Genomic DNA, 56,723 nt, shown 5'->3' with positions numbered 1-56,723 from the left:
GACGCGCAGCGGGTTGTCATCATGAATTACCTCCGACGCTCTGCGGTGATATTCGATCGCAGGCTTTATACGTCAATGGTAAAAGGCTGGACGCCAGATTGTAAGCCAGTTAATCTGCCGGGCATGTTCAAATTTACTGACAGAGAACCGGCATGGCAAAAGACCGCGCGTTAACCCTCGAAGCTTTACGTGTGATGGATGCTATTGATCGCCGTGGCAGCTTTGCCGCAGCGGCCGATGAACTCGGTCGTGTTCCGTCTGCATTAAGCTACACCATGCAGAAGCTGGAAGAGGAACTGGACGTGGTGCTGTTTGACCGCTCTGGTCACCGCACTAAATTCACCAATGTAGGACGCATGCTGCTGGAGCGCGGTCGCGTGCTACTGGAAGCGGCCGATAAACTCACCACCGATGCCGAAGCCCTTGCGCGCGGTTGGGAAACCCATCTCACCATTGTGGCGGAAGCGCTGATCCCCACCAATCTGCTGTTCCCCATCGTCGAGAAACTGGCGGAAAAAGCCAATACGCAGATTTCGCTGGTCACTGAAGTGCTGGCGGGCGCGTGGGAGCGTCTGGAACAGGGCCGCGCCGATATCGTGATTGCGCCAGATATGCATTTTCGCGCCTCGACCGAAATCAACACCCGCAAACTGTACAGCATCATGAGCGTGTACGTGGCGAGTCCGAATCATCCGATTCATCAGGAAGCCGAGCCGCTGTCCGAAGTGACCCGCGTGAAGTATCGCGGTATTGCCGTAGCGGATACCGCGCGCGAGCGTCCGGTTTTAACCGTGCAGTTGCTGGATAAACAGCAGCGATTGACAGTCAGCAGCATGGACGACAAACGCCGTGCGCTGCTGGCAGGATTGGGTGTCGCTACCATGCCCTACCCGATGGTGGAGCAAGATATCGCCGAAGGGCGTCTGCGAGTGGTCAGTGCCGAATATACGCGTGAAGTGGATATTATCATGGCGTGGCGCCGCGACAGTATGGGTGAAGCCAAGGCGTGGTGCTTGCGTGAGATCCCGCGGTTGCTGGCAAAGCGCAGTTAGGGTGGTGCTAGCTGACTTCCTCACCCCAGCCCTCTCCCGCAAGCGGGAGAGGGGGCCGACCCAGCACTGGAGTGATAACGGTGCGCCCCCTAAACATTCCCTCGCCCGCTTGCGGGAGAGGGTTAGGGTGAGGGTGAAAGACCACCGCCCCCTCACATCCTGCTCAAACAATCTATCGCCACCGCTTTAAAACTGACGAAATCGCCACAATCCCGCAGTCGTGCGGTCGCCCTTTCGCGCAGAAAGGTCACGAACAGATCGTAAATCGCCATCGCCTCTTCGTATTCGCTTTTGCTGATCGCCAGCAGGAAAATCACCGATGCCGTTTCATCACCCCAGCTCACGCCATGCGGTGCCAGCACGGTGTAGACCACGGTTTTCTTCGCCAGTAATCCCAGCGAGTGCGGCAGCGCGATACCTTCGCCAAGCAGCGTGCTGACTATCGCTTCGCGCTCTTCAACCGATGGATAAAAATCGGCATCCACATACCCTTCCCGCTCCAGCTGCTCGCACAACACACCGAACAGCGCCGACTGTGACATCGGCTTATCCAGCACCATAAAGTGCTGCGCATCGAAGTACTTCTCCAGCATGTACGGACGGGTGCGATCCACCAGCACCAGCTTACCCAACTGCTCAAGCTGGAACTCAGTCGGGAACGGCGACATCACCACAATCGGCTTGTTCTTCTCGCTGAGACGCGCGGTCGAAATCACGAAGTCTTCGTCAATGTGCGCGCGCATCTCATAATCACGCTGCGACAAACGCGCCGTGACCACTAATTGCGGATATTTGCGCAGCAGCAGCGCCTCAATCATGCGCAGCGTGGAGTTGCCGCTGTCACACACCAGCAGCACCTGCGGATGGCGCTGATAACCGACATCGTAGTGCCGTTCCAGCCCCACACCGATGTGCAGCACCAGGAAACCGATTTCATTTTCGCTGATGCTGTAAGGCGTGTACTTGCCCCAGCTGGTCACCGCCGCTAGCGTTACGTCATACGCCATTGGATAGTGCTGTTTGATGTTGCTCAGCAAGGGATTCGGAATATGGATTTGGTAGCGCACCCGAGTGATCATGGTCTTGATATGGGTGAGCAGATCGGCGCGCAGTTGTTCATCCTGCTGGAGCCGGTAGTTGTAATGGGTGTTGATGTAATTCAGCAGGTAATCGACCAGCGCATCGGCGTCATCCGCATTGATGGTGCTGGGCGCTAATGCCTGGATCTGGCGCGCGGCAATATTGACGCGCAGCCAGTTTTCTTCCGCCTGCGAGATCGGTTTGCCCACCAGCGGCCGCATCAGGTTCACTAAATCCTGCGCCGCTTCACGCACTTCATCACCGACATCTTCTGCACCGGGATCGTTAAGTGGAAAACCCTCGCTGATGCGGCGTATCGCCACGGCGCAGTAGATTTGCAGATAGCGTTCCCCCTCATCACTAAGGCGAATCGCATGCTGAGCGAAGCAGTGTTCCAGCAGTGGCTTTAACTGATCCAGCATGCCGCTGTGCAGTGCTTCCACCGTCAACAGCGGGCTGTCTGGCGTCACCTGATCGATCTGCCAGAGTAAATCCGTCAGGCAGGTGCGGATCGCCGCCTCGCTGCCAAACAGCTTCATGCCGTAACGCGGTTTGGTTTCGATGTTGAGATGATAGCGGCCGAGCCATTCACGCACTTCCGCCATATCACTTTGTAAGGTCGCGCGGCTGACAAACCACTCTTCCGACAAATCTTCCAGCTTGAGGGAATAGGCGGCGGTGAGGAAACGCGTCAGCAGATAACGCACGCGGTCCTGCGAAGTGCGCGGCACGCGCAATGGCGCGGCGCTCTCTTCCTGCAAGCGGTCGAAACGCACCACGTCGTCAATCTTCAGTTGATAGCCCGCGCCGCGCGCCAGCACGAACTGCGCGCCGTGTTGCTCCAGCAGCGCATTCAGCGCGGTGATATCGGTGCGCACCGTGCGCGTGGAAACAGAAAAGCGGCGCGCCAGCTCATCCTGCGGCAGCGTTTCGTTTTGTAGCGCAGCGAAAAGTTGTGCCAGTCGCTGATTGGGAAATCTCACGGAGCCTCACCTGTACTGATGTGTTACAGCAATTTTTTGCACGTTGCCAGAAGCTGACGCACATCGTCAATGCGTGTGTCGCCGGTCGCGCTATCGATAATCGAACTATAGACGTGCGGGATAACTTTGCTTACGCCTGCATCGAGCGCAATCTGCACAATGGCTTCGAAATTATTGAGATCGATGCCGCCAGTCGGTTCCAGCCAGAAGTCGTGACGCGCACAGGCTTCCGCCACCGCGCGATACTCATTCACCGCTTTCAAACCGCCCATGGGGAAGTATTTCACTGAGCTGCCACCCATGTCTTGCAGCATGGCAATCGCGCTGTCGATTGGCACAATCGCATCTTCAACCTGCGAACTGCGCGGCCCGGTGGAGATCTTCACCAAACCCGGCGTGCCGGTCGGTGAGATCAATCCATTCACGACGGTTTGGTTCTGGCCCAATAGCGCACGGCTGGTTGCCACACCGGTAAACACCTGGTTGACGTGCTGCGGTTGCAGCACCGCAGAGATTTCACTCACCATCGCCGACTGATTCGGATCGCCCGCGCCCAGACCCACGGACAGTGCGTTATCGATCAGCGCCGCATACTCGCGCATATCGGCAATCGCTTCTTCGTTGCTGGCGTAGTTTTTTGACAGCACACCCACCAGCACATGGCCTTCCGCTGCCTGCCAAATCTCTTTGGCATTCTGCTTTGAACCCGCCAGCACGTTGAGGCACAGACGGTCCTGATAGAAATTAGGGTTCAGACTCATGCGCGTTTTCCTCCGCTGATTAACGCCTGGATACGGCTAAAGATGATGTGTAGCTGGTCGGCGCTCACGCTGCGCACATCGGCTTCAATGATGCCTTCATTGGCTTTGTAGCCACGGAAATAGATGGCGATGTCGCCGGTTTTCAGCGCCTGCACCAGTTCGCCAGTGGGCCAGCCCGTGACCGATTCATCGAACTTGATTTCCGCACGAGCGATATCACGTCCTGCCGCATCCCACACCACGCGGGCGGTCACGCCATTTATCCCATTGAGATGGTCGATAAACGGCGTCATATTGGCGACCATTTCGGCACCGGTGGTTTTCGGCTGTACCAGATAGTTTTCAATCGCTTGCGTCAGGCCAAGAATACCCTCTTTGCCCACTTTCATTGCACGGCCAATGCCGTTGCTCTGGCGTTTTACCCATTCAACGTACTGGGTGCGGCCAATCACTAAGCCGCTGGTGGGTCCTTCAATCGCTTTCGCACCGCTGTAGATCACCAGATCGGCACCCATCTGGTAGTAGCATTGCAGATCCTCTTCCGCCGCCGCATCCACGATCAATGGAATACCGTGCTTACGCGCAACAACCGCCGCCTGCTCAACGCCGAGGTGGCTTTTCTGCACACAGTGGTGTGACTTGATGTACAGCAGCGCTGCCGTGGTCGGCGTGATGGCTGCCGCCAGCTGTTCTGGCGAGCACTCATTGCTGTAACCGGCTTCAATCAGGCGTCCACCGCCCAGTGCTACCATCGCACCCACCGGAGCACCAAAATTCACGTTGTGGCCTTTTGGCACCACGATATCGTGCGGCACGGTCAGCGGCGCAGCGTGCAGGTTATCCAGCAGCCAGTCGTTATCTTTGACGATCACCGCCGCCACGCTTTGCGCGATACCGGCAGAGGCGCACGACACCACTACCGCATTCTCGACCTCCAGCAATTTCGCGATGTACGCGCCGGTCTTGTTGACCAGATCTTTGATCTCGAAGTAGTGATTCAGACCGTAGCTGACCGTGTCCACCACATCAGCAGACGGGGTAGAAACCCCAAGAATGGTCATACGACCGGAGGCATTGATGACCTGTTTCAGGTCATATTTTTCATAAATCGAAGACATGATTGGTTTTCCCTTCATCAGTCAGATGCCACTCACCCGCGACAACCACGGCCAGCGGCAGCAAATGTTGCTCACCCAGAACCCGTTCGCCTTCAGCATCGACGAACGGGCGGGCTTCCTCTTTGACGGTAAAAATGGTCAGGTCGGCGTCATAACCAGCGGTTAAGCGCCCTTTGCCTGCTAAGCGCAGGCCAGCCGCGGCGTTCACCGTGACGCAGTCAATAATCTGCGGCAAGGTCATACCGATACTGAAGAATTTCGACATCACGTGCGCCAGGCTGTGTACCGGCCCGTTGATGCGGTTGCGACAATAGATGTCCGAGCTGATGGTGTCAGGCAGAATGCCCTGCGCGATGGCCTGGCGCGCCACTTCAAAACTGAAGCTGGCACTGCCGTGACCGATGTCCAGCTTCACGCCACGCGCGATGGCATTTTTTACCGCCGCTTTCAGTTCACCTTGCGGCGACAGGATGCGGTTCGGTTTGCCATTGAAGCAGTGGGTGATGATGTCACCGGAGGTCAGCAGATCGGCGATCTCTTCCAGCACCGGTGGGTTATTCCCGATATGCACCATCAATGGCAAATTACCGGCCGCCTGCTGAATGGCTTTGGCACGAATCAGCGGCTGGATGCCGTTTTCACCCACCACGCTGCTGCTCATGCGCGCTTTCAGGCCCACGATAAAGTCTGGACGGCGTTTCACCGCCTGCACCACCGCTTCGCCATCGATCTGCGTCATATCCGCCAGTTCGTTCTGGGTGATGATGCCGGTGCGCGAGATGTTGATCAGCGCACGTACTTCAGTGGTGGCAGAACGGGTGAGCTGATAGAAATCGTCGATATGATCCGCGCCGGTGCTGCCCGCATCGACAACCGTGGTGACGCCCTGCGCCACACCAATCGCATCAGCTTCATCATGGTATATCGGGGATTTGGGGTAGCAGTGTACGTGGCTGTCGATCCAGCCTGCGCTGACATAGTAACGCCCTGCCAGATCGCGCTCCTGCTGGGCTGGGCCGCTGACCTCGCCTACAGCAGCAATTTTGCCGTGCTGGATGGCAATATCCACCAGCTGTTCGTCGCACAGACGCGCGCGGCGCAGAATCAGATCAAACATGCGAACTCCTTAGCCAGGTGCGCATTAATGCGCACCCTACAAAACACTAGCCGCAATTGACTGCCGACCCTACAAACCGCGCCGAGCCGTTGTAGGGTCGCCATTAATGGCGACCTGGTCACACAAAAAATCACAACGAAATCGGGAACATCGCGCCTAACACCATGGCACCGAGAATCGCACCACCGGTGATCGGTTTGTTCCAGAGATAAAACAGCAGCGCACCCACCAGCGAACCAAGACCGATTGGAATCGATGCGGCCATCGCAGAGAGAATGATCAACGGCCCAAGGAAGCGACCGGAGGCATTACCTGCGCCCATCATCACGTCCGCACCGTAGGTGGAATCGCTCTGATTAATGGTGAACTTACGCGCCAGGATAATCAGATAACCAATGGCTAACCCCACCACCAGGCCCGTTGCCAGTGAAGCGGCGAAGTTGGCCACCGGGAACACAATCCCTGCCCCGAGCAGCAGCGCCGGAACGCCCAGGCCAACGCCGGTCTGGATTGCGCCACCAATATCGAGGATCCCCACCAGCGAACCTTCGATGATGCGGGCAAACAAGAAACTGGCACCAAATGCCGCCACTGCGCCATACACGCCGGTTTCCATACCCGAACGCAGCATCGACACAAACGCGACTTCGTTAAACGCGCCAATACCGTACAGGTAGTACATATGCGTACCGGCAAACACACCCGCAGACAGCAGGCCAACAAAGATCGGGAACGACCAGTCGGCATACCAGAACCCTTTGTTTTCGGTCTCGTTCATTCTCAAGGCTCCTTATTTGCCGCTCAGGCTGTTGTGGATCATGTCCAGCCAGCCTGGGATGCCCAGTTGGAAGGATTGCAGCAGCTTCATGTCGAAGCCGCGGAAGAAGCCGCTCAAGGCAAACAGCAGCACGATAGCGAACATCATCACTTTGGTGACCTTGTTCCAGCCGCTCTCTTCCACGCCTTTACCGATCAGAATGCCCAGCACCAAGCCCGGTACTGCGTTACCCATGATCAACTGCGCCAGACCGCCAAAAATGGTCGCCCAGAAACCTGATTTCTTACCGGCATCAATCGCCGCCAGCCAGAAGATCACTGGCATCACGGTGTTCACCAGCAGGTTCGCGGCGGGGACTAAGACTTTGACCGCCGTGACCTGCAATGCCGCGGGCACCGCAGAAGCGGTACTGTTGAGGAATGCCACTACGATCATGCCGATGATGCCGCAGGCAATCGCCATGCGTTTCGGGTTGTGCAGGGTTTCGGCGAGGTTACGATTTTTCACCATCAACGCTGCCGCGCCCCAGTTGGGAATAATGCGGTGGTCAACGTCCTGTGTGAAGGAACCCGCAGCCACTGACGATGCCCAGGCGTTAAAGAAGAAGCCAAGACCAAAGGAGAAGTGCGATGCAGGATCGCCTTCGCAGGAATTGAGTTCACCCAAGGTACGAAATGCGCCCATACCCTGCGTGGTCGGTGCGTGGAACATGCGCGCTGCGCCCGCTCCTACCCCAACGCCAACCAATCCACCTATGATCAACGACTTAAACAAAATGATCAGAAACATGTTGTTGTACCCTTTGTTGTCGTTTTTATTTCGTCGCGATGAAATCCACCTTGTCGGTATCGATCACGGTGACGCTGACGGTAATTTCCAGCTCGACGCTGTAGTTCCGTCGTTCGCGCGCCAGAAAGAAGAACAAGAACTTCTCTGTGCGTACGCTCTCCTGCGCGCGCAGCACCCGCACATCTATGGGTTCAATGCGCAACAGAATCTTTTGACTGGTGCGCAGCACTTGCTGCTGCACCTTGCTCAGTGCATCGGCAAAGGCTTTTGCTTTGCTGTCGCCTTTGCCCTGCACCGTGACCTGAGTGTCATATTGCTGTTTCATGCTTAGCTGCCGTGCTTCTTGTTCCACGCCTGCACCAGACGTTCACCCAGCTCTTCTTTATCCATAAAGCCGAAGCCCAGTACGGTGGCGCCTTCGTTGATGGCCGTGACGCCCTCATCGATGGAACGCATGCCGTGTTTCGCTTTGTAGCCGTATTTATTCTGTGCAGTGATGGCACCCGCACCGCCGCTGCCGCAGAAAGAGATGCCGAAGTCAGCGTTTTCCGCTTTCATCACATCGCCCAGCTTCATGTCTGCCGCGACGCCCGGTACCACGACGGCACGTCCGCCTGCTTTCTCAATACCGGCTGCGACTTTCTGGCCTTTACCCAGACGATCACCAATGACGACAGTTACCATGTTCAATTCCTCTCAATTCAAGATTCGTTCGATTTCGCCACTTCGATATGCACCGAAAGTAGCCAGGCTTCTTCTTTAGGCAGATTGCCAAACAGATCCACCACCTGCTGCGCCAGCGCCATGGTGTCTGGCGAGATATCTTCAAACAGCTCGGCTTCTACCTCTGGCAGCGCCTCACCCGTGAGGGAGCGCCCGGCCATGGCTCGCACATGTGAAGCCAGCATCTGCTGCTGAACCGCATTGGCTTCAATCTGGTGAGCGGTGTAGATCGCCGCAATTTGCTTCATCACGTTATCCGCCAACGCCTGAATGGCTTCCGGCGTACTTTGCTTCAGTGGGACAGCTTCACTCCTCACCTTGTTACTCCTGTTTACTGCGGACAATTAGAGATAATTCGCGTTGAAAAGAAATTACGCTTTCCGCTGGCCGCTGTGGAGACGCATCTTTTCCACCTTTAAGTGGAAATCCCACGGCTGAGTGTGCGCCAGATCGCAGTACGCACGAACTGTGCGAAACAGGTCACAAAATGCGGTGATGTGATGGAATAAGGCGAATAATTACGGCGAGGTGAGCGAAGGGAATAAGGCCAGCAGAGGGCTGGCCAGGTTTATCAGCGGAATTTCTTATGGTTGGCGTTGCGAATATCTTCCAGTTTCTTCGCTTCCGTTTTAGCCTCGTCCAGTTTGTTGGCTTTGGCTAACTGGTCAACGACATCAATCTGCGCAATCAACGAATCCAGACCGGCGTGATAATCCTTAATCTGAGCGCTGTCAGCCGACTGACCTTCCAGTTTCTCCGGGGTGGATTTTTTCGCATCCTCCGCCGCCTGGCGCATCTTGCCGAGTGCAGTTTGCATTTCCTGAGCATCGGAGGTTTTTTTCACCACGCTCAGACCATCTTTCAGCGTATCCATATCTTTCTCCAGGTCAGCGGCAAAAACGCTAGCCGAGGAGAACAACAGCGAGAGAGACAACATTGCAATCACATGCTTACGCATCGGTATATCCTTTTATTATTGTCGGGCTAATAAAAAAGCAGCCTCGTGGGCTGCTTTCAGGAAGCGATGTTTTATTGTCCGGCGATTTTCATCTCCGGCAGCAGCACCGACCCGCATTGTATATTGCTGCGCGTTTCAATGTCGTTACCGAGGGTTACCATATTGAGCCACATGTCTTTCAGGTTGCCCGCAATTGTGATCTCGCTCACAGGATATTGGATTTCACCGTTTTCCACCCAGAAGCCTGACGCGCCGCGCGAGTAGTCGCCTGTCATGGCACTCACGCTGGAACCCATCATTTCGGTGACCACTAAACCACGGCCCATCTGCTTCAACAGATCCTCAAAGCTGTGGCCCTGGCCTGCAATGCGCCAGTTATGGATGCCGCCCGCGTGACCGGTGCTCTGCAAGCCAAGCTTGCGCGCTGAATAGCTGGTCAAGAGCCAGTTTTGCAGTACGCCATCTTTAATGATGTCACGCGCCTGAGTGCGCACACCTTCGCTGTCGAACGGCGTGGAAGCCAGCCCTTTCAGCAGATGCGGTTTCTCTTCGATGGTCAGCCATTCCGGCAGAATCTGTTTGCCCAGTGAATCCAGCAGGAAGGTCGATTTGCGATAAACGCTGCCGCCGCTGATCATGCCCACCAGATGACCAAACAGACCAGTCGCCACTTCTGGCGCGAAGATCACCGGTGCTTTCATGGTCGACAGCTTACGCGGCGCTAAACGTGACAACACGCGACGCGCACACTCCTGCCCCACCCATTCCGCGCTTTTCAGGTCGTCCATTGAGCGACCAATGGTGTAAGCGTAGTCACGCTCCATGTCGCCATCTTGCTCTGCAATCACGCAGCTGGAGAGTGAATGACGGCTTGAGCAGTAGCTTTGCAGCATGCCGTGGCTGTTACCAAACACTTTGATGCCGACATGGCTGTTAAAGCTGCCGCCTTCGGTATTGGTGATGCGCTTATCCGCCTGCAGTGACGCTTGTTCCGCCTGAGCGGCCAGTTCGATAGCGCGATCGGCATCGATCTCCCACGGATGGTAGAGATCAAGATCCGGCGCTTCAAAGGCCAGCAGATCGGGATCGGCGGGGGCACCAAAAGGATCAACAGAGGTGTAACGGGCAATATCGATCGCCGCCTGCACGGTGCGTTTAATCGCATCCGGGCTAAGGTCGGTTGAGGAAGCACTGCCTTTTCGGTTTTGATGATAGACGGTGATGCCGAGCGCACCATCGCTGTTGAATTCGACGTTTTCGACTTCGCCGTAGCGGGTGCTGACGCCGATGCCGGTGGTTTTAGTGACCGCCACTTCTGCACCATCGGTGCTGGCTTTCGCCAGTTCCAGCGCCTGCGCGACAGCCTGTTCTAACACTTTACGTTGTTCTGCAACCTGAGTAGATACGTTCATCGACCTGCCGTCTAATCTTAAGTATGAATTTATTGAGTCTATCAGACTCAGAGAACAATTTCGCAGTCGCCCGATAAACTGGTAGGATTAGCCTCTTTTTTTTAGGGAGCCAAGAGATGACCAAGCAGCCCGATGACTGGCTCGACGATGTGCCGGATAATCAAAACGAAGAAGATGAAGACGATGAGATTATCTGGGTCAGTAAAAGCGAAATTAAACGCGACGCCGAAGAGCTAAAACGCCTCGGTGCCGAGTTAGTGGATTTAGGGAAAAACTCCCTCGATAAGATCCCCCTCGACGAAGATCTGCGTGCCGCCATTGAACTGGCACAGCGCATTAAGAAGGAAGGCCGTCGCCGCCAGTTGCAGCTGATCGGTAAGATGTTGCGCGCGCGCGATGAAGATCCGATCCGTCAGGCGCTGGATAAGCTGAAGAACCGCCACAACCAGCAGGTTGCGCTGTTCCATAAACTCGAGCAGTTGCGCGATCGTTTGATTGAGAAAGGCGATGACGCCGTGGCAGAGGTGATTGCCCTCTATCCAGACGCTGACCGTCAGCAGTTGCGCAGCATGATCCGTAATGCGCAGAAAGAGAAAGCCGCGAACAAGCCGGTTAAATCAGCCCGTCAGATTTTCCAGTATCTGCGCGAGTTGGCAGAAGCGTAGGTCCGCTGCGCTCATTAAAAAGGTCGCCATGAATGGCGACCCTACAATGAGATTGCACACCTTGATTGGCGACCCTGCAATGAGATTGCATACCTTGTAGGGTGGCCATTTATGGCCACCGCAAACTTAACGCCCCAATCGCTCCAGCAGTTTCTGATGAATACCACCAAAGCCGCCGTTACTCATCACCAGAATGGAATCTCCTGGCTGGGCTTCTTTCGCCACCATCTCTACCAGCGTATCGATATCCGCGCTCCACTTGGCTGGCTGGACACAGGCTTCCGCCACATCCGACACCTGCCACGGAATATGATGTGGCTGGAACAGGAACACTTTATCAGCACGGCCCAGTGACGGTGCCAAATCGTTTTTACTGACGCCCATCTTCATGGTGTTAGAGCGTGGCTCCAGCACTGCCAGAATGCGCGCCGTGCCACCGACTTTACTGCGCAGCGCCGCCAGCGTGGCGTGAATCGCCGTGGGGTGGTGTGCAAAGTCATCGTACACCTTGATGCCATTCGCCTCACCACGCAGTTCCAGGCGACGTCGTGCATTGATAAAGCTGCTGAGCGCTTCACCTGCATCCACGGGTTTCACGCCCACGTGACGAGCGGCGGCAACCGCCATCAGCCCGTTGTGCATGTTGTGTTCGCCCACCAGCGCCCAGTTCACTTCGCCGACTTTCTCGCCGTCGAGCCAGATTTCCCAGTGCGATGAGTCCGGCGTCAATTTCTTCGCCTGCCAGTGGCCGTTGTCGCCCACGGTTTCCTGCTCGCTCCAGCAGCCCATCGCCATCACCTGCTTGAGATTGTGATCGTGCTCTGGCAGCAGGATCTTACCCTGTCCCGGCACGATACGAATCAGGTGGTGGAACTGTTTCTGGATCGCACGCAGATCGTCAAAGATATCGGCGTGATCGAATTCGAGATTGTTGAGGATCAGGGTGCGCGGGCAGTAATGGACAAACTTAGAACGTTTGTCGAAGAACGCGCTGTCGTACTCATCCGCCTCAATGACGAAGAATGGACTTTTTCCTAATTTTGCCGAAACGTCGAAGTTTCCTGGCACACCACCGATGATAAAGCCCGGCTCAAGGCCACAGGCCTCCAGAATCCACGCTGCCATGCCTGCGGTGGTGGTTTTTCCGTGGGTGCCCGCCACAGCCAACACCCAACGATCGCGCAGCACGAAATCGTGCAGCCACTGTGGGCCTGACAGGTACGGAATGTTGCGTTCCAGTACCGCTTCCACACACGGATTGCCGCGCGTCATGGCGTTGCCAATGATCACTAAATCCGGCTGCGGAACAAGCTGACTGGCATCATAACCTTCTGTCAATTCAATGCCTTGCTGCTCCAGCAAGGTGCTCATCGGCGGGTAGACATTGGCGTCTGAACCGGTCACTTCGTGTCCCAGTGAACGGGCGAGCATCGCCAGTCCGCCCATGAAAGTGCCACAAATCCCAAGGATGTGAATACGCATAAAGAGACCCATTACTCAAAAGTTCGGCGCACAGTGTAACCCCGAGCAGAGTGGGAAGAAACGGATTAGGACTATGGTTTTTAAAGTTCAATCGGCTAAACTGCGCTCATACGTTGGTAGCGTGTTACAGCTGCTGCCACTCCACCGTAGATTCAGGGAATGTGTTATGAAAACGTTAGGCGAATTCATCGTCGAGAAGCAACACGACTTTCCTCACGCCACAGGTGAACTGACGGCGCTGATTTCCTCCATCAAGCTTGGGGCTAAGATTATCCACCGCGACATCAACAAAGCGGGTCTGGTGGATATTCTAGGTGCCAGCGGCGTGGAAAACGTGCAGGGTGAACAGCAGATGAAGCTGGACCTGTTCGCGAATGAAAAACTGAAAGCTGCCCTGAAAGCGCGTGGCGTGGTTGCCGGTATCGCTTCTGAAGAAGAAGATGAGTTTGTCATCTTTGAAGGTTCAGAGGACGGTAAATACGTGGTGTTGATGGACCCACTGGATGGTTCTTCAAACATCGACGTTAACGTTTCCGTTGGTACCATTTTCTCTATCTATCACCGCATCAGTGAGCCGGGTACCCCGATCACCGAAGCGGACTTCATGCAGCCGGGCAACAAGCAAGTCGCCGCCGGTTATGTGGTGTACGGCTCTTCCACCATGATGGTTTACACCACCGGTGTGGGCGTGCATGCGTTTACCTACGATCCGTCTCTCGGCGTGTTCTGCCTGAGCCACGAGCGCATGACCTTCCCAGAGAAAGGTTATACCTACTCGATCAACGAAGGTAACTACATTCGCTTCCCACAGGGCGTGAAGAAATACCTGAAATTCTGTCAGGAAGAAGATGTAGCGACCAAGCGCCCGTACACGTCGCGCTACATCGGTTCACTGGTGGCAGACTTCCACCGTAACCTGCTGAAAGGCGGCATCTATCTCTATCCAAGCACCGCCAGCCACCCGAAAGGCAAGCTGCGTCTGCTGTATGAGTGCAACCCAATGGCGTTCCTGGCGGAACAGGCCGGCGGTAAAGCCAGTGACGGTGAGCATCGTATCCTCGACATTCAGCCTGAAACGCTGCACCAGCGTTGCCCGTTCTTCTGCGGCAACGATGCGATGGTCGATGACGTTGAGCGCTTCATCCGTGAATTCCCGGACAGCCACGCGTAAGTTGTTTTGATGTGAAAAAGCCCGCTCAATGTAGCGGGCTTTTTGTTGACTCATTTCATCTTTCGTCTTTTTGCCTGACGGTCAATCAGCTCACCTTGTGGTGAGTAGTATCGGCTTGGCCATATCTCATTCGGTGCCACACCAATAGCTTCAGCAATCAGCCACTCACCTTTCGGCCACGATCGCGTTAAGGCATTGGCCAGCGTCGTTGAGCACAAACCCGCCTCGCGGGACACCGCAGCTAATGAAGTCCCTTTCTTTCGTAAGGCGGCAATAATATCGGCCTGATGCCAGTCCTGCTTGCTTTCACCCACGTCACTCTCCTTAGTTATCGTTATAGGTTCACTTAACGATACTACGTTACTCGTAGTATCTGACAAGCAGTAAATCTACGATTCTCGTAGTCATGAAACCAACCTCATCCCTGCAAGACACCTTCTGTAGACGCCTGAAACATGCGCGTCTCGCTAAGAATTTGTCGCAAAAAAGGTTGGGAATTGCAGCAGGGATAGAAGAGTTTTCCGCCAGCGCGCGTATCAATCGCTATGAAGTGGGGGTGCATCAGCCCGATTTGCTGACACTGCAATTACTGGCGAAGGCGCTGGATATCTCTGCCGCCTATTTTCTGGCTGAAGATGACCGATTAGCCGAGATGATCCTGCGCTTTTCTGAAGGTAAGAGTGGCAACGTGCCATAAGCACGTTGCCACCTGATTACGCGGCGACCACGCGGAACTGCGCCATCGACTCCTGCAACTGCTGTGACTGCGCTTCCAGTGACTGGGTGGCGGCGCTGGCTTCTTCCACCAGCGCGGCGTTCTGCTGCGCGGCTTCATCCATCTGCGTCACCGCCTGATTCACCTGCTCAATGCCACGACTCTGCTCTTCTGAGGCAATTGAAATCTCTTTCATCAGTGACGTCACGCGCATCACTTCAGTGGAGATCTCATCCATGGTTTCACCCGCACGCGTAGCCATGTCGCTGCCCTCTTTGACGCGCGTCTGGGATTCACTGATTAGCTCGCGGATCTCTTTCGCGGCGGTGGCACTGCGCCCTGCCAGGGTGCGCACTTCGTTAGCGACCACGGCAAAACCACGCCCCTGCTCCCCGGCTCGTGCCGCTTCAACCGATGCGTTAAGCGCTAGGATATTGGTCTGGAAAGCAATGCCGTCGATAACGCTAAGAATATCGCCGATGCGGTTAGAGCTTTGCGTGATCTCCTGCATCTTCTCCATCACGTAGCCCACCACTTCGGCACCGCGATCCGCGCTGGTTGAGACATTGCTGGCTAGCTGGTTCGCCTGCTGCGCGTTGCTGGCATTGAGACGTACCGTTGCAGTGAGCTGCTCCATGCTGGCCGCCGTCTGCTCCAGCGACGCCGCCGACTCTTCAGTGCGCTGTGACAAATGCACGGTGCCTGCCGCCAGTTCACGGCTGCCCACATCAATCTGCAAGCTGGCTTCACGCACCTGACTGACGGAATCACGCAACGCCAGCTGCATATCGGACAGTGCCTGATTAAGACGGCCAATTTCATTGCTGCCCGCAGCGGGTAACGGCTGTGAAAGATCGCCTGCCGCAATCTGCTCCAGATGCGCAATGGCGCTGTCGAGAGGACGCAGTAACGAGCGGCGTAACAGCTGCCAGGCCAGCACGATTAGCAGCAGCGTCAGCGCCATCACCACGCCAATCATCACTTTCATCTGCACTTCGTTCTCTGCCGCTTGCTGCAAACGCGCAGCGGAGACTTGATCGGCATACTGGCTGAAATCATTCACCGCTTTCGAGTAGTTGGCCGCGAGCTGCGACTGCTTCCCTTCCAGCACCTGATAATACTCATCGGTATACTGCTTTTTCAGAGCATCCATCATCGGCGTGATGCCCTCTTTGTCGTAGATGGCATAAGTGGCGACAACGGCGTCCGCCAAGGTTTTCCCCTGAGCGGTGACCGTGCCCGCATCGACAAAGGCTTTCAGTAAGGCGTGTGAGCTATCCACAGCGGCCTGCGCTTGATTGGTCACTTTCGTGCCGTCGTCCAACAAACCAATTTCGATTTTGCGTACCGCCAACGCCGCATTGGCGCGTGCACGCATCAGTTCAGAGCGGCTTTGATACAACTTGTTCAGCTCAATTCCCTGGATGCGGTTTAACGCGTCCAGTGATTGATTCCCAGCGTTAATGGCATAAATACCCATGGCGCTGACGGCTAACAGCATCACCGTCATGATGGCCAACAACGCAAGCAAAGCGGTACGTATTGATAGTTGTCTGATCATGATCATTCCCGTGTGTATGGAAAAAGGCAGAACTCCACTGGCCCTAAAACGGAGAGATTATCGGCAGTTGATCACAGAAACTTTATCCAGAGTTGATAGTCATTCGGCTGGCAATCCCCTACTCTTCACCATGAATTACGTTTGACCGTAAAAAAATGAAGGGATAAATCGATGAAAAAATGGCTTTTGCTCGCCTGCTTTTGCACCTCGGGAATGGCGCTGGCGCAAACCCATCCGCTGGATAAGCAGCTACAACAGTGTCTGAACAAGGAATCGTCTACCGCGGGCATGTCACAGTGCTACAGCGCGGCCAATAAGTCCTGGGATAAAGAGATGAATGTCCAGTACAACCAGGCAATGAAAAAATTAATCGGTGACGCTAAAGACAAATTACGCACTGCCCAGCGTGCGTGGCTGACATACCGCGACAGCTGGATGGATGCCAGCCGCAGCTATTTCCTGAGCAGCCAGGGCAGCATGGCGGCTCTCTCCGTGGGTGCGCAAGGGGTCAACCTGGTGCGTAATCAGGCATTAATGTTGCAATCAATCAACAAAGGCAGTTGCGCCAATCCCGATGATTGTTGATAAATGGGGGCGTTAAAAAAACGTCAGCGCGGGCACTGATCCGCGCACCCATCCATCTACAGGGAGAAATCATGGCTGCTTATGCCTCTACCATCATTCTGGTTTGCCTCGCCGTTCTCAGCTATTTCGTGCACAACAGCGCTGTCACTATCTCGATTCTGATCTTACTCGCCATCAAACTCACGCCGCTGTCGCAGTTCTTTCCGTATGTGGAAAAACAGGGGATTCAGATCGGTATCATTATCCTGACTGTGGCGGTCATGGCACCGCTGGCCAGCGGCACTTTGCCGGCTTCGTCACTGCTAAAGTCCTTTGCTAACTGGCAATCGATTGTGGCGATTATTGTCGGGGTGTTTGTCGCCTGGCTGGGCGGTCGTGGCGTCAGTTTTATGAGTGTGCAGCCATCGGTGATTGGTGGATTGTTGATCGGCACGGTAATTGGCGTGGCGTTTTTCCGTGGTGTCCCGGTCGGACCACTGATTGCTGCGGGGATTGTCTCGCTGTTTGTCACCGCTAAGTAGGCCGTTGGAGCATTCCTAAACGCCAAAAAGGGGGCATACTTTCAGAGTCAGTTGGCTATAATAGCCGTCACTCAACATACGACCAATGAAGGAAAGCCAGATGAGTTTGAACCAGGTGCCTGCAGGTAAAGAACTGCCAGAAGATATCTATGTCGTTATCGAGATCCCAGCGAACGCCGATCCGATCAAATATGAAGTGGACAAAGAGTCTGGCGCCCTGTTTGTAGACCGTTTCATGTCTACCGCCATGTTCTATCCGTGCAACTACGGTTACATCAACCACACCCTGTCTCTGGATGGTGATCCGGTTGACGTGCTGGTGCCAACCCCGTATCCGCTGGTGCCGGGTTCTGTGATTCGCTGCCGTCCAGTTGGCGTGCTGAAAATGACCGACGAGTCTGGTGAAGATGCCAAACTGGTTGCGGTTCCGCACACCAAGCTGAGCAAAGAATACGATCACATCAAAGATGTGAACGACCTGCCAGAACTGCTGAAAGCGCAAATCACCCACTTCTTCGAGCACTACAAAGACCTGGAAAAAGGCAAATGGGTGAAGGTTGACGGCTGGGACAACGCAGAAGCGGCCAAAGCTGAAATCATCTCTTCTTTCGAGCGCGCTCAGAAGAAATAATCGACTCCTGGTGCGCATTCATGCGCACCCTACAACGTAGGGTGCAAATGCCACAACCGGATGATAAAAAAACACCGTCCATTGGACGGTGTTTTTATTTATGCCTCGGTATCCTCGTCGCGTTTTAGCCAGTCACCACTCGCGATGCGGGTGCGACCAGCTATCGAACGCTGATACACATACAGCCAGGCACTGCCGTGAGGCGTCTGGATAAGTTGGCGTTTGTATTCGCCATTCTTGGTGCGCAAGGCATCAAGTTCGCCGAGCGTGCTGGCATCAATGCGATAAACCTCGCAACAGACCTTGCCCTCACCCTCAACCACGCCCGGATAGTGCCCCAGATTGTAGAGATCAAACCCTTCAATCTGATGGTCGCCGAGCCATTGCGCATTCGTCATCCAATGACTGTTTCCCTGTTTGCGCCGTAAACTGCCGTAGACAATTATTCGCATTGCTAAAACTCAAACTGATAGAGCAAATCCAGTGCCTGATCGAGACCCGACACGGCTTCTAAATAGAGTTTGGGCATCAGGCGATAACGCAAGGTTAAAGTCGCCAGTGAATCAAATATGCCGACACCGTATTTTACTTGTAGACCCGGCAGTACATAACCACTCACCTGCACCTGCTGGCTGTCGCCCACGCCGGTGGTATCAAGGGCAAGGTTACTTACGCCGAATGTCTCGCCGATTTTACCCATAACCTGACCACTTTGTGCAACCCCTAACCCTACAAGTGCTGAAGTTAATGCATTGCTGTCACCGTCACTGCTCAGTCCCTGGCCGCGTAACAGGTAAGAAAGTGCTTCCTGTTGCGACATTGCAGGGTCAGAGAACACCTCCACTTTCGGTTCATCCGCTAAGCCGGTGACACGGATACCGGCCGTGACATCATCTTCGGTTGCCTCTGGATTACGTATCGCCTCTAGATTCACATACGGCTGATCCGGTGGTCCAGCAAACTGCAGCTCCCCTTTGCGCACAATCAAATCCTGTCCATAGGCGTGGAAACGGCCATCCGGAATATTGATTTGCCCGTTCAGGCCCAGGCCGTTTTTATCCTGAACCAGTTTAAGATCGCCGTTCAGTTTGGCTTTCAGGCCAAAAGCAGAGAGACGCACATCGTTGCCGACGTGGATCACCAGGTTGCTGTTGATCGGAATCGCCGCAGTCTTCGGCTGAATCGGTTTCAAATCTTTATCCAGCATCACCTCATCGGAAGAGACACCGGTGGCGCTCTCTGGCACTTCCTGCACCGTGATACGCGCCCAGGGAATATCAACCTTGCCATCAAGATTAAACGCGGCTGGCGTGGCCTCGAATACCAGATCCGGTGATACATCCATACGTACCATCGGCGGCACCGTTACGCGGATACGGCTGCCCTGGGCTGTCACACGGGCACGCCAGTTATCCAGTTGGCTCCAGTCGGCATTACCGCCCAGGTTCAGGTTGCCCTGCGTGGTTTGCAACAGGCCGTTGAGCGTGGAGCTCATGCCGTTAAACACCATATTCAGGTTGGCGGAGGTGAGCGAAACCGGCATAAAGCTGGCCTGCACATTCACATCGCTCAATCCCAACTGGCCAAACACCTGCGGCTGCTGCAACGAACCGCCCAGACGCAGATTGCTGTTGAGATTGCCTTTGATCTTCTCACCCTGCATCAACGCCGGGTTGAACATCGCCAGTGACAGATTGCTGATGCCCACGTTCCCTGACAGCAATCGGCGGTTTTGCGGATCGGCAATTTGCACGTTACCGCTCAACTGACCGTTGTTAACGATGTGGATCAGCCAGTCGAGTTGTGCCCGTCCATTACGCATCGCCGCATTGAGGTTGAGCGTATCGAAAGCAATTGGCAGCGTGTTGCCCTGCACATCCTGCTCCACTTTCACCCCGTTGCCTTTGAGCGATACGGTGCCAGTAGGCAGCGCGCCATCGGCGGTCCAGTTCACCCGCGCATCACCGCTGAATACGCCGTTAAGCTTGGTGGCATCGGTGAGGAAGGGTTTGATCATCGCCAAATCGAAGCGATTGAGTACCACATGGGCATGACCGCTTGGCCCTGCTTCAATCGGTTCTGGGACGCAGACTTGTGCATTCGGGTTCTGCCAACAGTGAGGCCCGATAGTCGCAGTCTGCTTGCTGTTGAGATAATCAATCGCCATGGCGCGCGTCAGACGCCATTCACCCACCGGCGTGTCAAAATGGGTATTGTTGAGATTGCCCTGCCAGCGTTGGGTTTGACGATCAAAGCTGCCGTTCAGTGCCAACTGACCAGAAACCGGCTCGCCTTGTACGTTCAGCTTCAGCTGATGCTGTTTCTCGTTGCCGTCGGCATTCAGCGTCAGCAGGTTGATCTTCAGCGCATCCTGTTGCAGTTGCTCGACGCGCAGTTGCAGCTTACCGGCAATCTGCTCGCTGGATTTCACATCACCTTGCAGCGCCACGCGTTGAATATGCAACTGCTGCCAGCGTAAGCCGGTTGCCGTCAGGTCCGCCAGTAATTGCGGCGCCTTCAAGGTTCCTCGCGCTTTTACTGTGCCTTTCGCCACCCCACCGAGACCTGGCAGCGCGTTGTCCAACTGCGGCGCATCAATGTTGGCATCCAGATTGAGTGCATCGCCCAGTTCACCCTTCACATCCAGATGGTTGCGGCCCAGCGCAATGTTGATACCGGGGATTTTCCACTGGTTGTAGCTGTTGCCAGTGAGCGAACCTTTCGCGCTGACCAGGTTCTGCTTCACGTTGCCCTTCAGCTCCAGCTGCGGCACGCTGAGCTGCCAGCTACCGCCATACAGGCTGCCACGCGTGGCAATTTTGCCGTCGAGTTTGGCAGGCCAGTCTGGATACTGTTTGGCAGTGTTGATACCCGACAGCGTCAGTTCACTGCGCCAGCTGATGGCTTTGCTCCAGTCCACCAGCGCCGTCAAATCCACGTTGCCCTGTAGCGCCGCGATACGCAGCTTATCAAGATTGAACTGCTGCACATTGCCTTTACCGTCCAGCGCCAGAGTGGCAGGCGGCACGCCTTCACCCTTCACGGCGGTGCGCAGCGACATCACATAGTCAGTGGCTTTGCCTCTGAACTGATAATCGAGGTTATCGGCCTGATACTGCACCGGGCCAGTCAACGGCCAGCGCAGTTGCGGACTGGTGAGTTTGAGTGACAGCGGTAACCCGGCGACCGCCGGTTGTGCAGCGGCATCCAGCTGTGCCTGCACCGGTCCGGAGAGATTCAGCCCCAGCTTGAGTTCTTCACGCATCGCCCCGCTGAGGTTCATTTTGATCTTCTCACCCTTGATAGGGTCAAGATTCAGGGAACCATTGAGAGTGAAGTTCACTGGCCAGTTATCGGCCAGCTGCGCGTCACCGCTGGCGTTAACCTGCCCTTGCGGTGAATCGACGTCAAAGGTTTCCAGTTGCAGATGGCGATCGGCGGTTTTGGCTTTCAGCAACAGACGCGTGATGGAGACATCAGTGTCACCGGTCAGGCGCAACTGCTCGCCAAGCAGTTCCTGTACGGTGATATCCAACGGCAGTTGGAAATCTGGCAATTCTGGCAGCAGCGGTTTGGCAAACATCTCTTGCAGGGTTTCACCCAGCGGCTTTTCATCTGGCTGCGGCTGCTGCACTTTTGGCTGCACCACTTGCTCATCGACCACTTTCGCCGCTTTCGGCAGCGCAATCAGCAGGCTTTGAATATGCGTTGGCGTTAACGTCAGCGCACGGCCCTGCCAGTTAAGGCCGGTGGTGAAATCCAACAGCGAGATCGCCGTATCATCCACTTTGACGTTGATGTTATGCAGGCCAACTTTGCTCAGGGTGATCGGATATGGCGTACTCAGGTTGGTGCTGCCGCTCTCTTCTTGCGGAGGCGGAGCCGCGGGCGGGGCCATTTTCTTGCTATCGACCACCACGCTGACGTCCTGCAAGCCAATGTCGTTGACACAGACTGAGGAGTGCAGCAGGCAATTGAGATTCAGCGCCAGGTGGAAGCGCCCCGCGTCGACACTCACGCCTGGCATCTCATATTTCACGCCGCTCAGCGTGAGATCACGCCAGCCGCCTTCGACTTTGTTAATCGATAAACCCGGCACCCAACGATCGGCGCCTTTGAGTAACAGATGCAATCCCGGCGTGGTGCCAATCAGAAACGCCACGCTGCCAAACAGCACCACCAGAAAAATACCGAATCCAATCAGGACCTTTTTCCACAGCTTCATAGTTCAGGCCCCAGTCCTACATAGAATTGCAAACCGTGTTCCTTGTCATCGCCAATTGGACGTGCGATATCGAATTTGATCGGCCCCACAGGAGAAGCCCAGCGCACGCCGACACCCGCGCCGGTTTTGAAATCACTCTGTTTGATGTCATTCACCGCTTCACCGGAATCGACAAACACCGCGCCCCACCATTTGCCGGTCACGTTGTATTGATACTCCAGCGAGCCGGTGGCCATTTTGGAGGCCCCGGTCAATTTGCCGTCGCTGTCACGCGGCGAGACATCTTTGTATTTGTAGCCGCGAATACTGCGATCGCCACCGGCGAAGAAGCGCAGATCCGGCGGGACTTTGTCGAAGTCGTTGGTTTCGATCCAGCCGAGATTGCCACGTACCACAAAGCGGTTTTTCTCGCCCAGCATGCGGATCCAGACGTTTTGCGCCTGCAGGATCAGGAAGTCAACATCCGAACCCCAGGTGGTATCAGAGACATCCACCGAGTAACGCTGCGAGTCGCCCCAGGTGGGCATCAGGCCACCGCGCGAACGCGTGCGGCTCAAACTCACGCCCGGATAGAGCAGCATCGTGGTGTTGGTGACGCTACCTTGGGTAAAGTGGTCGAGACTCCATTTCAGATTAACCGCGCGCTGCCAGCCGGAGCTGCTGTCCCAGTTGCGGGAGACGCCCAGCGTGGTGGTATCGGCTTTGGTATCGTTGAGATCGGTGCGCTTCAGGCCGCCGGAGAAGGTGTAGTACTGTTCCAGCGGGCTTTTTAACAGCGGCACTTTATAGCTGAGGTCCAACTGCTGTTCGGGAGCAGAAATATAGGAGCTGGCGGTCAGGCTGTGGCCACTGCTGTTGATCCACGGCTTTTTCCAGGTGCCTTTCAAACGTGGCCCGACGTCGGTGGAATAGCCCACACCGGCTTCAATGGTGTTTTCCACGCGCGGCGAGACGGCTGCATTGAGCGGCAGCACTTTGGTCTGGCGACCTTTATCAAATTCCGGGGCCACCACCACCGAGTTAAACCAGCCCGTGGCGGATAAACGACGGTTCAGCTCCGCTAAATCACGCGAGCTATAGGGATCGCCTTTTTTAAACGGCACCAGATTACGCAGATAGGCTTCGTTGATTTGCGAGCCCTGGAAGCTGACATCGCCAAAACGGTAGCGTGGACCGCTGTCGTAATCGATGTCCCAGAAAGCTTCGCGTCTTTCGACCGAAACGCCAAGCTGGCTTTGCTTAAAGTCACCGTCGAAGTAACCATTACGCAGTGCCAGGCTGGAGAAGCCGTTTTTAAATTTATCGTATTCGCCGTGATTCAGTTGGGTGCCGACTTTCGGCGTGCCCTGTTTCACCCAGGCTTTGTAATCATCATCATTTTTAGCTGCGCCTTCGACCACGATGTGGCTGCCGCCGATCTTCACTGGCTCACCCGGTTTCACATGGGCAATCAACACCGGTCTGCCACCCTGCGGCGGAGCAGGACGGGACTCAAAATCGATCTCGGGTTCGTAGTAACCCAGCGCACGCAAGCCTTCTTTGATCGCCTGCGAAACACGCGCCTGGAAACGCCCGTCGCTCGACACCTCGTCCGTACCAATGGTGGACAAGCGCGCCCTGACGTTCTTTTGTAAATCCCCGGTTAAGCCTTCAAGCTGCAAGCGCACTTTCGCTGCCTCAACGGCAGGCGCAGCAAGCAACAGGCTGGCCAGACAATAAATATGCAATCGTGGCACGTTTACTCCTGTTAATAATGCCTGCCCCTAATTCCGCAGGGGCGTTAATGCTCATAGGAGGCTATCACCACCACTCGCTTACCCATCAGCATAGCCGCTCTTTTCGGCGCATAGCTGAGGAAAAATGGTCACTAAGCCAAATCATTTCCTATTGTCGGTAAATGGCGGGGCCGATACAACAACGAAGCCGCAGTTCTGTGCCTGACAGCGGTGCACTCGGATTAATCCTGGCCTTCGATGCGCGCCTCTGGCGGCATGATAAGCGCTGCTGCTATAATCAGCACCCAGCAGGCATGACCTGCTTTCCTTTCTGCCCCGACGCTAACGTTCCTTGTCGAAATGGCGCAGACATTTTTGGCACGGATAGCCCTGTATCACGGGTGAGTACTGGATGTACGCCCGCGCTGCCCAGGCCAAAAATGACAAGTGATTAACCCAACGGATCTTTTATGCTCGATAGCTTACTTGTCATTCTTTTACTGATTGTGATCAGCTCATTCTTTTCTCTTTCAGAGATTTCGCTGGCGGCTGCCCGTAAAATCAAACTTAAACTACTGGCCGATGAAGGCAACATTAACGCCCAGCGCGTGCTGAAAATGCAGGAACAACCTGGCATGTTCTTCACCGTGGTGCAGATTGGCCTGAACGCGGTGGCGATCCTTGGCGGTATTGTCGGTGATGCCGCGTTCTCACCCGCCTTCAGCAGCCTGTTTAGCCGTTTCATGTCTCCCGAACTGGCCGATCAGTTGAGCTTTATCTGCTCGTTCACCGTTGTCACCAGCCTGTTCATCCTGTTCGCAGATTTAACACCTAAACGCGTGGGGATGATTGCGCCGGAAGCGGTGGCATTGCGCATCATCAATCCAATGCGCTTCTGCTTGCTGATCATGCGCCCGCTAGTGTGGCTGTTTAACGGTCTGGCGAACGTGTTCTTCCGCATCTTCAAATTACCGATGGTGCGCAAAGACGACATCACCTCGGATGATATCTATGCGGTGGTGGAAGCGGGCGCACTGGCGGGGGTACTGCGTAAGCAGGAGCACGAACTGATCGAGAACGTGTTTGAGCTGGAATCGCGCACCGTGCCCTCTTCTATGACATCCCGCGAGAACATCGTCTGGTTTGATCTGCATGAAGATGAAAACAGCCTGAAAACCAAAATCGCTGAACATCCGCACTCTAAATTCCTGGTGTGTGACGGCGACATCGATCACATCGTCGGTTATGTGGATTCCAAAGAGCTGCTGCTGCGTGTGCTGGGTAACCAGAGTATGACGCTCAGCAGCGGCGTGCAGATCCGCTCCGCGTTGATTGTGCCGGACACACTGACCCTCTCCGAAGCGCTGGAAAGTTTTAAAACCGCCGGTGAAGACTTCGCGGTGATCATGAACGAATACGCGTTGGTGGTAGGTATCATCACCCTGAACGATGTGATGACCACCTTAATGGGCGATTTGGTGGGCCAGGGTCAGGAAGAGCAGATTGTCGCGCGTGATGAAAATTCATGGCTGGTCGAAGGCGGCACACCAATTGATGACGTGATGCGCGTGCTGGATATTGATGATTTCCCGCAGTCCGGTAACTATGAAACCATCGGCGGCTTTATGATGTATATGCTGCGCAAAATCCCGAAACGCACCGATTTCGTGAAGTTCTCAGGCTATAAGTTTGAAGTGGTGGATATCGACAGTTACCGCATCGACCAGCTGCTGGTCACGCGTATTGACGACCGACCGCCAGTGCTGAATGTCACTAAGAGTGCGACGGATGAGCTTGAGTCACCGTAGGGTGATGGGCTGAAAAAAACAAGGCGCGATAAATCGCGCCGCTACAGGGCGCCTGACTTCATGGCGCCCTTTCTTTTTGGTGCTTAGTTGTACTCAGCTTGCAGTCGCAACACCTGGCGATTGATTTCTGACATCACGCTGAGATGCTGCTTATCTTTGACGCGTGGCAACATTACCTTGCCTTTATCAAACTCAAACGCGCCAACATCCTTGATGTACAACCTTCCTTTAAATAGCGTCTTTACATATTTCGCAATTTGCAGCGGATTATAGCGCTGGAAGATTTTCATGCTGTCTAACTCCTGAACAGATGGAATACGCTTCGCCGTTGCCAAATTCGGTACGAGCCCATGAAGCGCAAATGAGGCATAACTATAGAACACCCTGCGTTACGTATGTTCCGAAAAAGTGAATTTTTTACTGAATTGACACATCATTACAGAACACTCTGTTATGCCGCTCACAAAACACAGTATAAACCTTCACTCATTAAGGAATTGTGGCGTGGGTTGCAAAGCTGTTAACTCATCGCGACAGGCGCATCATCCACGCCTAATATTGCAGAAACATGAATAACTGGTCGGATCACTAAGGAGCATCAACATGCGTTTGGCACATTCTTTAATAGCACTGGCACTGTTGTTACCGGGGCTCGTCTCAGCCCACGCGTTGAAGCTGGGCGACCGCGTCCCGCCGGTTGGCGTGAGTGACAGAGGTGAGCTGCTTTATCAACAAGATAAGTTTAGCTACCAGCCGTGGAATAGCGCGCAGCTGAGTGGAAAAGTGCGAGTCATCTTACATATTGCCGGGCGCTCGTCGGCTAAAGAGCAGAATGCCGCGTTGATTGAAGCGATTAAAGCCGCGAAATTCCCGCACGATCGTTATCAGACCACCACCATCGTCAATACCGACGATGCCATTCCCGGTACCGGCATGTTTGTGCGCAGCAGCATTGAGAGCAATAAGCAGCAATATCCGTGGTCGCAGTTTATCGTCGACAGCAATGGCAACGTACGTAAAGTCTGGCAGTTGGAGAAAGGCGGCTCTGCCATTGTGGTGTTGGATAAAACCGGCCATGTGCGTTACGCCAAAGAGGGCGCATTGACGCAGGATGAAGTGCAGCAGGCGATGACGTTGATCCGTGAGTTGTTGCAATAAAAACAAAGGTCGCCCTAAATGGCGACCCTACAAGGTTTACGTAAGGTGCGCATTCATGCGCACCAGGAATTAAAACAGCGAAACGCGAAAACCCGGGTTCAGGAAAGACTCACGCGGTGCATAGTCCAGCGTTTTACCCTGCCAGTCATGCACGTGTGCCCCAGCAGCAATCGCCACCGCGTGGCCCGCGCCGGTATCCCAGATGTTAGTCGGCCCAAAGCGCGGATAAAGCTGCGCTTTCCCCTCAGCCACCAGGCAAAACTTCAGCGATGAACCAATCGCCGTGGTTTGATGCTCGCCTAGCTGCGTCAGATACTCTTTCAGCTCTTCATCTTTATCAAAGTGCGAACGGCTCACCACCACCAGTAATGGACGCGCTTCACGTACCTGAATCTGCGTTTTATGACCGCCCTCTTCTTTCCAGGCTTTACCTTCCGCAGCGAAGTACATGACGCCCAGAGCCGGCGCGTAGACCACGCCCAGCACCGGCTTGCCGTTGTCGATCAGGGCAATGTTGACGGTAAATTCACCATTACGCTTAATAAACTCTTTGGTTCCATCCAGCGGATCGACCAACCAATACTTTTGCCAGTGCTGACGCTCCGCCCAGACTGGCGGATCTTCTTCTGACAGCACCGGGATCTCGGGTGACAGCCGGGCAAGCCCATCAATAATCACTTTATGTGCCGCGAGATCGGCGGCGGTGACGGGGGAATCATCCGATTTGCGTGTGACATCCATCGGCTGTGCACCATCGTACACCTGCATAATTGCATCGCCCGCTTCACGCGCCAGCTGGCAAATTTTATCTAACATTTTCCACCTCTTATCCGCTGATTCTGCCTGTCAGACATTTACAGCCCACCTCTACACAGTTTAGCAGTTGTGCCTCAACCCTCGGCGGCTGTACTGTCGGCTACGGCAATCTATATGATTATCAATACCATAGTTCACTGACCGCGGCTATGGCGCGATGCTGAATAGGTTTATGGCTGAGCCGCACGGCGGAAACTGTGCAAAAGTCCGGGTTACATCACAAATTGAAATGATAATTCGTCATTGTTTTACATTATTTTGAGAGGCCTATTCATAAAACAAGGAGCAAGCCATGTTCAAAGCGAGCATGTCGTTACTGGCGCTGTGTGTTACAGCGGCCACGGTACAGGCCGCTACCGTAGATCTGCGCATTCTGGAAACCACCGATCTGCACAGTAATATGATGGATTTCGACTACTACAAAGACACACCGACCGAGAAGTTTGGCCTGGTGCGCACCGCAACCTTGATTCAACAAGCGCGGGCGGAAGCGAAAAACAGCGTGCTGGTTGATAACGGAGACATCATTCAAGGCAGCCCGCTGGGTGATTACATGGCCGCTAAAGGACTGAAACAAGGCGATGTCCACCCCGTATATAAAGCGATGAACACGCTGGATTACACCGTCGGTAACCTGGGTAATCACGAATTTAACTATGGCTTGCCCTATCTGCAAAAAGCGATTGCCGGTGCACGTTTTCCTTACGTTAACGCCAACATTATCGATGAAAAGAGCGGAAAACCGCTGTTTACACCCTATTTAATCAAGGAAACGCAGGTCACAGACCGCAGCGGCCAGGTACATCGGTTAAAAATTGGCTATATCGGCTTCGTACCGCCGCAGATTATGGTGTGGGACCGTAACAATCTGCAGGGAAAAGTCCGTGTTGATGACATTACGGAAACAGCGAAGCGCTATGTGCCGGAAATGCGCGCAAAAGGTGCTGAAATAATCATCGCTATACCGCACTCCGGTTTAAGCAGTGAACCCTATCACGCCATGGCAGAAAATTCGGTCTACTACCTCAGCCAGGTGCCGGGCATTAACGCCATTATGTTTGGTCATGCGCATGCGGTGTTCCCCAGCAAAGAGTTCGCCGCCATTAAAGGCGCTGATATTGCGCAGGGCACCCTCAACGGTATTCCATCAGTGATGCCAGGCATGTGGGGCGATCATCTCGGTGTGGTCGATTTGGTGCTGAACAACGAGGGAGGAAAATGGCAGGTCACGCAGGGTAAAGCGGAGGCGCGTCCGATTTACGATCCGGTCGCGAAGAAATCACTGGCGACGGAAGATGCCGACCTGGTGAAGGTGCTGGAACAAGATCACCGTGCCACGCGTGAATTTGTGGCCAAGCCCATCGGGAAATCCGCCGACGTGATGTACAGCTATCTGTCGCTGGTGCAGGACGACCCCACGGTACAGATCGTGAACAATGCGCAGCGTGCCTATGTTGAGCACTTTATTCAGGGCGATCCCGATTTAGGCCGCCTACCGGTGCTGTCTGCTGCTGCTCCGTTTAAAGCCGGCGGTCGCAAGAACGATCCAGCCAGCTATACCGAGGTGGAGAAAGGTGAACTCACCTTCCGTAATGCCGCCGACCTTTATCTCTACCCCAACACCCTGGTGGTGATGAAAGTCAGCGGTGCGCAAGTGAGAGAGTGGCTGGAGTGTTCAGCCGCGCAGTTTAATCAGATTGACCCGCACAGCAGCAAGCCGCAGTCGCTGATTAACTGGGATTTTCGCACCTACAACTTTGATGTGATTGATGGCGTGGATTATCAAATCGATGTGACGCAACCGGCGCGCTATGACGGGGAATGCACGTTGATCAACAAACAGGCTTCACGTATCAAGGATCTGACATGGCAGGGCAAGCCTATCGACCCGAATGCCACTTTCCTCGTTGCTACCAACAACTATCGGGCTTATGGCGGTAAGTTTGCCGGAACCGGTGATAAGTATGTCGCGTTTGCTTCGCCTGATGAGAACCGTTCCATTGTTGCGGCTTATATCAGTAGCGAAACCAAAGCGCACGGTGAGGTGAAACCGCAGGCCGATCACAACTGGCGTTTAGCGCCCATTCACAGTGACACGCCACTGGATATCCGCTTTGAAACTGCACCGGGCGAAAAAGCCACGCAGTTTATTGAGCAGTATGCTGATTACCCGATGAAAGCGGTGGGCAGTGATGAGATTGGCTTTGCGATCTGGCAGGTGAATTTGCAGAAGAGTGATTAGTTCTGTTTGGGCGGCCATCAGGCCGCCCAAGAGCGCATCAAGGTACGCACCTACAATCACGCTGAAGCAGGGTGAAAAATTACAGAATTTCCAGCAGCTCGACTTCAAAAATCAGGGTGCTGAATGGCGGGATAGAGGCGCCAGCACCACGCTCACCGTAGGCGAGGTTTTGTGGAATCACCAGCTCCCATTTTGAGCCAACTGGCATCAGGGTCAGCGCTTCAATCCAGCCAGCGATAACACCGCTTACCGGGAATTCAGCCGGCTCGCCACGTGCAACTGAGCTGTCGAAAACAGAACCATCAATCAGTTTACCGGTGTAGTGAACGCGTACACGGTCCTGACGCGAAGGGATTGGGCCATCACCTTGGGTGATCACGCTGAACTGCAAACCGGTTTCAGTGCTGCTTACGCCTTCGCGCTGCGCATTCTGCTCAAGGAATTTCTGGCCTTCTGCTGCCATGGCTTCAACACGCTCACGACGCACGCCTTCAGCACGCTCATGGACTTCGCGCAGCGCACGATGTACCACGTCAACAGGCACAGCCGGTGAGTTCCCTTCCAGCGCGTCGCGCAGGCCCGCGAGCAGTGCTTCCGGCTGCAAACCTTGCAGTCCAGATTCCTGCAACTGCTGGCCTACCTGTAAACCGATACCGTAACTTGCCTGTGATTCGACGCTGTCAAATGAAGGGGTGGTCATTTTGATTCCTTAATCCCGAATAAATTAGAAACGGCAGCATAACAGCGCGGGCGGCTGGCGTAAAATCTGCTGCGGCAGAGATGACATTTCTCAGCGAAAGAGAAACAATACACAGGTCAAATTTTTCAATGCTGGCAGGCACTTCGCGCCCGCATTGCCCATACTATAGCTGTGACAAGGTTTTTGCTGTACAGCGCTAAGAAAGAGAGAATACATGGGCCAGATCGCCCCACGACGTCGCAGGACGCGCGCACCGCGTGCTTTTACTTTACCGAGGTTGCAACGTTGGCTGCCGCAAATTAAGCGCAAGGCCGCCAGCGAGGAGGATTCACGAATGGCTTCTGATACCCCTTCCCGCGTTCCCGCCGTGCTGCTGCGCGTCTGGCATCTGCTGGATAATGTGCGTTGGATGGACCCGCTCCCGGCCTTCCATCGTCGCGGCATTGTTATCGCCCTGCTGATACTGTTACTGGCGTTTCTCTGGCCGAGCAGCACGCCACAATATCCGATTGAACACCCCGCCGATAACAGCAGCAAAGAGGTGCCGCTGCAGGCCGAGATTTATGACAACAAACAGCTGCAGAATGCCACGCCAAAAGCCGACTCCCAAGGCGAATGGCACAGTTATACCGTGACATCTGGTCAGACGCTGGCTCAACTATTCCGGGACAACAATTTACCGGTGAATGATGTGTTCGCGATGGCTCGCGTAGAGGGTAACGATCAGCCGCTCAGCGCGCTGAAAAATGGCCAGCAGGTGAAGATTCGTCAGAATGCACAAGGTGTGGTGACGGGATTGACGGTAGATAGCAGCAACGGTCCGGTGTTATTTACTCGCCAGCCGGACGGCAGTTTTATTCGCGCCCAGTAAACCGCAGAAACAAAAACGCCGGCGGAAGCCGGCGTTTTCGCATAACCAGTTACCAAGTAATAATTACTCAGCCACTACATTCACAACCAGTTTAGCGAACACTTCGCTATGAACCTGGAAGTCAATTTCGTGCTCACCGGTAGAACGCAGAACGCCGTTTGGCAGACGCACTTCGCTCTTAGACACTTCAACGCCAGCTGCAGTTACAGCGTCAGCGATGTCGCGGGTACCGATAGAACCGAACAGTTTACCTTCGTCGCCTGATTTAGACGCGATGGTAACGGTGCCCAGTGCATTGATTTTCTCTGCACGTGCGTTAGCAGCAGCCAGAACGTCAGCCAGTTTGGCTTCCAGTTCAGCGCGACGCGCTTCGAAGAACTCAACGTTTTTCTTGGTAGCAGGAACAGCTTTACCCTGTGGAACCAGGAAGTTACGAGCGTAGCCCGCTTTAACGTTAACCTGATCACCCAGGCTGCCCAGGTTTGCTACTTTATCAAGCAGAATAACTTGCATTACCTTATCCTCTTAAAGTCGTTAATGGACAACTACCAATTACTGATGACGATCAGTGTATGGCAGCAGGGACAGGTAGCGAGCGCGCTTGATGCAACGAGCGAGCTGACGCTGGTATTTTGCACGAGTACCGGTGATACGGCTCGGGACAATTTTACCGCTTTCGGTAATGTAGTTTTTCAGTGTAGCGATATCTTTGTAATCAATCTCTACAACGCCTTCCGCGGTGAAACGGCAGAATTTGCGACGACGGAAATAACGTGCCATTTGGCTAGTCTCCAGAATCTATCAATTCAATCTGCTCGGCATGTAACACGACTCTACTTTGACCATTGCGTGCCTGATGGCAGCTAATGAAACCTTCGAGAACGAGTTGCGTACCGACCGTTATATGTTGAGTAATCACCTGATGGGTGCTGCCGCTGATAATCACCGGCATCTGACACCAGGCTTGCCGGTGAAAACCGGCTTCCTCCTGCACAGAACGGTGCTCAAGCACGAACTGGCAGTGAGGAATCCCTGACGGACTGATTTTTCGAACTGGCGTCTTGCACACAGTGCCTGACAGGCGCAGTCGATTTGCCGTCATGTCGGATTACTCTTCAGAATCCCCAGCATCTGAGTCATCTGATGATTCGTTAGCGAAGTCTTCGCGACGGTCACGACGCTCATCTTTCGCTTTAACCATCGGAGATGCTTCAGTTACCGCGTGCTTAACGCGCATAACCATGCTGCGGATAACGGCGTCGTTGAAGCGGAAGTTAGTTTCCAGCTCGTCAATCACTTCCTGCGGAGCTTCTACGTTCAGCAGAACATAGTGTGCTTTGTGCAGTTTGTTGATTGGGTAAGCCAGCTGACGGCGGCCCCAGTCTTCCAGACGGTGAATCGTGCCCTGTGCACCGGTGATAGCACCAGTGTAACGCTCGATCATACCTGGAACCTGTTCGCTCTGGTCAGGATGGACCATAAATACGATTTCGTAATGACGCATCGATAGCTCCTTACGGATTATTCAGCCTCCTGTCAGGGTCAGCTGCGGCCCACGGAAGCAAGGAACGTTATAGGTTGTGAATCATTTAAAATGAAACACACCTCTGAATGCAGCTGAAAAATTGACGCGTAATCATACTGACGTTGCAGGGATAACTCAAGCGCACAATTCATCAAATCGCAGAGTGTGTGCCAGTCGAGGGCACCTTTTGTGCTAAGGATTGTGATTCAGCAGGTTAGCGAGGGATTGTTCAAAATTGCTGATGGTGGCGTTCAATGGGACGATCTGGCATCAATGTGACAAACAACTAAACTATTTACAGGCGCAACGGTTTGGCTTATTCGCGGCGTCTGAGAGTGCAATCCCCGGAGTGAGGAGTCGAATATGAAAACCATCATTTTCGCCACTTTACTGGGTCTCTTCCTGTCTCCACCCGCTTTTGCCAGCTCCGCTGACTATGCGCAGCAGATGAGAAGTAACAGCAGCAATGCGGCTTCAGGCTATGTCTACGTCAACCGGCTGGATACGCCTGGCAGCAACCCGGTCAGTGCGAATACCAGTACAGCAGAACGCCTGTCTTCACAGCTTTAAAATCGGACGACGTAACGGGCTGGCCTCTTGTGCCAGCCCGAGTTGTTTCTACAGATGATGTTTGAAAAAACTCACCAGCGCAGTCAGGGCTGATGGCGTAATTTTGTGGCCGATCTGCTTTTCGGAGAGATAAGTCATTTTCCCATCCAACTGGGCGTCGCGCAGCGCTTTCTCTAGCCTTACCGTCTCGGCGAATGGCACCACTTCATCGGCTTCACCGTGCCACAGCAATAGCGGACGGTGCGCCAGTTTCTCCAGTTGCTGACTGGGATCGTAAGGTGCCAGCGGCGCAAGACGCGCGGCAAAGGTCTCTTTCTGTTCCGGCGTACGGGCCACCAGCGGAGGGAATAGCGTGTGGCTCAGCTGCATAAAGTAACCCGACCCCATCATACAGGCGACGCTGTGGATCTGCGGATAACGTGCCATCGCGCCTAATGCTGTCATCCCCCCCATTGATGCACCTGCAACGGCAAAGCGCTCATCGGCGACCCAATCGTTCTCACGCACTGCCGCTTCCAGTTGCGGCACTTCATCAATGTTCTGTTTGAGGATCTCCCAAAAATGCGTCATGCGCATTTCGGTATCCCCGTTATAGCGCGATCCGTGCATATCCGCATCCGGCATGATGACGCGAAAACCGGCTTGCGCCAGCGCCACCGCGAAGTAGCTGTACACTTCTTTAGATGAGGTAAAGCCGTGATAAAACAGGATGGTAGGTAAACGCGCATGCCGTTGCCCGGCCGGTGACGCGTGAATACACTCAATTCCTGCCAGGTTCTCCGTCGCCAACTCAATCATACCGCCTCCGTTGAGAATGATTATCACCCGTCACAGTGTAAGTGCTGAGCAGCAAAACGCGAGCAACTTCACATTTAATCAGAATAATTTCTGTACTAAACCTTTTGCCAGATTTGCCGTTGATCTTGTACCTCTCCAACACTCTTTAATAGGTACTTTATGCAGCGTCTCTCTCTCAGCGCCATGGGTCTCGGAATTAAGCTGTCTGTATTGACGTCTTTAAGCGTGGCGATTGTGCTGTTGACCTTGACCCTCACCCTGAGCCATAACGCCGCGCGTCAACTGGAGCAGCTGGCCACCGATGACATGCAAAATCAGGTGCTGGGCATTAATGAAATGGCCACCATGTTTAACGCCACACTGTCAGAGGAAGTGGCGAATTACACCAAACTGTTCCAGAGTTTCCTGCCCAAGCGCTTTAGCCGTGATGAAAACGCGCGTATTCAAGTGGGCGAGTTCAGCACCCCCACCCTGCGCGCTGGGCTGAAAACCCTCAATCTCGATCAAATTGCCGTGGATGATTTTCTGGAACGCACAGGCGCGGTGACGACCATTTTTGTGCGCGATGGCGAAGATTACATCCGTGTCGCCACATCTTTGAAAAAGGAGGATGGCAATCGCGCAGTGGGCACCAAGCTGGATCGCAGCAGTGCCGCGTGGCGCAGTATTAATCAGGGGCAGGTGTATCGTGGACTGGCGACATTATTTGGTCATCGCTACATCACCCAGTATCAACCGGTGCAGGATGAGAGCGGTGCAGTGATCGCCATCCTGTTCGTTGGGGTGCAAATCGATGCGCAGTATGCGCTGATGCGCGACAAAGTGCTGGCACGCCATCTGGGCGACAGCGGCAGCTTCTTTGTGCTGAACGGTGCACCAGGCAGTGCACAAGGGCAATATCTGTTTGACCGTCAGGCAGAGGGCAAATTGCCGCGCTGGGATAGAGCCGTGCAACAGCAGCTGTTAACCCAGCCAAAAGGGTTGCTGAGTATTGAACTGGAAGGTGAAACCAAACTGCTGGCGTGGCAACAGCTGCCAGGCTGGAACTGGATTATTGCCGGAGAGGTCAGTCGTGCCAGTTTGCTCGCGCCTATCACGCAAAGCCGCAACCTGTTCATTGTCATTGGTCTGGTGTTGGTGATCGCTTTCGCCGTCGGCTTTATGTGGTACAGCCGTCGTGCTATTACGCGTCCGCTACAGCAGGTGATTCATCTGGCCGAGCAATACGCTGCGGGTAATTTACAGGCGCATCTCGACTCCTCGCGCCGCGATGAAGTGGGCCAACTGGTGGCGGCGATTAATGGCATTGGCGACGGGCTGGAAAAAGTGGTCAGCCAGGTGCGCAGTGCCGCCCGCGATATCAGCCACGGCACCGATACCATCGCCGCCAGCAGTTCCAGCATCAGCGAGCAGATTGGTCGCCAGGCCAGCAGCGTAGAGGAAACCTCGGCCAGCATGGAGCAGTTTGGTGCGACCGTGGCGCAAACCGCGGCGAACGTGCGTCAGGCACTGGCACTGGTGGGTGAAGCAGCCAGCACTGTCGATCAGGGTGGGGCCACCGTGGCGCGTTCCGTGGAGACCATGTCTGAGATTCGTGTCGCATCACAAAGCATCGCAGATATCACGCACGTCATTGAATCCATAGCTTTCCAGACCAATATCCTGGCGCTCAACGCCGCTGTTGAAGCCGCACGCGCCGGAGAACATGGCAAAGGTTTTGCGGTGGTCGCCGCCGAAGTTCGGGCACTGGCCCAACGCAGCGCCACGGCCGCAAAAGAGATCGATACTTTGATTGCGACCTCCATCAACAAAGTCGCGGCGGGACACACGCTGTCAGAGCAAACACGTGACGCCATGCAGCACATCGTCAGCCATATTGAGCAGGTGAAAGCGTTGATGGGGGAAATCAATATTGCTGCACAAGAGCAGGCGGCGGGCATTGGTCAGGTCAATCTGGCGATGAACCATATTGGTCAAGCCACGCACCAGAGCAGCGATATGATCACCCAATCCGAGACCACTGCGCATACGCTGAATCAACAAGGTCGCCATCTGACACAGTTGGTGAGTCTTTTTCATTTGAAGGACTGATATGAAAAGGGAAGATGGCATAAACTTGAGCCATCTTCCTCTTTCTGGAGTGTGTTATGCGTCGCCTTTTACTGGCAGTGTGTCTGGTGCTGAGTGGCTGTTCCGCTTTCAAAACCACACCCAAAGCACCGCCGCCGCCCACCAGCCACGCGCAGGAAATCACCCGCGCACAAAGTTACGGCTTGCGTAAGCTCGGCAATATCACCGTCACTACACGTGGCTCGCCAGATGATGCCCAACGAGCACTGGCCGCGCGCGCCAATCAGGCTGGAGCGGTGTACTACCAAATCCTGATGCTTGATGAAACCACCGTGCCTGGTTTTTGGTACGGTACTGCGATTCTCTTTGGCGCCCCATCAACGGGCACTGGCTCGCAGCAGTAAGCGGCTGCAGAGATCGTCACTCAGTCCGCGTCGGCCACGCATATCCAGATGCTGGCCGCACCAACTATCGGCGAGTGGCGGTTCTGCCACTTTGAGCAAAATGGCTGCGCTCGCGAGCTGCAATAACGTTTGGGTCACTTCGCGCGCAACCCCCTCTCGGACATGGGGCAACTGCAACCGAAGTTGACGCCAGCGGCGATCAAAATGACGGTTGATCCCTTTCACCGCATCGAACTCATCATCCAGCATAGTTAACACATCCGCATGCCGCCCCAGCACACGCATCACATCCAGGCACATCACATTGCCTGAGCCCTCCCAAATGCTGTTCACCGGCATTTCACGGTAGAGACGCGGCAGTTCGCTCTCTTCGCAATAGCCGATGCCTCCCAACACCTCCATGGCTTCCGCCACAAAGGGGATGCCCGCCTTGCAGATGCCAAATTTGGCGGCAGGGGTAAACAGCCGTGCATATAAACGTTCATGCTCACTGGCGGGGGTTGACCAGGCGCGTGCCAGACGCAGCAGCAGTGCAGTTTGCCCTTCCAATTGCAGCGCCTGCTGCGCCAGCACGCTGCGCATCAACGGTTGGTCACTGAGGTTTTTACCCATCACCTGGCGCTGCTGTGCGTGGTACAAGGCAATGGATAAGGCGCGGCGCATCTGCCCATGGCTGCCCAGCGCACAGTCAAATCGCGTCATGCCGCCCATTTTCAGGATCAGCCGCACCCCCTCACCCTCTTCGCCCATCAACCAGCCAATGGCATCCTGAAACTCGACTTCGGCGCTGGCGTTGGAACGGTTTCCCAGCTTCTCTTTTAATCGCTCGATGCGGATCGCATTTCGCATGCCATCCGGCAGCAGTCGTGGCAAAAAGAAACAGCTCAGCCCTTGCGCTGTCTGCGCCAGGATCAGGTGTGCATCACTTTGTGGCACCGAGAAGAACCATTTATGCCCGGTGATACGATAAGGCTCGCCAGGCCCACGCACACCAAGCGGTTCAGCACGTGTCGTGTTGCTCAACACATCGGTGCCGCCCTGTTTTTCTGTCATCCCCATACCGATCAACAGACCGCGCTTTTTATTGCCCGCCACGTGATGGGCGTCATAGCGATCGCTGAGCAGGGCGTCGTGCCAGTCGGCATAGGGCTGCGGCAAATAATTTTGTAGTAGCGGGATGGCGGCATGCGTCATGGTGACCGGACAAAGCGATCCGGCTTCAACCTGAGCATGCAAAATGAAGCGAGCCGCGCGCGCCACCATGGCATTGGGCTGTACGTCAGGTTGCCAGCTGAGATTGTGCAGGCGGCTGGCGCAAAGTCCTTGCATCAGCAAATGCCAGGCGGGATGAAAACGCACTTCATCAAGCCGCTCACCACGGGCATCGTAACGGAGCAGTTCGGGCGGGTACGCATTAGCCAGTCGGCCTAATTCGAGAGATTCAGCGCTGCCAAGTTGCAGCCCAACGGAGGCGAGCCATTCGCGATCCCAGCCTGCGCCTTCGCGGGTTACGGCCTCACAGAGCGCAATATCATGGGTAAACAGGTTACTGTTACTGAGTGGCGGTGGTTGATTGAAAACGTTGTGGGTGGTCCAAGGCATAATATTGCATCCCCCTCATTGAACGCATGGTTCAAGTATGAGGGTGATGCACAGTTATGCCTGGTACAAAAACACTTTTGCGGCGAGGATCACGCCAGGCGCTGACGCACCGCTTCGAACAAGCACACGCCAGTGGCAACAGATACGTTCAATGATGAGACGCTGCCTGCCATAGGAATGCTGATCAGTTCATCGCAGTGTTCACGCGTCAGACGGCGCATCCCTTCCCCTTCCGCGCCCATCACCAGCGCCATGGGGCCGGTCATTTTGCTTTGATACACCGTATGATCGGCTTCACCTGCCGTACCGACCACCCAAATGTTGTATTCCTGCAGCAAGCGCAGGGTACGTGCCAGATTAGTGACGCGAATCAACGGCACGTTTTCTGCCGCGCCGCTGGCCACTTTTTTCGCCGTCGCGTTCAGCGGTGCAGCACGGTCTTTCGGAACGATGACGGCGTGTACGCCAGCCGCGTCTGCGCTACGCAGACACGCACCGAGGTTGTGTGGATCGGTAACGCCGTCCAGCACCAGTAAAAACGGTTTATCAAGACTTTGCAGCAGATCCGGCAGATCGCCTTCCTGATAGTTTTTCCCCTGCTTCACCCGCGCCACAATCCCCTGGTGGACACCGCCTTCAACCTGGCTGTCCAGCCATTGGCGGTTAGCGACCTGAATCACGATCCCCTGAGCTTCCAGTGCGGCAATCAGCGGCTGCAGGCGACGATCGTCACGGCCTTTGAGAATAAAGACTTCCTGGAAACGCTGAGGATCACGTTCCAGCAGTGCCTGCACGGAATGAATACCAAAAATTATTTCGCTCATTACTTTGCTCAAGGTTGGATGTATATCGTTGAATAATCGTGTGTAGCGGCGCGAATCATTGCGCAATAAATTGCGCCGCTACGAATATGAGCTGCCGTTAATGGCAGCTTCATCAGGCTTCGCTGGATTTTTTCGTCGCACGCTTTGCCTTAGTGGCGGCGGCGATTTTACGGGTTTTCTCTGAGACTTTTTTGCCTTTTTTCTCGGTTTTAGCCGGTTTTTCAGCTGTCACAGACTTTTTCTTCTCGCCCCGGAATGCAGCATCAGGCTCAAAAGTGCCCTTCTTGCCCGCATCACGACGGCGCTTAGCCGGCGGCTTACCGCCACGCTTCTCACGCTCACGTTCGGTTTTACCTTCGCCGCGCGGCACGCGCTTGCTGGAGATCAGCGCGAAATCAATTTTACGCTCATCCATATGCACCGCATCCACGCGAACTTCCACCGCATCGCCAAGGCGATAAGTGCGGCCACCCGATTCGCCAATCAGGCGCTGGCCGATAGGATCGAAGCGGTAGTAATCGTTATCCAGCGTAGACACATGCACCAGACCATCGATAAACAGATCGTTGAGGCGGACGAAGAAGCCAAAACCGGTGACACTGGAGATCACACCGTTAAAGACATTGCCTACCTGATCCTGCATGAAGTCACATTTCAGCCAGTCAGCAACATCGCGCGTGGCTTCATCGGCACGACGTTCGGTCATTGAACAGTGCTGGCCGAGTTGCAACATCTGCTGCATATCGTAGTGATAACCACCGGTCGGCGTGGTGTTCCCGGTCAGGGTACCCTGCTCTTTCGCCAGCAGGTACTTAATGGCGCGATGCAGTAACAAGTCCGGATAACGACGAATCGGCGAGGTGAAGTGCGCATAAGACTGCAGTGCCAGACCAAAGTGGCCACGGTTTTCCGGATCGTACACCGCTTGCTTCATCGAACGCAGCAGCATGGTTTGCAGCATTTCCGCATCAGGGCGATCGGCCACCTGCTTCAGCAAATCGGCATAATCGATAGGCTGCGGTTTTGCACCACCAGGCAGGCTCAAGCCCAGCTCATTCAACACGGTACGGAAGCTTTTGATGCTGTCTTCGGTTGGACGATCGTGATCGCGGAACAGCGAAGGTTCCTGGTTCTTTTCAACGAAGCGTGCAGACGCGATATTCGCGAGGATCATGCACTCTTCGATCAGCTTATGGGCATCATTGCGCACGGTGCGTTCAACACGCTCAATACGACGTTCCGCATTGAAAATAAACTTGGCTTCTTCGGTTTCGAAGGAGATACCACCACGTTGCTCACGTGCCGTTTCCAGCACTTCATACATGTCATGCAGTTCTTCCAGGTGCTTAACCTGAGAAGCATACTGCTCACGCAGCTCCTGATTACCCTGCAGAATGCTCCACACTTTGTTGTAGGTCAGACGCGCGTGGGAGTTCATCACCGCTTCGTAGTGCTTGTAACCGGTCAGTTTGCCGCTGGAAGAGATGGTCATCTCACACACCATGCACAACCGATCCACCTGTGGGTTCAATGAGCAAAGGCCGTTTGAGAGGATCTCTGGCAGCATCGGTACCACCTGCGATGGGAAGTACACGGAGGTACCACGCTGATGCGCTTCGGTATCCAGTGCCGTGCCCGGACGCACGTAATAACTCACATCTGCAATCGCGACCCAGAGACGCCAGCCGCCACCGCGTTTTTTCTCGCAATATACTGCATCATCAAAGTCACGTGCGTCTTCACCATCGATAGTAACCAACGGCAGTTCACGCAGGTCCACGCGGCCTTTTTTGGCGGCTTCCGGTACCTCTTCCTTCAGCTTCGAAATCTCTTTCTCTACTTCTTCTGGCCAGGTGTGCGGAATTTCATGGGTGCGCAGCGCCATATCCACGGCCAGCCCGGTTCCCATGTTATCACCGAGAATTTCGGTAACCTTACCGATAGCCTTGCTGCGGCGGGTTGAGCGCTGGACGATCTCGACCACCACCACCGAACCCATGCGCGCATTGAGGGTGTCTTCTTGTGGAATAAGGATGTCAAAGCTCAGACGGCTATCATCCGGCACCACAAAGCCTGTACCGGCATCGGTGAAGTAGCGGCCAACAATCTGGCTGTTACGCGGTTCCAGCACACGCACGACGCGCGCCTCACGACGCCCTTTACGATCGGCACTTCCCGGCTGCGCCAGGATCACATCACCGTGCAGGCAGAACTTCATCTGCTCAGCCGACAGGTAGAAATCATCTTTTTGGCCTTCAACCCGCAAGAAACCATAGCCATCACGATGACCAATGACTTTCCCACGCAGTAAATCAAGGCGTTCTGGCAGGGCGTAACACTGACGACGGGTAAACACCAACTGGCCATCGCGCTCCATGGCGCGCAGACGACGACGCAGCGCTTCGAGCTGCTCTTCGCTGGTGATCTTCAATTCCTGAGCGATTTCATCGCGGTTAGCCGGCTTTTCGCGCTTCTCTAACAGCGCCAGAATGAATTCGCGGCTGGGAATGGGGTTGTCGTACTTTTCTGCTTCTCTATCCTGAAAAGGATCTTTTGACATTACGGTTCCTCCGATGTCATTTAATTTGGATTGCCACCGGCGGTTCGGACAATAAAATTTGGTACAGGCCGTCGTTGTCTCTGACAAGATCGGCCAGGGTATAGTTATCCAGTTCCTTGAGGAATAACTGGACCGCGTCATACAACGCCTTACGTAGGCGACAGGCTGGTGTGATGGCACACTCTTCACAGTTTACCAGCTGCAAAGGCTCCATTTTTCTCACCACCTGACCAATCACGATCTTTTCCGGGTCCATGCCTAAACGAATTCCGCCGTTTTTGCCGCGCGTCGCAGCAACGTAGCCGGCCCGGCTCAGTTGGTTGATGATTTTAACCATATGGTTACGCGACACCCCGTAGGTATCGGTGACTTCAGTAATGTTGGTCTGCTTACCTTCGGGTAGCGTCGCCATGTAAATCAGCGCACGCAGACCATAATCAGTGAAACTCGTTAGCTGCACATACACCTCAGTGAATCATCGATTGTTATGGTTATGCGCCGGTCGGCGTGGTGTTTAAGTATGATGATAAACCAGAGCGTGGAGGCCGGTGCGTTTTTTTCAGGCAAGTGTCGATATTTGCACGAAAAAGAGAGTGAGCGGAGTCAAAGAACGGATGAAGTAAGGCCGGACAATGTCCGGCCTGAGGAGAACCTGAAGGATTATGCGTCGAACGGGTCGCGCAGAATCATGGTCTCGCTGCGGTCCGGGCCAGTTGAAATAATATCAATCGGTACACCGGTCACTTCTTCTACACGCTTGATGTAGTCACGTGCTGCCTGTGGCAGGCCTTCCAGCGTTTTCACACCAAAGGTGGTTTCGCTCCAGCCTGGCATGGTTTCGTAGATTGGCTCAATACCTTCCCAGCCTTCAGCAGCCAGTGGTGTGGTGGTCATTTCGCGGCCATCTGGCATACGATACGCCACACAGATTTTCACTTCTTTCAAGCCATCCAGCACGTCCAGTTTGGTCATGCAGAAACCTGAAAGGGAGTTGATCTGCACTGCGCGACGCACGGCAACCGCATCCAACCAACCAGTGCGACGACGACGACCCGTGGTGGCGCCAAACTCGTGGCCCTGTGCACACAGGAATTCACCAGTTTCATCAAACAGCTCGGTTGGGAATGGACCCGCACCGACGCGCGTTGAGTAAGCTTTAACAATACCCAGCACGTAATCAACGTAACGCGGACCGATACCCGAACCCGTCGCCACGCCACCTGCAGTGGTGTTAGACGAAGTCACGTACGGATAGGTACCGTGGTCAATATCCAGCAGCGTACCCTGCGCACCTTCGAACATGATCAGGTCGCCACGCTTGCGCGCACCGTCCAGCAGTTCAGAGACGTCAACCACCATGCTGGTCAGAACGTCGGCCACGGCCAACGTATCGCTCAGCACTTTCTCGTAGTCTACTGCGTCAGTTTTGTAGTAGTTAACCAGCTGGAAGTTGTAGAAATCGACGATTTCTTTCAGCTTAACGGCGAAGGTTTCTTTGTTGAAGAGATCGCTGACACGCAGACCGCGGCGAGCCACTTTGTCTTCATAAGCTGGGCCGATACCACGACCGGTTGTACCGATAGCTTTAGCACCACGCGCTTTTTCGCGCGCAACGTCCATCGCGACATGGTATTGCAGAATCAGTGGACATGCTTCAGAGATCAGCAGACGTTCACGTACCGGCACACCGCGCTCTTCCAGACCTTTCATCTCTTTCATCAGCGCTTCAGGTGACAGCACAACACCATTACCAATGATGCTGGTCACGTTATCACGCAGAATGCCAGAGGGAATTAAGTGGAGGACGGTTTTTTCACCGTTGATGACAAGTGTATGGCCTGCATTGTGGCCACCCTGGTAACGCACAACGTAATTCGCGCGTTCAGTCAGAAGGTCTACGATCTTACCTTTACCTTCGTCACCCCATTGGGTGCCCAGTACGACGACGTTCTTACCCATTTTTTCAAAACCACCGATTGCTTAAAAATGGATTCTACCATCGGTTTTTGTCTCTTTCAGCACTTTTAGCATACGATTGCGCTGTTTTTTGCCTGCGTTTTGATCAACTCACAAGATGTTGGGTAAACAACGCGGGACAGACACCATTTAGCTGTGAAATAGCGCACAAATTTACTTATCAGGCACTCGCGTGGGCGCTCAGCATGTAGTAGATCACCACCCCCGCAACCACCAGGCCGCCGCCAAAACGATGCAGGATACGATCGGGCAATTGTGCCATGGACAGAATCATACGGCGCCAGATTCGCGGCAAAAACATCGGCCCCAGCCCTTCCAGCACCAAAACTAACGCCAGCGCCATCCAGATGGTTGTGTTCATTCTATTTTTCCAAAAAAAAGGCCGACAACATTGTCGGCCTCAAGGTTATATCAGTTCTTAACGCGTGGCGTTAGTGGGCGCCTTCATATAACGGAAGAAATCGCTATCTGGGCTTAACACCATTACATCCTGATTGTCAGAGAAGCTGTTCTCGTAAGCACGTAAGCTACGGATAAAGGCATAGAAATCAGGATCCTGACCAAATGCATCCGCAAACAGCTTCGCCGCCTGCGCATCACCTTCACCGCGAGAGATCAAAGCCTGACGCTGCGCTTCAGCCAGAGTACGAGTCACCTGGTAATCGGCCTGGGCACGCAGTTTCTCCGCTTCTTCCTGACCCTGTGAACGCTGGCTACGCGCCACTGCTTCACGTTCAGCACGCATACGGTTGTAGATCGCATCCGAGACTTCTGCTGGCAGGTTGATCTGCTTGATGCGCACATCCACCACCTGAATACCCAGTGCCGCCATACTGTTTGGATTTGGCGCTGGCTCGCTGCTGTTGGTTTCACGCTCTACACGGGCTGCTGCATTGGCGATGGCATCATCCGCTGCTGGCGTCTGAACTTCATCGTCATTGCCTGCAGTACCGGTATTCAGCGCATCACGTACATCTGTAGTCAGTCGGCCACGTGAATCAGTAACAATATCCTTCACATCCAGACGACCCATTTCAGAACGCAGACGGTCACTGAACTTACGTTTCAGCAGGACTTCCGCCTGAGAAACATCACCACCACCGGTTGCCAGGTAGTAACGACTGAAGTCACTGATACGCCATTTGATATACGAATCAACGATCAGGTCTTTCTTCTCTTTGGTGACAAAGCGATCGGCTTGGTTATCCATGGTCTGGATACGTGCATCAAGAGATTTCACGGTTTCGATGAAAGGAATCTTGAAGTGCAGACCCGGCGCATACACCTGCGGTTTGTTCTCGCTATCACGCAGAACTTTACCGAAGCGCAGCACGATACCGCGCTCGCCTTCCTGCACTACAAACAGTGAGGCATACAGCGCCACCAGTACGACAATAATTACAGCAATAATTGGCTTACGCATCGATTACTCCCTCCCTGCGCGCTGGGTATCGTTGCGTAACGCATTGGCGCGACGCTGGTCCATGATGCTGCTCGGACTGTATGAAGAAGTCTCTTCGTTGCTGGCTGAACTGTCAGACGACGGGAACTTCATCAAATTGGTGGTCTTCTGACCGCCCTGGTTGCCAGACGTCTGGCCACCACGCATCAGTTGATCCAGCGGCAGAACCATCAGGCTGTTACCACGATCGTTAACCAACACTTTGCGAGTATGGCTCAGCACGCGCTCCATGCTCTCGATGTACAGGCGCTCTTTAGTGATTTGCGGAGCAGCCTTGTATTCAGGCAGCAACAACGCAAAGCGCGCCACTTCACCCTGTGCTTCTAACACAGTACGCTCTTTGTAAGCGCGGGCTTCTTCAAGAATACGCTGTGCCTGACCGTTCGCACGTGGCTGCACTTCATTCGAATAGGCTTCGGCTTCACGCACGTACTGCTCACGGTTTTCACGTGCAGCGATGGCATCGTCAAACGACGCTTTGACTTCTTCCGGTGGACGAGCCGCCTGGAAGTTGACGTCGAGTAACGTAATACCCATGTTGTAAGGACGAATGGTTTCGTCCAGTTCACGCTGGGTCTCGCTACGCACCACGGTACGACCTTCGGTTAAGATGCGGTCCATGGTTGAACGGCCAATGACGCCGCGCAATGCGCTGTCGGTGGCCTGACGCAGACTGTCGTCGGCGCTGGTCACGGCATACAGATAACGCTCAGGATCGGTGACGCGGTACTGTACGTTCATTTCAACGCGCACCACGTTTTCGTCTGAGGTCAACATCACACCAGAGGCTGCCAGTTCACGTACCGCTTCAACGTTCACGGCACGGACCTGATCGATAAAGGTGGGCTTCCAGTTGAGGCCCGGCTCGACCAGATGGCTGAATTTGCCGAAGCGCGTAACAACGCCACGTTCCGCTTCTTTAATGGTGTAGAAACCGCTGGCAGCCCAGATGACCACAGCTGCGACGGCTACAATGCCAACCAGTTTGCCACCGCTACCGCCGCCACGTTGGCCATTGTTGTCACTCTGTTTGCCACCGCCCAGTCCGCCGAGTTTTTTACTCAGCTTACGGAAGATATCATCCAGATCAGGGGGCCCCTGATCGCGCCCTCCCTTATTTCCCCCAGAGTTGCCGCCTTGATTATTGCTGCTTCCCCACGGGTCGCGGTCCTGTCCGTTATTTCCGGGCTGATTCCACGCCATGTCTCTACTCCATTTATGATAATAACGTTTTACCCTACTGCGTGTACCCAAAGAAAACACACGTGATTCAGGTAAATTCGATTGGGCAATATCAAACAATATAGCTGGCGAGCGATGGCTCTTGTTTGCATAAACGACGCCAGTCAACAATTGGCATTCGCACATGCAACCCTACACAACCATCATCTTCATTCCATTCTTTCTCAATCGCCTGCAACTGATAGAAGCGGCTGCGCAAACGGCCTGCTTCCGGCGGCAGACGTAAATCATACTGCGCGATTTCACCGGCTAAACGCTCAGAAAGCGCCTGCCAGAGTAAGGGTAGCCCTTCTCCGCTCTGCGCAGAGAGCCAAACACGCGTTGGTTTATTCTCTTCGTCGCGATCAATACGCGGGACAAATCCCTCCAGCATATCGATCTTATTCATCACCAGCAGTGTGGGGATTTCATCGGATTCGATTTCTGCCAGCACTTCATTTACGGCTTCAATATTATCGTTAACGCGTAAATCAGCCGCGTCGATCACATGCAGTAACAGCGTCGCCTGACGCGTCTCTTGCAGCGTGGCTTTAAAGGCCGCCACTAAATCATGCGGCAGGTGACGAATAAATCCGACCGTATCCGCTAATACCACTTCACCCACGTCCGCCACGTTCAGACGACGTAACGTCGGATCGAGTGTGGCAAACAGCTGGTCCGCCGCGTAGACATTGGCAGAGGTGACTGCGTTAAACAGAGTAGATTTGCCGGCGTTGGTATACCCCACCAGCGAGACAGTCGGCACATCCGCTTTGGCACGCGCTTGTCGGCCCTGCTCGCGCTGCTTCTCTACACGCTCAAGGCGGGAAAGGATGAGGCTGATGCGGTTACGTAACAAACGGCGGTCCGTTTCCAGCTGAGTTTCACCTGGACCACGCAGACCAATACCGCCTTTCTGGCGCTCAAGGTGCGTCCATCCACGCACCAAACGGGTTGCCATATGGCGTAGCTGTGCCAGCTCGACCTGTAACTTACCCTCGTGGGTACGGGCGCGCTGAGCAAAAATATCAAGAATTAAGCCGGTGCGATCAACAACACGACATTCGCACACACGCTCGAGATTACGTTCTTGGGCAGGCGATAAGGCATGATCGAATAAAACGACCGATGCTCCACTCGCTTTCACCGCATCGGCAATTTCAACTGCCTTTCCTTCACCGACAAAATATTTGGGATGTGGCGCTTTGCGACTGCCAGTAATCACTTGCAGCGCTTCGACGCCCGCAGAAGAGACAAGAGTTTCAAACTCCTGCAAATCTTCCAGCTCTTTGTCTTGGGAGAACCAGATGTGTACCAGTACGGCCTGCTCACCGGCATCATAACGGTCAAACAAGCTATAACCTCGCTAAAATAAAATAACCAGGACGGGAAAACGTTATCGCTCCCCAGCCCTGGCTTTACGGCAGCGCAAAATTATTCTGCGTTATCGCCGTCTTGTTGTGGCTGCGACTGAGCGCCCTGGTTGCTTCCGCTATGGTGGTAATTACTGCTACCACCGCCACCGCCCGGGGTGTTGCTATGGTGCGAAACCGGACGAGAAGGAACCACTGTAGAGATGGCGTGCTTATACACCATCTGGCTAACCGTGTTTTTCAACAGAATGACGAACTGATCAAAGGATTCAATTTGCCCTTGCAGCTTAATACCATTCACCAAATAGATCGAAACCGGTACACGTTCACGACGCAAAGCGTTCAAAAACGGGTCTTGTAATGATTGCCCCTTAGCCATTCTATCTTTTCCTTATATGCTTGTTGTTTGTTACTTTAAGAACCGTGGTTCAGAAAAACTGCGTAAAAATTTGCGCACGATAACGGACCAATTGTACACAATCATCCCTGCTTCGCACTAACAACCTGAAGCACCGCATTACGCGCTAATTCTGGCTCGTCACTGTCTAACCAGTGGACTTCAGGCCAGCCACGTAACCAGGTCATCTGGCGTTTCGCGAGCTGCCGGGTCGCGCAAATTCCCCGATAAACCATTTCGTCGTAATCGATTTCACCAGAAAGATAAGACCACATCTGGCGATAACCCACACAACGAATGGAAGGCATGTCCGTATGCAAATCACCTCGTGCAAACAGTTCACGAGCCTCCGCTTCAAATCCTGACGCTAGCATCTGGTCGTAACGCAACGCAATGCGTTGATGTAGCAGTTCACGACTCGCCGGAGCGATAGCAAACTGGTACACGTCGTAGGGTAACGCTTCACCGGACGTTTTTGTCAGTTCCGTTAAAGTTTTACCCGAAATAAAAAACTTCCAGTGCTCGCGAAAGTCTCTGCGGATCATTCGGATGAATACGACTACCGGCGACCGGATCGATTTCACACAGCTGGCGGTGCAGGGCATCCCACCCTTTCTCCGCCGCCATTTGCTCTATCCGCTGACGCACGTCCGGATCGGCCGAGGGCAACGGCGACAATCCTTCAAGCAACGCCTTGAAGTAGAGCATGGTTCCACCAACAAGCAGCGGAATCTTACCTTTTTGGGTAATCTCCGCCATTTCTGCCAGCGCATCGCGACGAAACTCAGCAGCAGAATAAGCTTCTGCCGGGTCGCGAATGTCCAGCAAACGATGGGGCGCCAGTGCTAACTCCTCTGCCGACGGTTTCGCCGTGCCAATATCCATCCCACGATAGATTAAGGCAGAGTCAACGCTGATAAGTTCCACTGGAAGTTGCTGACGCAGCGAAATCGCTAACGCCGTCTTTCCGGAAGCGGTGGGCCCCATCAAAAAAATAGCCTTTGGCCGGCCAGCCTGGTTTAGTTCACTCATGCTTCAACGCGTTAATCGCGCTCTCAATCTCAATGGCCTGTAACAGACCTGAAGGCGGCGACTTAAGCAGTTGCGGGCAAAGCCGTTCAAGCTCAGCCAGCAGTGCAATCGCCTGCGAGTGATTCCAGTGAGCCGTTTCGGCATCGTCACGTCTTGCCAGCCATTGGGCCAGCGAGGATGCAGAAACCCCTTGCTGCCGGGCGAGATAGCCTAACAGGTCTGGAATCAAGATTTGTAAATTTTGTGTGCGTAACGGTAAAGGGACGGCGCGCAGGGTCACATGTTGACCTTCCCGTTGTAAATCAATGCCCATCAGGGTTAATAACGCGGCTTGGGCATCAATGACGGGTAACTCTTCTTTGGCAATTTTCAGCCTCACTGGGATCAATAGAGGCTGAGGTTTCAGCCCTTGCTCTCCAGGTTGTAACTGGGCCTGTTTTAGCCAGCGTGAGGCAACGCTCAACGACAGTAACTGTAACTGGTTACCCCGCTCCAGCAGCGCATAGCGCTCCTGCATCACGCTCAATACGCGGCCAAAACTTTGCGCATGAGCAGCCAGTGGCGCTTCCTGCACTTCAGGCTGGCGTACCGGTGCCGGTTGCGGTGCAGCAGCACCAGGCATTTCCACCACCGGGGTTTTCATCAACTGCTGATAGGCGGCACCTTCACGCGCACGATAAACCGGCTCTTTATTCTGCCAGTTAGCGCCTGCTGCTGCGCCACCACTCTGACGTGGCGCGCGGGCAGGCTGTGCAAAATGATTCGCACCAGCCGACTGCCGATTCTCTGGCTGCCACTGTGGTGCGGGTTCTTCAGCCTGAGCAATGGGTAGCTCCGCCGTGCGGCTCGCCTGCAGTGCGCTCATCACCCCTTGCCAGATAAAATCATGGACCAGGCGCGACTGGTGAAAGCGCACTTCATGCTTGGCAGGATGGACATTCACATCCACCTGGTGAGGATCAATTTCCAGATACAGTACGTAAGCGGGCTGCTGATCGTCACCGAGTTGCGTTTGATAGGCCTGGCGAATCGCGTGATTAATCAGTTTGTCGCGCATCATGCGGCCATTGACGTAGCAATACTGTAGATCGGTGACCTGGCGCGACCCCGCGGGATCGGCAACCCATCCTTTTAATGCTAAATCGTCATGCTGCCACTCAATACGCAGTGCATGCTGAATAAAGGTGGTGCCACAGATAGCACCCAACCGGCGCTCTCGCTGCGCATCCTGATCCACCGCGCGATACTGGCGCACCAGCTTGCCGTTGTGCGTCAGGGAAATCGCCACGTCAAAACGAGCCAGCGCAATGCGACGTATCACTTCATCAATATGCGTAAACTCGGTTTTTTCCGTACGCATAAACTTGCGCCGGGCCGGCGTGTTGTAGAACAAATCGAGGACTTCAAGCGAGGTGCCCACCGGATGCGCCGCCGGTTTGACCGTGACATCCATATCGCGCCCTTCAGCATAGGCTTGCCATGCTTCGTTTTGCTCGGCGGTACGCGAGGTGAGTGTTAATCGTGAAACTGAGCTGATACTGGCGAGGGCTTCTCCGCGAAAACCGAGGCTGATAATTGCCTCAAGGTCATCGAGTGAGGATATTTTACTGGTGGCGTGACGCGCCAGCGCCATCGCCAACTCGGCTTTCGCAATACCGCAGCCGTTGTCACGGATACGAATCAGCTTCGCACCGCCTTTTTCGATATCCACGTCGATGCGCGTCGCACCGGCATCAAGGCTGTTTTCCACCAGCTCTTTTACAACCGATGCAGGACGCTCAACCACTTCGCCTGCGGCAATCTGGTTCGCGAGTTGCGGTGGTAAAATCTGTATTGGCATGGTGGTGATCCTTGTAGCGGGCTGGCTCCTCAGAGCCAGCAATCAGGATTGCGGAATCTTTAAGTTTTGCCCCAGCATCACATTGCTCGACTTCATATTATTGGCCTGCATGATAGCTTTCGGGCTAACGCCATAATGGGCGGCGATCCCCGTGAGCGAATCACCGCGAACCACTTTGTGTCGCGTTGGGCGGCTGGCGGCGGTAACGCTGACGCCCGACTTGGCCGGTACTTTAAGACGCTGACCCACCCAAACCACATCGCGTTTTAGATTGTTGAGATCGCGCAGTGTCGCCATGTTGACACCATACTTGGCTGCAATGCCAGAAAGCGTTTCGCCACGCGTCACCGTATGACGCTGTGTTGCGCCCGTGTATTGCACCGTGCCGGTCGCCGGGTTGCTGGCGACGCTAACCGCTGGTGCGCTGTCCAGCGGCCGGTTTTCCTCCTTTGGGACCGATTGCAGCGGATGCGCGAGGAAATAGTTGCGCAGTCCTTTATAAATCGACTGAGCAATCTTTTCCTGATACGCGCTACTGCCGAGCAGCCGCTCCTCCGCTGCGTTACTGATAAAGCCAGTCTCAACCAGTAAAGAAGGGATGTCAGGGGAACGCAACACACCAAGGCTGGCATGTTCCGGTAAACGTTTATGCAATGGTGTCACACCGCGCAGCTGCTGTAACACTTTCACTGCGACGTCATATCCTACGCGCTGAGAATGACCAAATTGCAGATCCAGCACCGCCTGGCTCAGGTAAGGATCGGCCTGGCTATTCGCCAGTAAGTCACCGGCACCACCCAGCAATTCAGACTGCTTCTCTTTCTGTTCCAGCCAGTTAGCCATTTCATTGTTAGCACGACGGTTCGACAGCACCCAAACCGATGCGCCCGTGGCGGAATGGTTTGGCGCAGCATCGGCGTGGATAGAGACCAGCAGGTTGGCATTCTCTTTACGCGCTACGTCGGAACGGCCCATCACCGAAATAAAGTAGTCGCCGTTACGTGTCAGAACCGGCTTAAACATCGGGTCCTGATCCATCAGCGCTTTCAGTTTACGCGCAATGGCGATGGTGACGTTTTTCTCGTGTAAACCGTGTTGGCCCGTAGCGCCGGGATCCTGGCCGCCGTGACCGGCATCAATGGCGACGATCACCTGTTCATTGCGCGTCACCGCACCACCAGGACGTACCGTCGTGTTGCTGCTCGAGACTGTCGTCACCGGATTGGCATTAAACGGGTTGCCCTGACTGCTGCTTTCACTCTGACGTGCGGTTGTGACTGGCGCAGCGGCTGCGCTACGACGCGCAGGTTGTGTGCCTTTGATGGTGAACACCACGCGGTATTGATTGCCGTCACGCTGGGTGGTTGCACGTGTTTTGGCCGCCTGCGTCAGTTCAAACACCAGACGAATACTCTGTTTGTCTTTTGGCTGGCTGTTGCGAATGCGCTGGACGATGTTTTCACCGCTGAAATTGAGCGGCAGTCCTTTAATCGAGCCGCTCTGGCGAATATCCAACACCACGCGATTTGGGTTGTGCAGAGAGAAAAAACCGTACACCGGCTGACCGTTAAAGCTCAGTGTCACCGTCGCCTGGCTGTCACCGTTCTCAACTTTGATATCAGACAGCGTGGCCGACAGCGCAGAAGCTGAAAAAAGACAGACCGCGGCCAATATGATGCCTTTCATCCATGAAATCATGCCTGCTCCCTGCCGTGCTGAAATTGCTGCAAGAGTGTCTCACCCAGCGCAGAAACGGCATTCAGTTCCGCTTCACGCGCCGTATCCACATAGCGTAGCGTCAGCGCCAGATCGGGTTCCGGCAATACACCGGTTCCCTGTTGCGGCCATTCCACCAGACATAGTGCATCGCCGCCGAAATAGTCGCGGATGCCCATAAATTCCAGTTCTTCAGGATCGGCAAGACGATAAAGATCGAAGTGGTACAGCGTGCGGTCACCCAGTTCATAGGGTTCGACTAATGTGTAAGTCGGGCTTTTAACATTGCCCTGATGGCCCAGCGCCTGCAGGAAACCACGGCTAAAGGTGGTCTTTCCCGCACCCAGATCGCCATAGAGATAGATGACCACCGCGCTGCTGCAAACGCGAGCCAGTTGCGCACCCAGATCAAGGGTTGCCGCCTCATCGGGCAAAGAAATAACACAGGTCTTCATGCTTTATTATTGAATCATCTCTGGATTAACAAACTGCCACAGCAGTTCGAACAAATCAGTGGCCAACATGCCTCGCGTTCCGCGCTGCTGGGCAACCGCATCTGCCGTTGCACCGTGCGCAACACAGCCCGCGCAGGCTGCCTCAAGTAAAGTCAGTTTCTGGCCCAGCAGGGCAGCGATGATACCGCTCAGCACATCGCCCATGCCGCCTGACGCCATACCCGCATTGCCCACATCCGCGATAGCCAAGTCATCGGCCGTGCTGGCAATAATCGTCCCCGCGCCTTTTAGCACCACCACGCCACCATAGCGTTTCGCCAGGGTCTGCGCAGCGTGTAGGCGGTCACGCTCAATTTCACTGGTTTTCACCCCCAGCAAGCGCGCCGCTTCGCCGGGATGCGGAGTAATGATGCGATTCTGACGGTAATCCTGATTGATTGCCAGCAGGTTAAGCGCATCTGCATCCCAAAGCATTGGCTTTTCACTGGCCGCAACCTTCATCAATGCTTTCTGCGCCCAGTCACGCTGTCCAAGGCCTGGGCCAATCGCGATGGCGTCCGCCCACGTCAGGGCCTGCTCCAGCGCTTCCTCGCAAAGGGCATCGACCATTAACTCGGGTCGAGCAGTAAGAATCGGGCCGATATTATCTTCATGGGTGAGTACGCGCACAAGCCCTGCCCCCGAGCGCAGCGCGGCTTCACCGGTCATACGAATAGCACCGGCCGTGCCTTTATCACCGCCAATCACCAGCAGCCGGCCATGGTCGCCTTTATGCGAAGTGGCGCGGCGCGGTTTGAGCCAACGCACCAAATCCTGAGCATCGTAGCGAACAACAGGTGCCGTCTCGCCAGCCAGAAAAGCACCTAAGCCCAGATTGTCACAGTGCAGCCGCCCCACGACATCGCGCGCTTTACCGGTCAACTGACCGGGTTTAAGGGCAATCATGCTGAGAGTATGGTCGGCTACGATGGCACTTCCTGGCGTTGCGCCGTTAGCAGCATCCAGACCCGACGGAACATCAATCGCCAACACGGGAGCGCCATGGGCATTAGCCAAATCGATCAGGTCAGCATAGGGCGAGGCTGGCGGACGATTGATTCCGGTACCCAGTAACGCATCCACGATCAAATCAACCGTTTCCGGCCAGGCAACGGTGGCAGCATGGATCACCCCGCCCGCCTCAAGCCAGGCTTGCTGAGCAAGCTGTGCTTCTTCCGGTAAGGGATTGCGACCCTCGCAGGCCAGCAGCGTGACGTTGAGCCCGGCCGCCTGCGCCAGTCGAGCCACCACATATCCATCGCCGCCGTTATTGCCGTGGCCGCAAAGAATCAACCAGTGCTGCGTTTGCGGCCACCGCGCACGCGCCAGTTCATAACTTGCTTGTCCGGCACGCTGCATCAATTCATAGAGCGTTAAGCCCAGGCTATCCGCAGCATCACGTTCCAATTGCCTCATCGCCTGCGCAGGCCAGACAGAGTGTGTTAAACTGCACGAGTTTGCTTCAATTGCCTGGTTTCTCATGTCATACCCTCTCGATCTTCATCAGCTTGCCCAACAGATAAAACAGTGGGGGCGCGAACTCGGCTTTCAGCAGGTTGGTATTTGCGATACCGATCTCAGCGCGGAAGAGCCCAAACTACAGGAATGGCTAGAGAAGCAGTATCACGGAGAGATGGACTGGATGGCGCGTCATGGCATGATGCGCGCGCGTCCGCATGAACTGCTGCCCGGCACACTGCGGGTGATCAGCGTCCGCATGAACTATTTGCCAGCCAAGGCTGCTTTCGCCACAACACTGAAAAATCCACAGCTGGGCTATGTTAGCCGCTATGCGCTGGGCCGCGATTATCACAAAGTATTGCGCAATCGCCTGAAAAAGCTTGGAGAAATGATCCAGGCGCACTGTGGTGAACTTAATTTTCGGCCGTTTGTTGATTCAGCCCCCATCCTCGAACGCCCGATCGCCGCAAAAGCAGGTTTGGGTTGGACCGGCAAACACTCATTGATTCTCAACCGTGAAGCGGGTTCCTGGTTCTTTCTTGGCGAACTGTTGATTGACCTGCCGTTGCCGGTCGATCAGCCCCAGGAAGAGCAGTGCGGCCGCTGCGTGGCCTGCATCACCATCTGCCCGACATCCGCTATCGTTGAACCCTATGTGGTGGATGCCCGGCGCTGTATCTCTTATCTCACCATTGAATTGGAAGGCGCGATCCCTGAAGAGTTCCGCCCGCTAATTGGCAACCGCATCTACGGTTGTGACGATTGCCAGTTGATCTGCCCGTGGAATCGTTATGGTCAGTTGACAGATGAGGATGATTTTTCACCCCGTGCCGTATTACACGCGCCGCCGTTGGTGGAACTCTTTGCCTGGGATGAGGCGAAATTCCTGCGCATCACAGAAGGCTCCGCCATTCGTCGTATCGGCCATTTACGCTGGCTGCGTAATATCGCGGTGGCGCTGGGCAATGCGCCATGGGCAGACGAAAATCTGGCCGTGTTGCAAATGCGCAAAGGCGAACATCCGCTGCTTGACGAGCATATTGACTGGGCTATCGCGCAGCAGTTACAAAAGCGGGCCGCAGAGGCCGTGGATGTGCAGCCTGCGAAGAAACTGCGACTGGTGCGTGCGGTCGAGAAAGGCTTACCCCGTGATGCGTGATTAACCAAACGCGCAGGATAAAATCCTTTTCCACATGCTGTGAATAAAATTATAAAGCCGATTAGTGATGGGGATGGTTATATCTTCTGGTAAGACTATTCACAGACTGAAATACCTGTAATCCATTTAAAAACAAAAGGTTATCTGATTACTGTAAACAATTACGTAGAGAATAGCGCGCAGGGGCTTGTCCAGAGCTTGTGGATAACTCTGTTCAAAACAGTTTTGCAGATAGGGTAAAACGCCGTCAGTACGTTGCAGGCGCATTGTGGATAACCTGTAAGATAACTGCAACAGACTACAGGCATCGTTGGTGCTAAAGCGGTGCGCAAAATTTCCAGAAACAAAACCACGCCGCATAAGATCGATGAAGACTGCAGCAGTTTTATGTCTGATGACGCCCGAGAGCAAATAACATTAATGAATATGAAAATTTGGAGCGGGAAACGAGACTCGAACTCGCGACCCCGACCTTGGCAAGGTCGTGCTCTACCAACTGAGCTATTCCCGCATAATCTTCGTATTTTAGTTCGCACCTGCGTTGGCTGCCTTTACTCACCCAGGTCACTTACTGATGTAAGCTCCCAGGGATTCGTTCAGT

Annotated in this window: 55 protein-coding genes, 1 tRNA gene and 1 pseudogene (1 of these 57 running past the window's edge); 15 read left to right on the top strand and 42 right to left on the bottom strand. The window is 54.5% G+C overall.

All coding sequences use genetic code 11. From position 1 onward, the window contains the following. A protein-coding gene (locus PSSD_RS10555; RefSeq protein ID WP_058971692.1) for a pirin family protein crosses the window boundary here: on the bottom strand, window positions 1–23 show its 5' end (the start). 679 nt of this gene lie to the left of the window's left edge; 23 of the gene's 702 nt are visible here — the first part of the coding sequence; its start codon is at window positions 21–23; the stop codon falls past the left edge of the window. 129 nt (window positions 24–152) lie between these two features. Here PSSD_RS10555 and PSSD_RS10550 point away from each other — a divergent pair, with 129 nt between their 5' ends. Continuing rightward, complete coding sequence (locus tag PSSD_RS10550; protein ID WP_058971689.1) at window positions 153–1,052, top strand: LysR family transcriptional regulator; 900 nt, start codon at window positions 153–155, stop codon at window positions 1,050–1,052. A 152-nt stretch (window positions 1,053–1,204) separates the two neighbouring features. On the opposite strand, the gene PSSD_RS10545 is transcribed toward PSSD_RS10550, so the two are convergent. The 11 genes from PSSD_RS10545 to pmbA form a co-directional block, all read right to left on the bottom strand. Further along, window positions 1,205–3,115, bottom strand: coding sequence for a BglG family transcription antiterminator (locus PSSD_RS10545; protein WP_039331381.1), 1,911 nt, complete (start codon window positions 3,113–3,115; stop codon window positions 1,205–1,207). Window positions 3,116–3,138: 23 nt separating this feature from the next. Continuing rightward, entirely contained in the window at window positions 3,139–3,876 is a 738-nt protein-coding gene (gene dagF, locus PSSD_RS10540) for a 2-dehydro-3-deoxy-phosphogluconate aldolase (RefSeq protein ID WP_039331384.1), read from the bottom strand. Then, entirely contained in the window at window positions 3,873–4,994 is a 1,122-nt protein-coding gene (locus PSSD_RS10535) for a DgaE family pyridoxal phosphate-dependent ammonia lyase (RefSeq protein WP_058971460.1), read from the bottom strand. The genes dagF and PSSD_RS10535 overlap by 4 nt, the downstream gene beginning before the upstream one ends. Next, window positions 4,978–6,111, bottom strand: a complete 1,134-nt coding sequence (locus tag PSSD_RS10530) for an amidohydrolase/deacetylase family metallohydrolase (RefSeq protein ID WP_058971297.1) — start codon at window positions 6,109–6,111, stop codon at window positions 4,978–4,980. The genes PSSD_RS10535 and PSSD_RS10530 overlap by 17 nt, the downstream gene beginning before the upstream one ends. 130 nt (window positions 6,112–6,241) lie before the next feature. Beyond that, entirely contained in the window at window positions 6,242–6,889 is a 648-nt protein-coding gene (locus tag PSSD_RS10525; RefSeq protein WP_039331390.1) for a DUF4310 family protein, read from the bottom strand. Window positions 6,890–6,901: 12 nt separating this feature from the next. Then, the gene (locus tag PSSD_RS10520; RefSeq protein ID WP_039331392.1) at window positions 6,902–7,678 is read right to left on the bottom strand and encodes a DUF4311 domain-containing protein; all 777 of its coding nucleotides are present in this window, start codon (window positions 7,676–7,678) and stop codon (window positions 6,902–6,904) included. 25 nt (window positions 7,679–7,703) lie between these two features. Further along, a complete protein-coding gene (locus tag PSSD_RS10515) occupies window positions 7,704–8,003 on the bottom strand; it encodes a DUF4312 family protein (RefSeq protein WP_039331394.1) in 300 nt (99 codons plus the stop codon). 2 nt (window positions 8,004–8,005) lie between these two features. After that, window positions 8,006–8,362 (bottom strand): SFCGS family glycine-rich protein, encoded by a 357-nt coding sequence (locus PSSD_RS10510; protein ID WP_009087404.1) that lies wholly within the window; start codon window positions 8,360–8,362, stop codon window positions 8,006–8,008. A gap of 17 nt (window positions 8,363–8,379) precedes the next feature. After that, complete coding sequence (locus PSSD_RS10505; RefSeq protein ID WP_039331400.1) at window positions 8,380–8,718, bottom strand: glycine dehydrogenase; 339 nt, start codon at window positions 8,716–8,718, stop codon at window positions 8,380–8,382. A 254-nt stretch (window positions 8,719–8,972) separates the two neighbouring features. Continuing rightward, window positions 8,973–9,359, bottom strand: coding sequence for a cytochrome b562 (cybC, locus tag PSSD_RS10500; RefSeq protein WP_039331402.1), 387 nt, complete (start codon window positions 9,357–9,359; stop codon window positions 8,973–8,975). A gap of 71 nt (window positions 9,360–9,430) precedes the next feature. Next, window positions 9,431–10,771, bottom strand: a complete 1,341-nt coding sequence (pmbA, locus tag PSSD_RS10495) for a metalloprotease PmbA (protein ID WP_058971294.1) — start codon at window positions 10,769–10,771, stop codon at window positions 9,431–9,433. A gap of 116 nt (window positions 10,772–10,887) precedes the next feature. Here pmbA and yjgA point away from each other — a divergent pair, with 116 nt between their 5' ends. Continuing rightward, window positions 10,888–11,436, top strand: a complete 549-nt coding sequence (yjgA, locus tag PSSD_RS10490) for a ribosome biogenesis factor YjgA (RefSeq protein WP_058971291.1) — start codon at window positions 10,888–10,890, stop codon at window positions 11,434–11,436. A gap of 126 nt (window positions 11,437–11,562) precedes the next feature. On the opposite strand, the gene mpl is transcribed toward yjgA, so the two are convergent. After that, entirely contained in the window at window positions 11,563–12,918 is a 1,356-nt protein-coding gene (mpl, locus tag PSSD_RS10485) for a UDP-N-acetylmuramate:L-alanyl-gamma-D-glutamyl-meso-diaminopimelate ligase (RefSeq protein ID WP_058971288.1), read from the bottom strand. A gap of 166 nt (window positions 12,919–13,084) precedes the next feature. On the opposite strand from mpl, the gene fbp reads away from it, so the two are divergent. Then, window positions 13,085–14,089: a class 1 fructose-bisphosphatase gene (gene fbp / locus PSSD_RS10480; RefSeq protein WP_039331410.1), complete on the top strand. Its 1,005-nt coding sequence runs from the start codon at window positions 13,085–13,087 to the stop codon at window positions 14,087–14,089. 50 nt (window positions 14,090–14,139) lie between these two features. On the opposite strand, the gene PSSD_RS10475 is transcribed toward fbp, so the two are convergent. Then, entirely contained in the window at window positions 14,140–14,403 is a 264-nt protein-coding gene (locus PSSD_RS10475; protein WP_039331412.1) for a helix-turn-helix domain-containing protein, read from the bottom strand. Window positions 14,404–14,495: 92 nt separating this feature from the next. On the opposite strand from PSSD_RS10475, the gene PSSD_RS10470 reads away from it, so the two are divergent. Then, window positions 14,496–14,786, top strand: coding sequence for a helix-turn-helix domain-containing protein (locus tag PSSD_RS10470; RefSeq protein ID WP_039331413.1), 291 nt, complete (start codon window positions 14,496–14,498; stop codon window positions 14,784–14,786). Window positions 14,787–14,802: 16 nt separating this feature from the next. On the opposite strand, the gene PSSD_RS10465 is transcribed toward PSSD_RS10470, so the two are convergent. Beyond that, on the bottom strand, window positions 14,803–16,362 hold the full coding sequence (locus PSSD_RS10465) for a methyl-accepting chemotaxis protein (protein WP_058971701.1): 1,560 nt from the start codon (window positions 16,360–16,362) through the stop codon (window positions 14,803–14,805). 174 nt (window positions 16,363–16,536) lie between these two features. On the opposite strand from PSSD_RS10465, the gene PSSD_RS10460 reads away from it, so the two are divergent. From PSSD_RS10460 to ppa, 3 genes are all read left to right on the top strand, one after another. Further along, the gene (locus PSSD_RS10460) at window positions 16,537–16,950 is read left to right on the top strand and encodes a lysozyme inhibitor LprI family protein (RefSeq protein WP_058971285.1); all 414 of its coding nucleotides are present in this window, start codon (window positions 16,537–16,539) and stop codon (window positions 16,948–16,950) included. A gap of 71 nt (window positions 16,951–17,021) precedes the next feature. Then, on the top strand, window positions 17,022–17,471 hold the full coding sequence (locus PSSD_RS10455; protein ID WP_038644476.1) for a DUF441 domain-containing protein: 450 nt from the start codon (window positions 17,022–17,024) through the stop codon (window positions 17,469–17,471). A 100-nt stretch (window positions 17,472–17,571) separates the two neighbouring features. Next, window positions 17,572–18,102, top strand: a complete 531-nt coding sequence (ppa, locus tag PSSD_RS10450) for an inorganic diphosphatase (protein WP_039331418.1) — start codon at window positions 17,572–17,574, stop codon at window positions 18,100–18,102. 98 nt (window positions 18,103–18,200) lie between these two features. On the opposite strand, the gene PSSD_RS10445 is transcribed toward ppa, so the two are convergent. Genes PSSD_RS10445 through tamA form a run of 3 tightly spaced genes read right to left on the bottom strand, consistent with a single transcriptional unit; the run spans window position 18,201 to window position 24,063 of the window. Next, window positions 18,201–18,554 (bottom strand): gamma-glutamylcyclotransferase family protein, encoded by a 354-nt coding sequence (locus PSSD_RS10445; protein ID WP_058971282.1) that lies wholly within the window; start codon window positions 18,552–18,554, stop codon window positions 18,201–18,203. A 2-nt stretch (window positions 18,555–18,556) separates the two neighbouring features. Continuing rightward, window positions 18,557–22,327 (bottom strand): autotransporter assembly complex protein TamB, encoded by a 3,771-nt coding sequence (gene tamB, locus PSSD_RS10440; protein ID WP_058971279.1) that lies wholly within the window; start codon window positions 22,325–22,327, stop codon window positions 18,557–18,559. Further along, window positions 22,324–24,063, bottom strand: a complete 1,740-nt coding sequence (tamA, locus tag PSSD_RS10435) for an autotransporter assembly complex protein TamA (protein WP_038644462.1) — start codon at window positions 24,061–24,063, stop codon at window positions 22,324–22,326. Before tamA ends, tamB begins: the two co-directional genes overlap by 4 nt. A gap of 449 nt (window positions 24,064–24,512) precedes the next feature. Here tamA and paeA point away from each other — a divergent pair, with 449 nt between their 5' ends. Next, window positions 24,513–25,850 (top strand): polyamine export protein PaeA, encoded by a 1,338-nt coding sequence (gene paeA / locus PSSD_RS10430; protein ID WP_039331425.1) that lies wholly within the window; start codon window positions 24,513–24,515, stop codon window positions 25,848–25,850. A gap of 83 nt (window positions 25,851–25,933) precedes the next feature. Here paeA and PSSD_RS10425 read toward each other — a convergent pair whose 3' ends face one another. Then, on the bottom strand, window positions 25,934–26,140 hold the full coding sequence (locus PSSD_RS10425) for a DUF1107 domain-containing protein (RefSeq protein WP_031280153.1): 207 nt from the start codon (window positions 26,138–26,140) through the stop codon (window positions 25,934–25,936). A gap of 313 nt (window positions 26,141–26,453) precedes the next feature. Here PSSD_RS10425 and PSSD_RS10420 point away from each other — a divergent pair, with 313 nt between their 5' ends. Beyond that, complete coding sequence (locus PSSD_RS10420) at window positions 26,454–27,008, top strand: YtfJ family protein (protein WP_039331428.1); 555 nt, start codon at window positions 26,454–26,456, stop codon at window positions 27,006–27,008. A 69-nt stretch (window positions 27,009–27,077) separates the two neighbouring features. Here the strand turns inward: PSSD_RS10420 and cysQ are convergent, their stop codons facing one another. After that, window positions 27,078–27,824: a 3'(2'),5'-bisphosphate nucleotidase CysQ gene (cysQ, locus tag PSSD_RS10415; protein WP_039331431.1), complete on the bottom strand. Its 747-nt coding sequence runs from the start codon at window positions 27,822–27,824 to the stop codon at window positions 27,078–27,080. A 292-nt stretch (window positions 27,825–28,116) separates the two neighbouring features. Between cysQ and PSSD_RS10410 the strand changes: the two genes are divergently transcribed. Next, complete coding sequence (locus PSSD_RS10410) at window positions 28,117–30,066, top strand: bifunctional 2',3'-cyclic-nucleotide 2'-phosphodiesterase/3'-nucleotidase (protein ID WP_058971276.1); 1,950 nt, start codon at window positions 28,117–28,119, stop codon at window positions 30,064–30,066. Between the two features lie 79 nt (window positions 30,067–30,145). Here PSSD_RS10410 and bamJ read toward each other — a convergent pair whose 3' ends face one another. Then, complete coding sequence (gene bamJ / locus PSSD_RS10405) at window positions 30,146–30,766, bottom strand: BamJ family beta-barrel-assembly machinery protein (protein ID WP_039331436.1); 621 nt, start codon at window positions 30,764–30,766, stop codon at window positions 30,146–30,148. 214 nt (window positions 30,767–30,980) lie between these two features. On the opposite strand from bamJ, the gene PSSD_RS10400 reads away from it, so the two are divergent. Then, window positions 30,981–31,637 (top strand): LysM-like peptidoglycan-binding domain-containing protein, encoded by a 657-nt coding sequence (locus tag PSSD_RS10400; RefSeq protein WP_153011430.1) that lies wholly within the window; start codon window positions 30,981–30,983, stop codon window positions 31,635–31,637. A 63-nt stretch (window positions 31,638–31,700) separates the two neighbouring features. Here PSSD_RS10400 and rplI read toward each other — a convergent pair whose 3' ends face one another. From rplI to rpsF, 4 genes are read right to left on the bottom strand one after another with little or no spacing between them, the layout of a single operon-like run. Further along, window positions 31,701–32,150 (bottom strand): 50S ribosomal protein L9, encoded by a 450-nt coding sequence (gene rplI, locus PSSD_RS10395; protein WP_039331442.1) that lies wholly within the window; start codon window positions 32,148–32,150, stop codon window positions 31,701–31,703. 39 nt (window positions 32,151–32,189) lie between these two features. After that, window positions 32,190–32,417 carry a 30S ribosomal protein S18 gene (gene rpsR / locus PSSD_RS10390; protein WP_002210155.1) on the bottom strand — a complete coding sequence of 76 codons (228 nt, stop codon included), beginning with the start codon at window positions 32,415–32,417 and terminating at the stop codon, window positions 32,190–32,192. A 4-nt stretch (window positions 32,418–32,421) separates the two neighbouring features. After that, a complete protein-coding gene (gene priB, locus PSSD_RS26545) occupies window positions 32,422–32,739 on the bottom strand; it encodes a primosomal replication protein N (RefSeq protein WP_071885715.1) in 318 nt (105 codons plus the stop codon). Window positions 32,740–32,745: 6 nt separating this feature from the next. Then, window positions 32,746–33,141: a 30S ribosomal protein S6 gene (rpsF, locus tag PSSD_RS10380; RefSeq protein ID WP_034829324.1), complete on the bottom strand. Its 396-nt coding sequence runs from the start codon at window positions 33,139–33,141 to the stop codon at window positions 32,746–32,748. Window positions 33,142–33,525: 384 nt separating this feature from the next. Between rpsF and PSSD_RS10375 the strand changes: the two genes are divergently transcribed. Further along, window positions 33,526–33,732: a hypothetical protein gene (locus PSSD_RS10375; protein WP_058971271.1), complete on the top strand. Its 207-nt coding sequence runs from the start codon at window positions 33,526–33,528 to the stop codon at window positions 33,730–33,732. A gap of 48 nt (window positions 33,733–33,780) precedes the next feature. Here the strand turns inward: PSSD_RS10375 and yjfP are convergent, their stop codons facing one another. After that, window positions 33,781–34,530 (bottom strand): esterase, encoded by a 750-nt coding sequence (yjfP, locus tag PSSD_RS10370; protein WP_058971268.1) that lies wholly within the window; start codon window positions 34,528–34,530, stop codon window positions 33,781–33,783. 159 nt (window positions 34,531–34,689) lie between these two features. Here yjfP and PSSD_RS10365 point away from each other — a divergent pair, with 159 nt between their 5' ends. After that, complete coding sequence (locus tag PSSD_RS10365; RefSeq protein WP_058971265.1) at window positions 34,690–36,621, top strand: methyl-accepting chemotaxis protein; 1,932 nt, start codon at window positions 34,690–34,692, stop codon at window positions 36,619–36,621. Window positions 36,622–36,677: 56 nt separating this feature from the next. Continuing rightward, entirely contained in the window at window positions 36,678–37,004 is a 327-nt protein-coding gene (gene bsmA, locus PSSD_RS10360; RefSeq protein ID WP_058971262.1) for a biofilm peroxide resistance protein BsmA, read from the top strand. Here the strand turns inward: bsmA and PSSD_RS10355 are convergent. The 15 genes and pseudogenes from PSSD_RS10355 to nnr all read right to left on the bottom strand — a co-directional run bounded on the left by PSSD_RS10355 (window position 36,978) and on the right by nnr (window position 54,984). After that, on the bottom strand, window positions 36,978–38,606 hold the full coding sequence (locus PSSD_RS10355) for an isovaleryl-CoA dehydrogenase (RefSeq protein ID WP_058971259.1): 1,629 nt from the start codon (window positions 38,604–38,606) through the stop codon (window positions 36,978–36,980). The genes bsmA and PSSD_RS10355 overlap by 27 nt on opposite strands. 89 nt (window positions 38,607–38,695) lie before the next feature. Continuing rightward, complete coding sequence (rlmB, locus tag PSSD_RS10350) at window positions 38,696–39,430, bottom strand: 23S rRNA (guanosine(2251)-2'-O)-methyltransferase RlmB (protein WP_039331523.1); 735 nt, start codon at window positions 39,428–39,430, stop codon at window positions 38,696–38,698. 112 nt (window positions 39,431–39,542) lie between these two features. Further along, window positions 39,543–41,990, bottom strand: a complete 2,448-nt coding sequence (gene rnr, locus PSSD_RS10345; RefSeq protein WP_058971256.1) for a ribonuclease R — start codon at window positions 41,988–41,990, stop codon at window positions 39,543–39,545. Between the two features lie 16 nt (window positions 41,991–42,006). Then, on the bottom strand, window positions 42,007–42,450 hold the full coding sequence (gene nsrR / locus PSSD_RS10340; protein ID WP_039331591.1) for a nitric oxide-sensing transcriptional repressor NsrR: 444 nt from the start codon (window positions 42,448–42,450) through the stop codon (window positions 42,007–42,009). A 200-nt stretch (window positions 42,451–42,650) separates the two neighbouring features. After that, window positions 42,651–43,949, bottom strand: a complete 1,299-nt coding sequence (locus PSSD_RS10335) for an adenylosuccinate synthase (RefSeq protein WP_058971253.1) — start codon at window positions 43,947–43,949, stop codon at window positions 42,651–42,653. Window positions 43,950–44,127: 178 nt separating this feature from the next. After that, the gene (locus PSSD_RS10330; RefSeq protein WP_039331529.1) at window positions 44,128–44,328 is read right to left on the bottom strand and encodes a DUF2065 domain-containing protein; all 201 of its coding nucleotides are present in this window, start codon (window positions 44,326–44,328) and stop codon (window positions 44,128–44,130) included. Window positions 44,329–44,385: 57 nt separating this feature from the next. After that, window positions 44,386–45,390, bottom strand: coding sequence for a protease modulator HflC (hflC, locus tag PSSD_RS10325; RefSeq protein WP_039331532.1), 1,005 nt, complete (start codon window positions 45,388–45,390; stop codon window positions 44,386–44,388). 3 nt (window positions 45,391–45,393) lie between these two features. Beyond that, window positions 45,394–46,632 (bottom strand): FtsH protease activity modulator HflK, encoded by a 1,239-nt coding sequence (gene hflK / locus PSSD_RS10320; RefSeq protein WP_039331534.1) that lies wholly within the window; start codon window positions 46,630–46,632, stop codon window positions 45,394–45,396. A gap of 91 nt (window positions 46,633–46,723) precedes the next feature. Further along, on the bottom strand, window positions 46,724–48,004 hold the full coding sequence (gene hflX, locus PSSD_RS10315) for a ribosome rescue GTPase HflX (protein WP_039331536.1): 1,281 nt from the start codon (window positions 48,002–48,004) through the stop codon (window positions 46,724–46,726). Between the two features lie 80 nt (window positions 48,005–48,084). Beyond that, entirely contained in the window at window positions 48,085–48,402 is a 318-nt protein-coding gene (gene hfq, locus PSSD_RS10310; protein WP_039331538.1) for an RNA chaperone Hfq, read from the bottom strand. Window positions 48,403–48,503: 101 nt separating this feature from the next. Continuing rightward, window positions 48,504–49,452, bottom strand: a pseudogene (gene miaA, locus PSSD_RS10305) (tRNA (adenosine(37)-N6)-dimethylallyltransferase MiaA). Beyond that, window positions 49,445–51,292, bottom strand: coding sequence for a DNA mismatch repair endonuclease MutL (gene mutL / locus PSSD_RS10300; protein WP_058971250.1), 1,848 nt, complete (start codon window positions 51,290–51,292; stop codon window positions 49,445–49,447). The pseudogene miaA and the gene mutL overlap by 8 nt, the downstream one beginning before the upstream one ends. A 42-nt stretch (window positions 51,293–51,334) precedes the next feature. After that, a complete protein-coding gene (gene amiB / locus PSSD_RS10295) occupies window positions 51,335–52,990 on the bottom strand; it encodes an N-acetylmuramoyl-L-alanine amidase AmiB (RefSeq protein ID WP_058971248.1) in 1,656 nt (551 codons plus the stop codon). Next, window positions 52,987–53,463, bottom strand: coding sequence for a tRNA (adenosine(37)-N6)-threonylcarbamoyltransferase complex ATPase subunit type 1 TsaE (tsaE, locus tag PSSD_RS10290; protein ID WP_058971245.1), 477 nt, complete (start codon window positions 53,461–53,463; stop codon window positions 52,987–52,989). The genes amiB and tsaE overlap by 4 nt, the downstream gene beginning before the upstream one ends. 6 nt (window positions 53,464–53,469) lie before the next feature. Then, a complete protein-coding gene (gene nnr, locus PSSD_RS10285) occupies window positions 53,470–54,984 on the bottom strand; it encodes a bifunctional ADP-dependent NAD(P)H-hydrate dehydratase/NAD(P)H-hydrate epimerase (protein WP_072214969.1) in 1,515 nt (504 codons plus the stop codon). On the opposite strand from nnr, the gene queG reads away from it, so the two are divergent. After that, window positions 54,983–56,122, top strand: a complete 1,140-nt coding sequence (queG, locus tag PSSD_RS10280) for a tRNA epoxyqueuosine(34) reductase QueG (protein ID WP_058971242.1) — start codon at window positions 54,983–54,985, stop codon at window positions 56,120–56,122. The genes nnr and queG overlap by 2 nt on opposite strands. Before the next feature lie 435 nt (window positions 56,123–56,557). Here queG and PSSD_RS10275 read toward each other — a convergent pair. Next, window positions 56,558–56,633 (bottom strand) — tRNA-Gly (locus tag PSSD_RS10275). Between the last annotated feature and the right edge of the window lie 90 nt (window positions 56,634–56,723).

The sequence above is a fragment of the Type-D symbiont of Plautia stali genome (assembly GCF_001485335.1).
Taxonomy (GTDB): domain Bacteria; phylum Pseudomonadota; class Gammaproteobacteria; order Enterobacterales; family Enterobacteriaceae; genus Pantoea; species Pantoea vagans_C.
Note: the sequence above shows the minus strand (reverse complement) of the source record. Positions and strands in the feature narration are given on the sequence as shown.

Excerpts from the sequence above, each read along its gene's own strand:
- hflK (WP_039331534.1), bottom strand. The coding sequence starts at position 46,632 with ATGGCGTGGAATCAGCCCGGAAATAACGGACAGGACCGCGACCCGTGG.
- dagF (WP_039331384.1), bottom strand. The coding sequence starts at position 3,876 with ATGAGTCTGAACCCTAATTTCTATCAGGACCGTCTGTGCCTCAACGTG.
- PSSD_RS10375 (WP_058971271.1), top strand. The coding sequence starts at position 33,526 with ATGAAAACCATCATTTTCGCCACTTTACTGGGTCTCTTCCTGTCTCCA.
- PSSD_RS10400 (WP_153011430.1), top strand. The coding sequence starts at position 30,981 with ATGGGCCAGATCGCCCCACGACGTCGCAGGACGCGCGCACCGCGTGCT.
- mutL (WP_058971250.1), bottom strand. The coding sequence starts at position 51,292 with ATGCCAATACAGATTTTACCACCGCAACTCGCGAACCAGATTGCCGCA.
- PSSD_RS10550 (WP_058971689.1), top strand. The coding sequence starts at position 153 with ATGGCAAAAGACCGCGCGTTAACCCTCGAAGCTTTACGTGTGATGGAT.
- PSSD_RS10330 (WP_039331529.1), bottom strand. The coding sequence starts at position 44,328 with ATGAACACAACCATCTGGATGGCGCTGGCGTTAGTTTTGGTGCTGGAA.
- PSSD_RS10510 (WP_009087404.1), bottom strand. The coding sequence starts at position 8,362 with ATGGTAACTGTCGTCATTGGTGATCGTCTGGGTAAAGGCCAGAAAGTC.
- cysQ (WP_039331431.1), bottom strand. The coding sequence starts at position 27,824 with ATGTTAGATAAAATTTGCCAGCTGGCGCGTGAAGCGGGCGATGCAATT.
- rlmB (WP_039331523.1), bottom strand. The coding sequence starts at position 39,430 with ATGAGCGAAATAATTTTTGGTATTCATTCCGTGCAGGCACTGCTGGAA.
- mpl (WP_058971288.1), bottom strand. The coding sequence starts at position 12,918 with ATGCGTATTCACATCCTTGGGATTTGTGGCACTTTCATGGGCGGACTG.
- rpsF (WP_034829324.1), bottom strand. The coding sequence starts at position 33,141 with ATGCGTCATTACGAAATCGTATTTATGGTCCATCCTGACCAGAGCGAA.
- cybC (WP_039331402.1), bottom strand. The coding sequence starts at position 9,359 with ATGCGTAAGCATGTGATTGCAATGTTGTCTCTCTCGCTGTTGTTCTCC.
- PSSD_RS10420 (WP_039331428.1), top strand. The coding sequence starts at position 26,454 with ATGCGTTTGGCACATTCTTTAATAGCACTGGCACTGTTGTTACCGGGG.
- bsmA (WP_058971262.1), top strand. The coding sequence starts at position 36,678 with ATGCGTCGCCTTTTACTGGCAGTGTGTCTGGTGCTGAGTGGCTGTTCC.
- paeA (WP_039331425.1), top strand. The coding sequence starts at position 24,513 with ATGCTCGATAGCTTACTTGTCATTCTTTTACTGATTGTGATCAGCTCA.
- PSSD_RS10525 (WP_039331390.1), bottom strand. The coding sequence starts at position 6,889 with ATGAACGAGACCGAAAACAAAGGGTTCTGGTATGCCGACTGGTCGTTC.
- rnr (WP_058971256.1), bottom strand. The coding sequence starts at position 41,990 with ATGTCAAAAGATCCTTTTCAGGATAGAGAAGCAGAAAAGTACGACAAC.
- tsaE (WP_058971245.1), bottom strand. The coding sequence starts at position 53,463 with ATGAAGACCTGTGTTATTTCTTTGCCCGATGAGGCGGCAACCCTTGAT.
- rpsR (WP_002210155.1), bottom strand. The coding sequence starts at position 32,417 with ATGGCACGTTATTTCCGTCGTCGCAAATTCTGCCGTTTCACCGCGGAA.
- PSSD_RS10520 (WP_039331392.1), bottom strand. The coding sequence starts at position 7,678 with ATGTTTCTGATCATTTTGTTTAAGTCGTTGATCATAGGTGGATTGGTT.
- PSSD_RS10515 (WP_039331394.1), bottom strand. The coding sequence starts at position 8,003 with ATGAAACAGCAATATGACACTCAGGTCACGGTGCAGGGCAAAGGCGAC.
- tamB (WP_058971279.1), bottom strand. The coding sequence starts at position 22,327 with ATGAAGCTGTGGAAAAAGGTCCTGATTGGATTCGGTATTTTTCTGGTG.
- priB (WP_071885715.1), bottom strand. The coding sequence starts at position 32,739 with ATGACGGCAAATCGACTGCGCCTGTCAGGCACTGTGTGCAAGACGCCA.
- PSSD_RS10425 (WP_031280153.1), bottom strand. The coding sequence starts at position 26,140 with ATGAAAATCTTCCAGCGCTATAATCCGCTGCAAATTGCGAAATATGTA.
- hflC (WP_039331532.1), bottom strand. The coding sequence starts at position 45,390 with ATGCGTAAGCCAATTATTGCTGTAATTATTGTCGTACTGGTGGCGCTG.
- PSSD_RS10335 (WP_058971253.1), bottom strand. The coding sequence starts at position 43,949 with ATGGGTAAGAACGTCGTCGTACTGGGCACCCAATGGGGTGACGAAGGT.
- yjgA (WP_058971291.1), top strand. The coding sequence starts at position 10,888 with ATGACCAAGCAGCCCGATGACTGGCTCGACGATGTGCCGGATAATCAA.
- PSSD_RS10455 (WP_038644476.1), top strand. The coding sequence starts at position 17,022 with ATGGCTGCTTATGCCTCTACCATCATTCTGGTTTGCCTCGCCGTTCTC.
- pmbA (WP_058971294.1), bottom strand. The coding sequence starts at position 10,771 with ATGAACGTATCTACTCAGGTTGCAGAACAACGTAAAGTGTTAGAACAG.
- hfq (WP_039331538.1), bottom strand. The coding sequence starts at position 48,402 with ATGGCTAAGGGGCAATCATTACAAGACCCGTTTTTGAACGCTTTGCGT.
- amiB (WP_058971248.1), bottom strand. The coding sequence starts at position 52,990 with ATGATTTCATGGATGAAAGGCATCATATTGGCCGCGGTCTGTCTTTTT.
- nnr (WP_072214969.1), bottom strand. The coding sequence starts at position 54,984 with ATGAGAAACCAGGCAATTGAAGCAAACTCGTGCAGTTTAACACACTCT.
- ppa (WP_039331418.1), top strand. The coding sequence starts at position 17,572 with ATGAGTTTGAACCAGGTGCCTGCAGGTAAAGAACTGCCAGAAGATATC.
- PSSD_RS10460 (WP_058971285.1), top strand. The coding sequence starts at position 16,537 with ATGAAAAAATGGCTTTTGCTCGCCTGCTTTTGCACCTCGGGAATGGCG.
- PSSD_RS10530 (WP_058971297.1), bottom strand. The coding sequence starts at position 6,111 with ATGTTTGATCTGATTCTGCGCCGCGCGCGTCTGTGCGACGAACAGCTG.
- PSSD_RS10470 (WP_039331413.1), top strand. The coding sequence starts at position 14,496 with ATGAAACCAACCTCATCCCTGCAAGACACCTTCTGTAGACGCCTGAAA.
- rplI (WP_039331442.1), bottom strand. The coding sequence starts at position 32,150 with ATGCAAGTTATTCTGCTTGATAAAGTAGCAAACCTGGGCAGCCTGGGT.
- bamJ (WP_039331436.1), bottom strand. The coding sequence starts at position 30,766 with ATGACCACCCCTTCATTTGACAGCGTCGAATCACAGGCAAGTTACGGT.
- PSSD_RS10355 (WP_058971259.1), bottom strand. The coding sequence starts at position 38,606 with ATGCCTTGGACCACCCACAACGTTTTCAATCAACCACCGCCACTCAGT.
- PSSD_RS10410 (WP_058971276.1), top strand. The coding sequence starts at position 28,117 with ATGTTCAAAGCGAGCATGTCGTTACTGGCGCTGTGTGTTACAGCGGCC.
- yjfP (WP_058971268.1), bottom strand. The coding sequence starts at position 34,530 with ATGATTGAGTTGGCGACGGAGAACCTGGCAGGAATTGAGTGTATTCAC.
- PSSD_RS10535 (WP_058971460.1), bottom strand. The coding sequence starts at position 4,994 with ATGTCTTCGATTTATGAAAAATATGACCTGAAACAGGTCATCAATGCC.
- PSSD_RS10365 (WP_058971265.1), top strand. The coding sequence starts at position 34,690 with ATGCAGCGTCTCTCTCTCAGCGCCATGGGTCTCGGAATTAAGCTGTCT.
- fbp (WP_039331410.1), top strand. The coding sequence starts at position 13,085 with ATGAAAACGTTAGGCGAATTCATCGTCGAGAAGCAACACGACTTTCCT.
- queG (WP_058971242.1), top strand. The coding sequence starts at position 54,983 with ATGTCATACCCTCTCGATCTTCATCAGCTTGCCCAACAGATAAAACAG.
- PSSD_RS10445 (WP_058971282.1), bottom strand. The coding sequence starts at position 18,554 with ATGCGAATAATTGTCTACGGCAGTTTACGGCGCAAACAGGGAAACAGT.